Origin of the sequence: Pseudooceanicola marinus (assembly GCF_002786295.1) — a bacterium.
Lineage (GTDB): Bacteria > Pseudomonadota > Alphaproteobacteria > Rhodobacterales > Rhodobacteraceae > Pseudooceanicola > Pseudooceanicola marinus.
The window spans coordinates 55338-109732 of record NZ_PGTC01000010.1; the positions used below are offsets into that span (position 1 = coordinate 55338).

Here is a 54395-nt window from a genome sequence, read left to right on the forward strand (position 1 = left end):
CTTCAGCGCCTCGCCGATGGCCTCCAGGCTCTCGGCCTTGGCACTGTCCAGGAACCCGCAGGTGTTGACGATCACCGCGTCCGCGCCCGCGTAATCGGGCGAGATCGCGTAGCCCTCGGCGCGCAGCCGGGTCAGGATGCGTTCGCTGTCCACCAGCGCCTTCGGGCAGCCGAGGGAGACCATGCCCAGCGAGGGCTGGCCGGGGCGCGAGGGCCCGTCGCCCAGGCGGGCGGCAGGAGCTAGATCGGGGCGGAGATCGGGCGGGTTCTGCATTTGCCCGCATATAGGCGAGCGCAGGCGCCGTGGAAAGCCCCGCGGCACGCGGCGAGCCATTTGCCCCCGGCAGCTTTGTTGCTATCGTTATCATTAACCAATTGGATCAAGGGGATCGGGCATGCGGTGGATTCTGCGCATTCTGGGCGCGCTGGTGCTGGCGGTGGTGCTTCTGGCCGGGGCGCTGCTGTTGCTGCCCGGTGAAAAGATCGCGGGCATCGCCGCGGACCGGATCGAGGAGATCACCGGGCGGCAGCTGACCATCGCGGGCGAGACACGGCTGAGCTACTACCCCGTGCTGGGCGTTCGCACCGGCCCTGTCAGCCTGTCCAACGCCTCCTGGTCGAACCGCGGCCCGATGTTCGAGGCCGAGAGCCTGCAGATCGGCGTCGACCTGATGGCGCTTCTGGGCGGGGACGTGCGTATTACCGAGCTGGACGCCGAGGCGCCCGCGATCTTGCTGGAACGCAACGCCGAGGGCGCGGTGAACTGGGACCTGCTGCCGGAGGGCGCGGCCAGCGGCGCGGGTGCCCCGGCCACGGCGGAGGAGGCGCGGCAGATCACCCTCGACCGGCTGTTCATCCGCAATGCCTCGATCCGCTACATCGATGCCGCGATGGACAGCGACCAGCGGCTGGAGGGGCTGGAGCTGACCCTGTCACTGCCCGACGCCAGCGGCCCGGCCGACATCACCCTGGGCCTCGACCTGCCCGGTGGGCGGATCACCGGCGAAGGGCGGGTGGCCCGCGCCCGGACCTTCCTCGACGGCGGCGTGTCGGACCTGTCCCTGGCCTTCTCCGCGCCCGGCGGCACCGCCCGCTTCGAGGGGCGCGGCGGCATCGCCCCCGAGGCGGACGGCCACCTCGTGCTGTCGGTCAGCGACGCCGGGCAGCTGTTCTCGGTGCTCGGCGAGCAGGCATCGCTGCCGGGCGCGCTGAACGGCGACCTGGGCTTCGACGGTCAGGTCACGCTGACGGCCGACGGCGCCGTGTCGCTGCGCGATGGCACCCTGCGCGGTGCCGGCAACGCGGCGGCGGTAGAGGCTGACATCCGGCCCGGGGCGGTCACCCGCATCACCGCCCAGGTGGTCGCCGAGACCCTGGATCTGACGGCCTTCACCGGCAGCAAAGGCGGCGGCAGCGGCAGGTCCGGGGGCGGCCCTTCGGGCTGGTCCAGCGCGCCCGTCGATGTCTCGGCGCTGAACCTGGTGGAGGGGGACATCGTCCTCAGCGCCGGGACGGTGGACCTGGGTGTGACCCGGCTGACGCAGCTGCGCAGCCGCGTCACCGTCGACCGGGCCCGCGCCGTGGCAACGATCAACCAGATGGGTGTTTTCGGTGGCGGCGTCACCGGTCAGCTGGTGGCCAACAACCGCTCGGGCCTGTCGATCGGGGGCGACCTCAGCGCGGCGGGGGTGGATCTGAACCGGATGCTGGACGAACTGGCCGGCATCGACCGTTTCACCGGCAGCGCCGATGCAGCGCTGAATTTCCTGGCCGTGGGCAACTCGGTGCAGGCCTGGATGTCGTCGCTGTCCGGCTCTGGTAGCCTGTCCACCGGGCGCGGCACCATTTCGGGGATCGACCTGGACCGGGTGCTGCGCTCGGGCGATGTCTCGGGCGGCACTACGATCTTCGACGCGACCGAGGCGAGTTTCTCCATCGCCGACGGCGTGTTGTCCAACGACGACCTAGAAATGCGCCTGGCGTCGATCACCGCCACCGGCGAGGGCACGGTGGACATGGGCCAGCAGCGGCTGAACTACCTCTTCACCCCCGTGGCGCTGAAGGATGACGAGGGGCGCGGCATCGCCATTCCCGTGCGCATCCGCGGCCCCTGGGCCTCGCCGCAGATCCTGCCGGACTTGGAACGTGCAATTCAGCTGAACTCGGATCTGGATGCGGAGCAGATCGAGGAAACCGCGAAGGACCGTGTCCGGGCTGAGGTCGAGGGCGCCCTGGGCGTCACCCGCGAAGAGGGCGAAAGCGACGAGGAGCTGCTGCGCCGCGGCCTCGAGAACAAGCTGCAGGATGAGCTGCGCAACCTCTTCAAATAGGGATCGGGGCGGGCGATCAGACCTCCGCGCGCGGCCCGATCCAGATATTTGTTGGCCCGAAATATCCCGGGGCAGTCGCCCGCAGGGCGGCGGGGGCAGAGCCCCCTTACCCCTTCATTTGCCGCGCTCCGGCGGCGGGGACAGGGCCCTCAATCCGCAAGCCATCCACGCAATGAAAAAGGCCCCCGAGGGGGCCTTTTCAAATCTTCGGTCCGCCCGCGCCTCAGCGTTTGCGGTCGCGGCGCGAGGACATGGGCTGGAACGCCACGCCCACATGGGCCTCGCAATAGGGTTTGCCGGCCTGGGCGGGCAGGCCGCAGAACCAGAAATCCTCGGTCGCCGGGTCGCCCACGGGCCATTTGCAGGTCTTCTCGGTCAGCTCCATTAGGGTCAGGCGCTTGGCCTTCTTCTCGATCTCGCTGACCTTGGCCAGGGCCTCGGGGCTGATCTCGTTGGCGGAGGGCTGCGGCGGCAGGGGCTGGCCCGCCGGAATGATCGCCTTGCGCGCCGGGCTGGGCGCGGGCGCGGCAGGGGCTGCCGCCGCCGCGGCGGACGGTTCGGGCTCCGGCTTCGGCTCGGGGGCCGGGGCCGCCTCGCGTTTCGGCGCGGGCTTGGCCTTCGCCTCGGGCTTGGCCGCCGGGGCGGCCTGGGCGCTGGCGCCCCCTCCGCCCGAGCGGTTCGACAGGCCCAGCCGGTGCACCTTGCCGATCACCGCGTTACGGGTCACGCCGCCCAGTTCCTTCGCGATCTGGCTCGCGGACTGGCCTTCTGCCCACATTTTTTTCAGCAGCTCGACGCGTTCATCGGTCCAGGACATTCGCCTCTCCATCTTCCCACAAGGCCGCTGCCCGCGGTCACGGGGGGCGGGGCCGCCTGCCATCGCAGGGGCCCCGCCCGAAAACTCAGCCTACTATACTAATCATGAGACGCGGAGTTACAAGGTATCATTGCCCTTGCCGCCCCCCGCCCCGGCTATCCAATGCCGGTCGCCGGGCCTCAGAGGCCCAGGCACCAGCGCATCACGGCCTTCTGGGCATGCAGCCGGTTCTCCGCCTCGTCGAAGATCACCGATTGCGGCCCGTCCATCACCGAGGAGGTCACCTCTTCGCCCCGGTGGGCCGGCAGGCAGTGCATGAACAGCGCCTGGTCCCCAGCCTGGGCCATCAGCGCGTCGTTCACCTGGTAGGGACGCAGCATGTTGTGGCGCCGCTCGCGGGTGCTCTGCGCGTCATGCATCGACACCCAGGTGTCGGTGACCACCAGGTCGGCGCCCTCGACGGCGCGGGCGGGATCACGTTCGATCACCACCTCGGCGCCCTTGTCGCGGGCAAATCCCACGGCCTTGGGGTCGGGATCCAGCTGCATCGGGCCGGTGAAGGTCAGGTTGAACCCCATCTGGCCCGCCGCATGCAGCATCGAGGCGCAGACGTTGTTGCCGTCCCCGACCCAGACCACCTTCTTGCCCGCCATGGACCCGCGATGCTCCTCGAAGGTCAGCATGTCGGCCATGATCTGGCAGGGGTGGCTTTCGTTGGTCAGCCCGTTGATCACCGGCACGGAGGCATATTCGGCCAGCTCGTGCAGGATAGTCTCCTCGTTCGTGCGGATCATGATCATGTCGACATAGCGCGACAGCACGCGGGCGGTGTCGGCGATGCTCTCGCCGTGACCCAGCTGCATCTCGCCGCCCGACAGCACCATGGACTGACCGCCCAGCTGACGCACCCCCATGTCGAAGCTGACGCGGGTCCGGGTCGAGGGCTTCTCGAAGATCAGCGCGACCATGCGGCCCGCCAGAGGTTGTTCGTCGTCCGGGGTGCCCTTTGGGCGACTGTTGCGGGCCACCTTCATGGCGCGGGCCTCGTCCAGCATGGACCGCAGGTCGTCGGGATCGGTGGTGTGGATGTCCAGGAAGTGCTTCATCGTCTCTCTCTCAAGGCGGGCGCCGGCGGCAGGCGGGATCGTCCCGCCCGCGCCAGCCCCGCTCGGGGGCGTCAGCCCGCTTTCGTCTCGCTCAGCGCCGCCTTGGCGGCCCGGTCCAGCCGGTCCATGGCCTCGGCGATTTCCTCGTCGGCGATGGTCAGCGGCGGCAGCAGGCGCACCACGTCGTCGGCGGCGGGCACAGTCAGCAGCTCCTGCGCATAGCCGGCCTTCACCACGTCGGCGCAGGGGATCTTGCACTTCAGCCCCAGCATCAGGCCCAGGCCGCGCACTTCTTCGAAGACCTCCGGGTTATCCGCGACCAGCCCCTCCAGCTTCTGCCGGAAGAGACCCGCCTTGCGCCGCACCTCCTCCAGGAAGGCCGGATCGGCGATCTTCTTGAGCACGGCATTGCCCACGGCGCAGCCCAGCGGGTTGCCCCCGTAGGTCGAGCCATGGGAGCCCGCGACCATGCCGGAGGCCGCTTCCTCGGTGGCCAGCACGGCCCCCAGGGGGAAGCCGCCGCCGATGCCCTTGGCGACCATCATGATGTCCGGGGTGATGCCGGCGTATTCATGGGCAAAGAGGTGGCCGGTGCGGCCCACGCCACATTGCACCTCATCAAGGATCAGCAGGCAGCCCTTGTCGTCGCACAGCTTCCGCAGCGCCTTCAGGTCCGCGTCGGGCAGGGGGCGGATGCCGCCTTCGCCCTGCACCGGCTCGATGATGATCGCCGCAGTCGTGTCGCTGACCATCTCGGCCAGCGCGTCCCAGTCGCCCCATTTCGCCTGTTTGAACCCGGGCAGCAGCGGGCCGAAGCCCTTGGCCATCTTCTCGGTCGGCACGGCGGCAATGGCGGCGGAAGACCGGCCATGGAAGGCGCCGTCGAAGGCGATGATCTCGACCTTGTCGGGCTGGCCCTTCTCGTACCAATACTTGCGGGCCATCTTCACCGCCAGTTCCATCGCCTCGGTGCCCGAGTTGGTGAAGAAGGCGGTGTCGGCGAAGGTCGCATCGACCAGCCGCCTGGCCAGTTCTTCCTGCTGCGGGATCTCGTAGAGATTCGACAGATGCCAAAGCTTGCTGCCCTGCTCGGTCAGCGCTGCCACCAGGTCGGGGTGCGCATGGCCCAGGGCGTTCACCGCGATGCCGGCACCCAGGTCGAGGAATCGGCGCCCGTCCTCCTCGATCAGCCAGGAGCCTTCGCCGTGGGTGAAATGTAGCGGCGCGCGATTGTAGGTCGGCAGAACGGGAGGGATCATCGGATGTCCTTCGCAATACGGGAGGCCCTGAATGAGCATGCAGGCTCGGGCCAAGTCAAGTTTTCGCAGGGGTGAAAAAGGCGCCGCGACATTTTGGGCGCAGGATCGGTGGCAGCAACCGCTCTTCCTCGGGGAAGGCGGGTCCTCAGGCGCGTCGGCGTCGGCGGATATCTGCGGTCATCACGATCATGGGGGATCGCATAGCGCCTCGCGCGGCGCTTGCAAAGGGAAAACGTGGGGAAACAGAGACAGGTGCGGCGCCGGTGGCGCCCGGGGAAGCCTCCGGCGGGAGTACTTATGGCTTTCGGATCACAAGGGCGGGGCGCTCCAAGGCCCCCTGGCTCCCCGACTGAAAAGGAGGTTGCCTGGCTGGTGGGGCGCGACCTGCGCCGCTCCTGAGGTCTTGCTCTCATCCGACAGCTAAAAATACTCTGGGGGAGACGCGCGGCACGCGCGGCGGGGGCAAAGCCCCCTCGCCGGGGCCGCCCAAACGAAAACGGCCCCACCAGGTGGCAGGGCCGTTTGAATTTCCGAAGATCGAAGGGATCAGGCCTCGGCGGTCTGAGCTTTCAGGATCTCTTTCTTCACCTTCAGCGCGGCGTCGGACAGCTCGGTGTCCTTGGCCTTGGCCAGGAACTTGTCCAGGCCACCGCGGTGGTCCACGGAACGCAGAGCCGAAGCGGAGATGCGCAGTTTCACGTTACGGCCCAGGGTTTCCGAACGCAGCGAAACGTCGTTCAGGTTGGGCAGGAAACGGCGGCGGGTCTTGTTGTTGGCGTGGCTGACATTGTTGCCAGTCATCGGGCCTTTACCGGTCAGTTCGCAGCGGCGCGACATGGGCTATCCTCGTCTGGTCTGAAGGGCAGTTCGCGCCCCGATCAAATGAAAAGGCACCGCCCGAGCGGCGCCCTGAATCTCGTTGCGCGTCATTACGACTCTGTCGGGAGGAGGTCAAGTGTTTCGGACTCATGACAGTGACGGAGCCGCGGTGAAGCGGATTGCGGGCCGTATAGATCGGATTTCCCCGAAGGGCCAGAGGGGGCGGGCCTGCGGTGCGCTGTCACGTCCGGCGTTTCACCCGCAGTGTCGGATCGGCCTCGCGCGGGTCCTCGGGCCAGGGGTGTTTCGGATAGCGGCCGCGCATGTCCTTGCGCACATCCGCATAGGAATTGGTCCAGAAACCGGGAATGTCGCGGGTGACCTGCACCGGGCGGCCCGCAGGAGACAGCAGGGTGACCACCAGCGGGCGGCCCGCGACGGTGGGGTGGCGGGTCTGGCCGAACATCTCCTGCAGGCGCAGGGAAATGCCCGGGTCCTCGCCGGAGTAGTCGATGGCGATCTCGCGCCCGAGCGGCGTGGTGAATCGCGCCGGCGCCTCGCGGTCCAGCCGTTGCTGCTCGTCCCAGCTGAGCCGGGCGCGCAGGGCGGGCAGCAGGTCGAATCGCTTCCAGTCGTCGAGACTGCGCACGCCGATCAGATGTGGCAGCAGCCAGTCCTCCGCCGTGTCCATCAGCGCTGCGTCCGAGAAATCGGGAAAGTCGTTCCCCATGAGGCGCGCGCGCGCCAGGAAGAGGCGCGCGGGTTCGGAGGGGAAGAAGCCCAGGTCTCGCACGCCGTCGAGCATGGCTCGCGCCACGTCCTGCGGGTCGGCCTCCTTCCAGGCGCGATCCGAAAGCGCGATGGCGCCCAGCCGGTCCTGCACCCGCGCTTCGACCCGGCGGTGGCGGCGCGACCAGCGGCAGAGGTGCACCTCCTCGATCTGGTCCGGGAAAAGCGCGCGCAGTTCGGCCTCGCCGATCTGCACCGCCTGGCGGATGCGGGCCTCGCGCGGGTCGCCGTCTGTGTCGGTGACGACGATCAGCCGGGCGCCGGCCAGCGGGTCCTCGGGCGGCAGGGCCGCGCCCTTGCCGCCGGACAGGAGGTAGCGGGGTGCCTCGCCGGTGCGGCGCAACCCGATGCGGTCGGGATAGGCGAGCGCGGCCATCTCTTCGGGCGCCAGTCCGGCCTCGGGGCCCGCGCCGCGCGACAGCCGCTTGGCTTCCTGCCGGATGCGGGAAAGGGCGACCGTATCGGCGCGGGCCTCACGCTCGCCCTTCAGTGCCTTCAGCCGCAGGTGCAGATCCACCGGCGCGCCGCGGGCCATCGGGTCGCGGTCGGCCAGCAGCGCGGCCAGGGGCGCCGCCGAAGGCCCGGCGAGCGCCAGCATATGGGCCAGCCGGGGGTGCAGGGGCAGCCCGGCCAGGGTGCGTCCGTGTTCGGTGATGCCGTGGGTGTCCAGCGCGCCCAGCATCGTCAGTAGCGCCTGCGCCTCGGCATAGGTGCCTTCGGGCGGGGGCGTCAGGAAGGCCAGTTGCTCCGGCCCCGCGCCCCAGAGCGCCAGTTCCAGTGCCAGGCCCGAAAGGTCCGCAGCCTCGATCTCCGCCGGGGGATAGGCGGGCAGGGCCCCTTCCTCGCCCTTCGTCCAGGCGCGGTAGCAGCGGCCCGGGGCGACCCGCCCCGCGCGGCCCGCGCGCTGGTCGGCCTCGGCGCGGCTGACCTTCTCGGTCACCAGTCGCGACATGCCCGAGCCGGGATCGAAACGCGCCCGGCGTGACAGGCCCGCATCCACCACCGCACGCACGTCGGGGATGGTCAGCGAGGTTTCCGCGATCGAGGTCGCCAAGACCACGTTGCGCCCCTCGCGGGCGGACTCCAACGCCGCGCGCTGGTCGGCGAATTTCATCGCGCCATAGAGGGGGCGGATGTGGCAGCCGACGGGCAGGCGGCCGGTCAGCGCCTGCTCGACCCGGGCGATTTCCCCGGCGCCGGGCAGGAAGACCAGCACGCCCGCATCGGTGTCCGCCACGGCGCGTTCCACCAGGGCGGCCACGTCGGCCCAGGTCTCGCGGCCCTTGCGCAGGGGACGGTCGGCATGGACCAGATCCACCGGGAAGGCGCGCCCTTCGGAGGTCACGACCGGCGCGTCCTCCATCAGCGCCGCCACTGGTCCTGCGTCCAGCGTCGCCGACATAGCCACCAGGATCAGGTCATCGCGCAGGGCGCCCGCGATTTCCAGGCAGAGCGCCAGGCCGAGATCCGCGTTGAGCGAGCGTTCGTGAAATTCGTCGAAGATCACCGCGCCGATGCCGGTCAGTTCCGGGTCGGACTGGATCATGCGGGTCAGGATGCCTTCTGTGACTACCTCGATCCGGGTGCCTCGGCCCACCTTGGCCTCGCCGCGCACGCGGTAGCCCACGGTCTCGCCCGCTCGTTCGCCCAGGGTCTGGGCCATGCGTTCGGCGGCTGCGCGGGCGGCCAGGCGGCGGGGTTCCAGCATCAGGATGCGCCCCGGGATCAGCCCGGCCTCCAACATGGCCAGCGGCACCCGGGTGGTCTTGCCCGCGCCCGGCGGCGCCTGCAGCACGGCACGGCCGCGCGCGCGCAGGGCGGCGATGAGGTCTGGCAGGGCGGCGTCGATGGGCAGGGCGGTATTGGGCGTCATGGCGTCCTTATGCGATGCGCGCGCGGGGGCCGTCCACTCCCTGCGGTGCGCGTGCGCGCGCCCCGTGTCGCACTGGACGGCGCGCGGTGCGAGGCGCTACACCCGGTGGGAACCAGATCCGGGGGAGCCTGATGGACATCGACACGTTGGCCGAGAAGATCCTGGCGGGGGACCGGCGCGCCCTGTCGCGGGCGATCACCCTGGTGGAAAGTGCGCGCGAAGACCACCGCGCCCAGGCCGCGCAACTGTTGCAGCGGCTGGCGGGATCAGGGCGCCAGGCTCTGCGCATCGGGCTGTCGGGCACGCCCGGCGTCGGCAAGTCGACCTTCATCGAGAGCTTCGGCATGATGCTGACCCGGCAGGGCCTGCGCGTGGCGGTGCTGGCCGTCGATCCCTCTTCGGCGCGGACCGGCGGGTCGATCCTGGGCGACAAGACGCGGATGCCCGAACTGGCGCGCGCGCCCCAGGCCTATATCCGCCCCTCGCCCAGCCAGACCCACCTGGGCGGCATCGCGCGCCGATCGCGCGAGGCGGTCGCGCTTTGCGAGGCGGCGGGGTTCGACGTGGTGCTGGTGGAGACCGTGGGCGTGGGCCAGTCGGAAACCGTGGTGGCCGAGATCTCGGACCTTTTCCTGCTGCTTCTGGCGCCGGCGGGCGGCGACGAGTTGCAGGGGGTGAAGCGCGGCATTATGGAGATGGCCGACATGATCCTGGTGAACAAGGCCGATGGCGATCTGAAACCTACGGCCACCCGCACCTGCGCTGACTACGCCGGTGCCCTGCGGCTGCTGCGCAAGCGGCCACAGGACCCGGAGGGCTTCCCCAAGGCGATGACCGTTTCGGCGCTGGAAAAGGACGGGCTGGAAAAAGCCTGGGAGGAGATGACCACCCTGGCTGACTGGCGCCGCGCCGAGGGGCATTTTGACCGCGCCCGCGCCGCCCAAGCGCGGTTCTGGTTCCGCGAGGACGTGAAACAGGCTCTTCTGGCGGAGCTGGAGCGTGGCCCGGTGAAGGCGAAGATGGCCGAGTTGAGCGATGCGGTGGCAGCCGGAGAGACCACCCCGACGCTTGCGGCCGAGCAGATGCTGGCGGCGCTGCGGACCGGGTGAACCGACAGGCTGGAGGAAGCGGGTCGCCGTCGCCCTCGACGGTCTCGGAAGGCTGAGGGCAGCGGGGGGGCTGCCCCGCCGCGTCTGCAAAGCGACACCCCCCGGGATATTTTGGGCACAGAGACACCTGAAGGGGCGCCTTGGACGGCGTGCTGTCTGAGGGCGGTGATGTGCTGCGGTTTGCGGGGCAGGCTCAGTGCCCGGACAGCAGCTCTGCCACCCAGAGCGGGACGACCTCGGTCGCGCGGCCCAGCCGGGCCTCGGCGAAATTGCTGTGCACGGAGGAGGCCTCCAGGTTCAGTTCGACCGAATGCGCTCCGGCGATGTCGGCGATCTGCACGAAGCCGGCGGCGGGGTAGACCTCACCGGAGGTGCCAATGGCGGCGAAGAGGGTGCAGTCCTTGAGGTGCGCCATGATCTCGTCCATGTGGTAGGGCACCTCGCCGAACCAGACGATGTCGGGACGCCCGGCGGGGCGGTCGCAGGCGGGGCAGGGTTCCTTCACCTGCATCTCCATCGGGGCCGGCCAGCGGTGTCCGCAGGCGGCGCAGAGGGCCGAGGCCAGCTCTCCATGCATGTGCAACACGTCCCGTGCTCCGCCGGCCTCGTGCAGGGCGTCGACGTTCTGGGTGACCAGTACGACCTCTCCGGGATAGTCCCGTTGTAGACGGCCCAGGGCCTCATGCGCGGCGTTGGGGCGGGCTTCGGCGGCGGCGGCGCGGCGGGCATTGTAGAACCGCTGCACCAGGGCGGGGTCGCGGGCGAACCCTTCCGGCGTGGCCACATCCTCGATCCGGTGCTGTTCCCACAGGCCGCCCGCGTCGCGGAACGTGCCCAGGCCGCTCTCGGCGGAGATGCCGGCGCCGGTCAGGATCACGATTTTCTCCATTCCGCCTTTTCCTTCGCTTTTCCGGGTTCTAGCTTCATCCGGGAAGATAGCAGGGAGCGCCCCCGTGACCACCACCTCGATCCTTTTCGTCTGTCTCGGCAATATCTGCCGTTCCCCCTCGGCCGAGGCCGTGATGCGGGATCGCGCCCCAGCGTTGGAACTGGACAGCGCCGGCACCGGCGGCTGGCACGCGGGGGAGCCGCCCTACGGCCCCATGCAGGCCGCGGCGCGGGCGCGGGGCTACGACATGTCCGCGCTGCGCGCGCGGCAGTTCCGGGTGGAGGATTTCGATGCCTTCGACCTGATCCTAGCGATGGATGGGCAGAACCTGGCGGACATTGAACGGCAAAGACCGGCGGGCAATGCCACGCCGGTCCGCCTGTTTACCGATTACCTGCCCGCAGGCAGCGCCTTTGCCGGCGCCGATGAGGTGCCCGACCCCTATTATACCCGCGATTTCGACGGGGCGCTGGCTCTGATCGAGGACTGCGCCGACGGTGTGTTGAGAGAGGTGGCCGGGGGCTGATCCGGCCACCTCTCTCCAGGCTGTGCGTCGCCTCGGTGACCTGCGGGTCCGGGTGACCCCCGGCCAGACCTGGCGGTCGGTCCGCGAAGCGCCGACGCGCTGGCCGACCGGGAGCCCCCACCCCGGTCATCCCGTATCAGCGGGCCAGGTGCCAGGTGCCGCCCACGCCGTCGCCCTTGGTGTCGCCGGCTTTGGAATCGCCGGCCCAGTAGTAGAGGGGCTGACCGTCCAGCGCCCATTGCAGGGTGCCGTCACGGCGGGTGACGAGGGTGAAATCCCCCTCGGCGGAGGCATTGCCGGAGGCCATCAGCGGCGGCCAGGACTTGGCGCAGCCGCCGTAGCAGTTGGAGGTGCCGGGGCGGTCCTTGTCGAAGTCATAGAGGGACATGCCGTCCTGATCGGCCAGGTAGCCCGCCGTGGTCATTTGCAGGCCCGCGGGGCCGGATGCGACGAGGCTCAGGGCCGCTGCCGCGGCAGTCATTGCGAAATTCATGGTTCACGCTCCGTAAGAGTTTGTCGGAATAGGTTGTCCGGCGGGGCCGGGAAAATGCTCTTTGCCACGTCCGGCTGGGGCGCCGGTCGCGATGCGGGCTGTGTGAGGCGCAACCGTTGTGGCCAGCGTTGTCATCAGCGAGGAATTGGCCGGGGTGAAGCGTTGAATTCGGGGCGTTGCGCCCTTTGCCGCGGCGGCTTGTCGTCGGGGGCGGCTGAGGCTATCCTTGAAGGCGGTCGGCAGTTCCCAAGGCCCGCTGCGCCCTTCGGGGCATGCTAAACCTGCCTCGACAGTTTCGATTTCCCGACATCACGCTCGACGCGTGCCTGTCGTGACCCGGCGGCCCGCGACGATTTCGGCACGCGATCAGGAGCCATCATGTCGAGACCCCATATCCCCCTGTCGATCCAGGACCTGTCCACCTTTTCCCGCGCGTTGGCGCGTCAGCTGTCGGCCGGTGCAGATGCCGGTCAGGTGCCGTCGCACCTGGCGCTGATGAACATGCTGGCCCGCGCCGGCGGCTATCGCAATTTCCAGCACCTGCGCGCCGTGCAGGCCGCCGAAGGCCGGCTGGCCCGCCCGCCGGAGCCCGAGGCGCCGGTCGATCTGCGCCTGGTGGAGAAGGCCCTGCCGCATTTCGACGACCAGGGGCGTCTGCTGCGCTGGCCCGGGCGGCGTCAGGTGCGCAGCCTCTGCCTGCAGGTGCTCTGGGCGCGACTGCCCGCCGGTCAGGCAATGACCGAGGCCGAGGTCAACGCCCTGCTGGGACCGGCCCATGCCTTCGGTGACGTGGCGCAGCTGCGCCGTTCGCTGGTGGAGGACGGGCGGCTGACCCGCCGCCGTGACGGGTCGGACTATCGCCGCGCGGGCGGGGCGCCCAGCCCGGAGGGCCGCGCGCTGATCCGGCTGGTGGAGGCGCGCCGCAGGACCGACGCCTGAGGCCGCCCGAGGTGGACAGCAAAAAGGCGCGGCCCGGGGGGCTGCGCCTGATGCTGTTGTCGTGCTGTGGCCTGGGCGCCCTCAGGAGGCGGCGCATTGCTCCTGCGCGACGGCGCCGAAGTAGGAGTATTTCTCCCAGAACTGCTCATCCGAGCGCGAGCTGGACATCTTCACCTCCTGGGCCATGTCCGGTTTCTTGAAGAAACGGGCCGCCTGGCGCTGATCGCGGTTGCTGAGGACCATATCGGCGACCTGCTGGATGCAGCCGCAGAGCGCGGGGCTGGCGGCGCGGCTGTCGGAGGCCAGACAGGCGCGGGTGATCGGCCCGGCCTGGGCCGTGCTGCCCAGCATCATCATGGTGGTCACTGCGGTTGCGGCCAGGGCCGCCCGGTAAGAACATTTCATATCGTTACTGCCTTCGCTGTCCCCCGGCCCGGGGGTTCGTCCGCCCGTGGTCCGGTGTTCCGTCACTGCCTTGCGACCCCACGGCGCTTCGCCTGTCCGGAGAGTCGGTTCCGAGACCTTGGCAAAAATCGCCTTGATCGACAACAGAGTCGCGGTGGCCCGCTGAGAGGGGGAGAGAACCTCGGCGGAAATCCGCACCGCTTTGACCAGGTAAACAAGGGAAATCACTTGCCTCTCTGTCCGGTCGTGACCTGACCGGGGGCGAAGGCACAGGGGCGGACCTGCTTGGGGCGCGAGGCGCAGTGACGGACAGGGGCAGGGGCACGGGTCCTGAGCGAAGGCGGCCCCGAAGACACCCGGCCCGCCTCGGCGGCGGACCGGGGCAGGCGATCAGCTTTCGCTCTGGCTGTACCAGCCGCCCATGACCACGTCGGTCTCGGCGCCGGCCTCGGACAGGAGCGAGGTGAACAGCTCCGGGTCGGAGCCGCGGAAGTGATAGGGGTAGACCACCTTGGGCGCCATTTCGGCAACGCCGCTTGCGGCCTGATCCTCGGTCATCGTGTAGGGCAGGTTGAAGGGCACGAAGGCGATGTCGATGTCTTCCTGCGCACGGAACTCCGGCGTGTCCTCGGTGTCGCCGGCGATGTAGATCCGCAGCCCGTCGACCGACAGGACGTAGCCGTTGTCGCGGCCCTCGGGGTGGTACTGCAGGCGATCCTCGGTGGTGTTGTAGGCCGGCACCGCATCGACCGCATAGCCCAGGATCTCGCCGCTTCCACCATTGGCCAGGGGCGCGTTGCCCTCGGCCAGTTCGGGCGCCAGCATCTCGGCCACGGCGGGGTTGGTGATCATCTGCAGGCTGCCGCCCGCACGGTCGGCCAGGGCCGACAGGGTGTCGGGGTCGTAGTGATCGCCGTGTTCATGGGTGATCAGCACCGCATCGGGATCGGGCAGCGCGTCGTAGGCGGCGGCCCCGCCCACCGGGTCGACGTAGATCACGCCGACCGGCGTCACCAGGACGAAGCTGGCATGGGCAACCGGGTGGATTGAGATCTGGCCGCCGTCGGTGTCGTAGACATCGCCGGTCAAGTCCTGGGCCATGGCGGCGAAGGGGCGGATCAGGGTGACGCCGGCCGTCGCGGCCAGGGCGGTGGTCATCAGGTGTCTGCGGGTCAGCATGGGTCTCTCTCCCTTGGATGGCCAACGGGACCTCATGGCCCCTTGGCTGGGAGACTAGGCCGAAAGCCCCGCGCGTCACGTCACGATGCCGTCAAGGGAGGTCCCGCCCGGGGACGCGGGGAGCAGACGGGGCAGATGCGGGGAGGCCGGCCCTCGCGGACCGGCCTCCTCCTTCCGGCTGGACTGACTGTCGCAACGCCCTGCCGGATCTCGATGGATGTCGCCTTACGGCAGCGCGTCCTGTTTCGGGCGCGGGGTATCGGCGGTTTCCGCCGGCAGCACCGGCAGGGTGATCTCCGGCATCTCGCCGGTCAGGCTGTCGAGGAAGGCCACGATCGAGGTCGCATCCTCGTCCGACAGCTCCTCGCCCAGCTGGCTTTCGGCCATGATCTGCACCGCCACCTTCAGGTCCCAGACCTTACCGGAGTGGAAGTAGGGCGCGGTCAACGACACGTTGCGCAGGGGCGCGGCGCGGAAGACATATTCGTCGTCCACCGTCTCGGTCACGGCGAAGCGGCCCTTGTCGCCTTCGGGCAGCACGTCGGCACCGGGTTTCTCGATCAGGCCGAAGGGATAGTACCCGTGCCCGCCCACGTTCACGCCCGAGTGGCAGGAGACGCAGCCCAGGTCGAGGAACAGCCCCAGCCCTTCCCTGGCCTTTGCCGTCAGCGCGGTGTCATCGCCGTTCAACCAGCTGTCGAAGGGCGCCGGTGTCAGCAGCGTGGCCTCGAAGGCCTCGATGGCCTTGGCCATGTTGTCGAAGTTGGTGGGGGCGTCCTCGCCCGGGAAGGCCGTTTCGAAGAGCGACACGTACTGCGGCATCGAGTTCAACATGACCTCGACGTTTTCCGGCGTGTTGGCCATCTCGACGCCCGCCTGCACCGGGCCCTTGGCCTGGGCCTTCAGGTCCTCGGCGCGCCCGTCCCAGAACTGCGCCTCGTTCAGCACGGCGTTCAGCACCGTGGGCGCATTGCGCGGGCCCTTCTGCCAGCCGTGGCCGACGGAGGTTTCCAGGTTGTCGTCCCCGCCGGTGGTCAGGTTGTGACAGGAATAGCAGGAAAAGACGCCCGACAGCGAAACGCGCGGGTCGAAGAAAAGCATCTTGCCCAGTTCGATCTTCTCATCCGTCACGGGGTTGTCGGCGACGGCCGGGATGGTCGAGGGCAGGGGTTGGAACATGTCCGTCGCATAGTCGCGCAGATCATCGGCTGCGGCGCTCGTGGCGAGGGCCGTACTGGCTAAGAGAAGAATGGTCAGGCTACGCATCATCGTCTCCGTTTCTCTGGGAAGTTCGCGCTGACCCAAGCTGTCGGAGAATCGTCATCGGGGGTTTGATCTCGGTCAAACTCGGGGCGATTCTTTTGAATTATTCTAAATTGAAGTGTTTCAGATATCTCTTTGCAGATCTGGCGGTTACGGGTCTGCGCTTTGCAACCGGGGCGCGGCCTGGCGCCCCGGTGCGCGGGATCAGACCTGCGCCGCCCCCGATTGTGGCGCCGCGCTGTCGCGGCGTTCGCGGTCCAGCAGGTAGAAGGAGGCGGCGACGATCAGCGCCGACCCGGTCCACATGCTGCCTGGCGGCACGAAGCCGAAGATCAGCACGCCCAAGGCCACGTTCAGCGGCAGTTTCACGTGGTCGAAGGGCTGCAGGAAGCCCGCGTCGGCCAGGGAGTAGGCGCGCGCGATCGCATACTGTGCCGCCGCCGTCAGCAACCCGGCCAGCACCAACAGCGAAAGCGCCCCCGCAGGCGGCAGCAGCGCGCCCAGCCCGGCGCCCGAGGGCAGCGCCAGCACGGCCAGCACCGCGTTGGCCGGGGTCAGCAGCATCAGCAGATGCAGGGTCAGGCTCTCGGGGGCCTCGGTCGCCGTCATCCGCTTGGTCAGCAGGGAGGTCCCGGCCCAGAGAGCGGCGGCCCCCACGGGCATCAGGGCGGCCCAGCTGAAGGCCTCCGACCAGGGCGCCAGCAGGATCATCCCGCCGGCCAGCCCGCCCAGCACCGCCAGCCAGCGGCGCGGTGGGGTTTCCTCATGCAGCAGCAGCGCGGCGCCCAGGGTGACGAAGAAGGGCGACAGCAGGATCAGCGCCGAGGCCTGCCAGATCGGCACGAAAGCCAGCGACGCCACCCAGAGCTGCACGCCCGCCACGGCGCAGCCAGCGCGCGCCAGGTGCAGCCAGGGCTGCCGCATCGCCCAGGCGGCGCGGTCGCGCGACAGGGCCCAGGGCAGGGCCAGCAGGGTGGCCGTCAGGTATTGCCAAAAGGCGATGGTGGGCCCGGCGAGGCCCAGCCCCATGGCGATATGCTGGGTGAGGGTGTTGTAGAGGGCGAAGATCGCGCCGGCGGCGATCATCATCACGGCGCCGCGCGCCGGGTGGTGGTGAGTCATGCGGTGTCCTTTCCAAACGCATAACCCAAGGCAGTCGGGGACAGCGCCCGCTGCCACGCCCCTCTGGGCGCGGTGCGGGAGATATCCCGTTCTCTTCCATCCGGACTTTAACCGTCGGCCCCGGAGTTCCACCGGATCTGCTGTCCCTTCCGATTGCGAAAGGCGCTCGCGGGCTGTCACCGCCGGTGGGGAATTGCACCCCGCCCTGAGAACAAGCGACCTTGCTGGCCGCCGGGGGAAATTATGAGGGGCCGTGGGGGAGTGCAAGGGGTGGTGGTGCGGGGAAGGCTGTGCAGGGATGCGGGGGAGGGGGCGCCGGAGGAGGGGGCTCTGCCCCCGTCGCCCGGCGGGCGACTCCCCCGGGATACTTCGGGCCAATAAATGGGGTGGGGAAGGGGACAGGTGGCTCTAGGGGGTGTGAGAGGTGTGAGGGGGGATGTATCTTTTCGTTCTACTGTCTCGCCCGGCGGCACGCCGGGCCGCGCCCGACCCTCCCCCCGGGAGGGCGCATTGGAGATGTTTTGATTAGCTTGCGCGACGAGGCTGCTTTCGGGCGCCGCGTTTGGCGTTGGCGTGTCAAAGCGCCCACCCAAGGTCGGGCGCTGCCCTTCGCGCCTCAGAGTACGCCGAAGAGTTTGAGGCCGATTTCGACGAGCCTGGTGACGATCTGCGGGCCTCCGAGAATAGTGAAGAGGGCGCAGCCCTCGAGGGCGAGCCGGATCGTCTTGTTGGTCTTGCTGTCGAAAAGCGAGGCGCCCTTGTCCGGCAGCTTGTCCATAATGACTTTCATCCACGACACGCGGTGGAAGACCCGCATCGATTCATCCACGCCCGGCAGGGGTGGCGCGCCTGTGGGCAGGGGCGTGGTCGCGTCGTTGATCAGTTGCGGGATGTCGCGGGCGAAATCCTCCGCCATTTCGCCTTCGCTCAGCGCCAACAGCACCGGCTCGGCTGACTCGAGAACCTCCAGATCCGCCCGGTCCATCTCACGCAGCCTTTGCTGCGCAATACGTTGGCGGTTCTCGGCGATCTCGGGATGCTGCGCACGGATCGCCAGGGCGCCTTCTTCGACCGCCTCCAGCAGGGCGAGGTTGTCTTCGGTCTCGGCCAACTCCTGCGTTTCGCGGATCTCGCGCCGCAGGCTGATGGCGACCGAGGTGTAATCCAGCTCGATCCGCTGCGGATCGTTGCCATAGCGTTGGTGGGTGCGCCGCAGGGTCCGCACCGCCCGCATGTCCTCGCGCAGTCCGTTCTGGCCCTGAAGGGCATCCTCCAGCGCATCCTCGGTCTGGGCCAGCAGGGCGGAGATCAGGGGCGCGTTTTCCAGCGGGCGCGGGGTGACGGAGAAGGTGCCGGTTTCGGGGTCGAGCGTGACCTCTTCGGCCAGATGGGTGGTGCGGGCGAGATAGGCGGCCTCGATCTTGGCGATCTGCTCGGCCACGGCTTCGGGGCCCTGCTGCCAGATTGCGTCGGGGATCAGGGCGACCTCGCGCTGGAGGTCCCAGGGCAGGGGATCGCCTGCCATGGCGCGTTCGTACCAGCGGGACCAGAAGGACCAGGGGCCGCCGGCGGTAGGGAGCCAGCTAGATCCAGGCATGTCGCGAATTGATGCAAATGTCTGTTCCAGAATTTTGGGAATAGCAATCGGAGTAACTGTGCCGAAACGGCCATCTTGAAGCGAAGTGATGTCCTTTGTGATCTCTTGGAATAGTTCTTGTGCTGAAGCTTCTGGGAGTTCTTGCGAAAGATCTCCATGGACCGATCGGTAGTCAATTGCGACTATGCGAGCGGATTTGATGGCGAGCTGTATGCCTTCCATAGTCTCGAGTGCAAAGGACGAATTTACGAGAGTTCTAGTTGTGCAAAGAGCGGTGTTTGCTGCGGTTTCAACAGCTAGTCGGGCTGGCTCACCTACTGCTTGTTGTATGTCACTAGCCGTGAAGATGTTATTTTGAGCGGGCCTCGGGGCCTGAGCCTCTGTGTTCGGCGAAGATGAAATCATCGCGCGAAGCGCGAGCAAGGTGATACGCTGTTCTTCATCTACATTGCTTGCTCTAGGGCTAACGGCGAAGACTAGCGGCAGCACCCGCATAGCGGCTCTATGGGCAATCGCCGCGCAAACCTCCCGCGACTGCCCCGCCAGCCACGCACTGAACTGCTCTTCGTTCTCTACCGCCATAGTCTGACTGTCTCCGCCTCTGCACGCACCCTAGCGAAACCGCCCGCTCGCTCAACCCTGCCTGCACCCCGCGCCTCCGCCCACCCACGCCCCGCTCAATCCCCCGGACCAACCGCCGAGCACGTCGGACCGGCGCGCGCGCCCGGCGCTCCGCCTGTTCGCGCCTCGATGGATCCACTGGATCCATCGCCAGCTGCGCTGGACCGGCGCAACCCATGGGCTCCGCCCGCGCGCGCCTCGATTGATCCCCCCGATCAATCGCCAGCTTCGCTGGACCGGCGCGCGCCCCCTTGCCAACTGCCCCTTTCCCCCTCATATGCTGCCGATCATGATCGATCTCGCGCATATCCGTAACTTCTCCATCGTCGCCCATATCGACCACGGGAAATCCACCCTGGCCGACCGGCTGATCCAGTCCACCAACACCGTCTCGGAACGCGAGATGAAGGAGCAGCTGCTCGACGCGATGGACATCGAGCGGGAACGCGGGATCACCATCAAGGCGAACACCGTCCGGATCGAGTATATCGCCGACAACGGCGAGCTCTATATCCTCAACCTGATCGACACCCCCGGTCACGTCGACTTCGCCTATGAGGTCAGCCGGTCCATGCACGCCGTCGAAGGCTCGCTGCTGGTCGTGGACAGCACCCAGGGCGTCGAGGCGCAGACGCTGGCCAATGTCTATCAGGCCATCGACGCGGACCATGAAATCGTCCCCGTTCTGAACAAGATCGACCTGCCCGCCTCCGAGCCCGAGCGCGTGGCCGAGCAGATCGAGGACGTGATCGGCATCGACGCCAGCGACGCCCTGCTGGTTTCGGCCAAGTCGGGGATCGGCATCAAGGAAACGCTGGAAGCGATCATCGCGCGCCTGCCCCCGCCGCAGGGCGACGCGGATGCGCCGCTGAAGGCCATGCTGGTGGACAGCTGGTACGACCCCTACCTGGGCGTTGTCGTGCTGGTGCGCATCATGGACGGCAAGCTGAAGAAGAACGACCGGGTGAAGTTCATGAAGAACGGCACCGTGCACCAGGTCGACCGCATCGGCGTGTTCCGCCCGGCGATGCAGAACGTGGATGAGCTGGGCCCGGGCGAGATCGGTTTCATCACCGCCTCGATCAAGCAGGTGCGCGACACCAAGGTCGGCGACACGATCACTCATGAGAAGAAGGGCTGTGAAACCGCGCTGCCCGGCTTCAAGCCGTCGATCCCGGTGGTCTTCTGCGGTCTTTTCCCGGTCGATTCGGCCGAGTTCGAGGACCTGCGCGACGCCATCGAGAAGCTGGCGCTGAACGATGCCTCCTTCAGCTACGAAATGGAAACCTCCGCGGCCCTCGGCTTCGGCTTCCGCTGCGGCTTCCTCGGCCTGCTGCACCTGGAGGTCATCCGCGACCGGCTGGAACGCGAGTACAATATCGAGCTGATCACCACGGCGCCCTCGGTGGTCTATCACGTCCACATGAAGGACGGCACGATGGAGGAGTTGCACAACCCCGCCGACATGCCCGACCTGACCTATGTCGATCATATCGAGGAGCCGCGCATCAAGGCCACCATCATGGTGCCCGACGAATACCTGGGCGACGTGCTGAAGCTGTGCCAGGACCGTCGCGGCATCCAGATGGAGCTGACCTACGCCGGCACCCGCCCGCTGGTGGTCTATGACCTGCCGCTGAACGAGGTGGTCTTCGACTTCTACGACCGGCTGAAGTCGGTCACCAAGGGCTATGCCTCCTTCGACTACCAGATGATCGGCTACCGCCAGGACAACCTGGTGAAGATGCAGATCCTGGTGAACGACGAACCCGTCGATGCGCTGTCGATGATGGTCCACCGCGACCGCGCCGAGATGCGTGGCCGGGCCATGTGCGAGAAGCTGAAGGATCTGATCCCGCGCCACATGTTCAAGATCCCGATCCAGGCGGCCATTGGCGGCAAGGTGATCGCGCGGGAAACCCTGTCGGCGATGCGCAAGGACGTGACGGCCAAGTGCTACGGTGGTGACGCGACGCGGAAGCGGAAGCTCCTGGACAAGCAGAAGGCCGGCAAGAAGAAGATGCGCCAGTTCGGCAAGGTGGAGATCCCGCAGGAAGCCTTCATCTCGGCGCTGAAGATGGACAATTGAGGAAAGCCCGGGCCAGCGCCCGGGTTTTTCTTTGGGTCGGTTGCCGTCACGGCCCGCCGCCCGGCGGCCCAGCCTGGCCGCAGGAGGGGGGGCGGGCCGATGCCGGGAGGGCCCGCGTATCGGCCGGGCCTGAGCCGGCCTGAGCCATCAAGCTCCCCGGCCCCTCCTGTTCCCCATACATTCCCTCTGGGACCTGGCCGGCCCAGTCCGCCTCGACCCATCCCTGTCGCACTTCGCGGTGGAAGGATGAGAATTCCCAATCCGCCGCCCGGGCGCAGAGGCCGTGCTGCACCGGATCCGCCCAACAGTAGTGCAGATGGGCGCGATAATCGCGGGCGTCGCGGATGGGATGCTGCCAGTAGCCGCGTTTCCAGATGCCCAACTGCCCCCGGCGGCGTTTGCCGGGGCTTCGCGGCACGCGGGCCGCGACACGGCGGCTGAACTCGGCCTTGATGGCCTGCCAGCGGACGGCGCAGTCGGAATCATCCGGCGGCAGGGTCCAGAGGCAGTGCAGGTGGTCGGGCAGGACGACGAAGGCGTCAATGTGGAAGGGGCGGCGCAGGCGTTCGACCATCACCGCTTCGCGCAGGGCGGCCACCTCGCGCCGCAGCAGGTCGGAGGTGGTGTCGCGCAGGCGGACGGTGAAGAAGATGGGGGCGCCGGGCGCGCGGGGGCGAAGGTAGCGGGACATCCCCGGATCCTTGCGCAGGCTTGGTTAAGGAACGGTGGAGGCGTCAGAAGGGCGGGACTGGTGGGACGTCACCTTTTCTCGCTCAGGACGGGCCGCGTCCGGAGACCCGTCACGAAAAAAGGCCGATCCCGAGGGGCCGGCCTTCGCGTTTCCTGCTCCGCAGCTGCGGCGGTGGTCAGGTCCCTTACATCCCGGTCTGGCTCCGGTTCGCCTCGCCTTCGATCGCGGCGCCTGCGGTTTGCAGGTCACGGCCCGCACCCTTGACGGTTTCGCAGGCGGTCAGGGCCGTCAGCGCGGCCAGGCAGAATGCAAGTCTGATCATGATGTTCCTCGGCATGATATGGATCCCGTCGGGATCCTAGGCGGAGCGTCGGGGCGCGTCCAGCGTCATGCACGAGACAGGCCGGCCGGAGCGATATACCCCGCCCGGCCTGCGCGCAGAGGCTTACATCTGCGACTGGGTTTCCCGGGCTTCACCCTCGATCGCCTGGCCGGCATTCTCGATATCCTGGCCGGCGCCCTCGACGGTTTCACAGGCGGCAAGGGCCAGCAGGGCAGCAAAGACGGTGGCGGTGCGGGTCGCGATACGCGTGGTCATGATCTGTCTCCTTTTCTCGTTCCTGCCAATCAACGCGGTCACCGGGGGGCAAGGTTCCAGCGCCGCGCAAAAAGGTGCAGGCCGCAGCGCGCTCAGGCGGGGGGCCAGGGAGATGTTGACGAGGATCAAGGCGGGCATCTTGCCTGCGGGCATGATCCGGGGCGGCCCCGGGCGGGGCTGTCATCGAAAGGGACATGGCCCATGCGCCGCCTTGCCGCGATCCTCTATTCCCTGATCTCCACCATGCTTGCCAGCAGCTTCGTGGTCCTCGTGCTGGTCAATGGCGGGCAGAGCCTCTGGCCGCTGCTGCTGGCGGCCGGGGCGGGGTTCGTGCTGGCCGCGCCGCTGGCCTGGGGGATCGCCCGGCGGATCGCCGGGGACGACTGAGGTGGTTTCCGAAGGCCGCCCCCCGGCCCGTCAGCCGGTGGCGAGGAAGGCGGAGACCGCAGCCTCGAACTCGCGCGGCTTCTCGGCATGCAGCCAGTGGCCCGCGCCGGGGATCTTGGCGAAATGCGATTGCGGGAAAAGCGCGCGGATCCGTTCGCGATACTCCGGTTTCACGTAGTCGCTTTCGGCCCCCGACAGGAACAGAGTCTCGCCCTCGAAGGGTGTGGTCAGATCCTCGGGGAAGGACATGATCTTCGGCATCTCCGCCTCCAGCACATCGAGGTTCAGCCGCCAGCGTTTCTCCGGCGCGTCCAGGCTCTGGGTGAAGAAGCTTTGCAGAGAGCGGCCCACGCCGGCCTCGGCCAGCTGCGCCTCGGCGTCCGAGCGCCGGGTGACGGTCGACAGGTCGACCGATTTCATCGCGTCGATGAACTCCTGCTGGCTGTGGCTGTAGGTGACGGGGGCGATATCCGCGATGACCAGCCGGTCCACCAGGTCGGGCCGGGTCAGCGCCAGGGCCATCGAGGCCTTGCCACCCATGGAATGGCCCAGGACGTGACAGGGGCGGCCCTCGGCCTCGATCACCTCGGCCAGGTCGGCGGCCATGGCCGGGTAGCCGTGATCCTCGCTCCAGTCGGAGAAGCCGTGGTTACGCATGTCCACGGCGATGACCGTGCGGTCCGCCGACAGGCGTTTGGAGATCACGCCCCAGTTCCGCCCGGAGCCGAAAAGGCCATGGGCGATGACGAGAGGGGTGGCGTCGGCGGGGCCGTCCTGGCGGATCCTGTTCAGCATGGGCGATGCATAGCGCGGTCCCGCGCGCCACGCCAGATCCCGCGCGGGCGCGATCCTGCAGGATGCACAGCGATCCCTCGCGCGCCGGGCACCGGGCAGGCGCATCGGCTTGTCGCGAAGCGTCGGCGCAGCTATCCTGTGGCGCGCCGCAACGCCCCCTTTCGGGACGGCGGCAGGACCGGAGAGAGCCATGGCCGACACGCTCAATTCCCTCGACAGCCGCATGGGCCGCAGTGCCCGCCGGTTGCGCCGCAAACTGGGCGGCAAGCGCGGGCACCTGCACTTGCGCGATGCCGATCTCGACCGGCTGACCCGACGAGCGGGGCGCGACCTGCCGGCGCCCGCGCGCCGTGAGGCGAAGAAGATCCTGGCGACCCGCGCCCAGATGCAGGACCCGCGCCTGGCCGCGCGGATGGACCCGGCACGGCTGACCTCCTCCTTCCGCCGGTTCGATGCGGCCCTCGGCCAATGGAACCCGGCCCGCCGGCGGCGCAACATGTGGCTGAACGCCCTGGCGGGCTATGCCTTCAACCTGATCGTTTTTGGCGTGCTGGTCTGGGCCTTCCTGCAGTGGCAGGGCTGACAGACTAGGCGCCCTCCCCGGGGCGGAAGGCATCGCGGCGCAACTGGCCGCGCATCACAAGGGTGACGGTGGTGAAGCTGACGAAGAACAGCAGATACCACGACCCCATCTTCGACAGGGAGACCAGTTCGAAGGCCGCCTGCCGGTGGTAGATCCAGGTGCCCGACAGGGTGCCGATGTTCTCGGCGATCCACAGGGCAAAGGCGATTCCCAGGGCGGCCAGAGGAAAGGGGATCCAGTGCCAGGCGCGCAGGCGGAACCACATCCGCGTGCGAGCAAACAGCAGCAGGGTGGCCGCGAACAGCGCCAGCCGGATGTCGGGCAGCCAGTGGTGCGCAAAGAAGTTGACGTAGATTGCCACCGCCAGCAGGACGGAGGCCCAGAAGGGCGGGTAGGGGGCGAAGACGGCCCCGAACAGGCGGAAGGCCCTGGCGATATAGCTGCCGACGCTGGCATACATGAACCCGGTGAACAGCGGCACCTCGAAGAGTTTCAGGACCCCCGGTTCGGGATAGGCCCAGGATCCGGCGGAGACCTTGAACCACTCCATCACCGTCCCCGTCAGATGGAAGAGCGCGATCACCTTGGCTTCCTCCCAGGTCTCCAGCCGGAAGGCCAGCAACAGGACCTGGGTCAGCACCGCCAGTCCCACCAGGAAATCATAGCGCGCCAGCGCCCATTCCTCCTGCCAGAGGACCGAGGTCACGATCAGCGAGATCAGGATGATCCCGGCGAACAATCCCGCCCAGAGCTGGCGCCAGAGAAACAGCAGCAGGGATTGCGCCCAGCCGGGCAGGAAGCTGCGTGCCAGCAGCGTGGCGTCACGGGGCAGGGAAAGGGGCTCGCTCATGGCGCCATGTTGCGCGTCCCGCGCCCCCTGTCCAGCAGCCGGGCAAGATCTCGGCGGGTTTACGGCCTGGGCCGGACGACCTGCGCGACAAGGTGAAAGGGCGAAACCGCGCTCCGGCTTGGCGGACTTTCGAAGACAGGCGCGTGTCAGGCTTTCAATCCCGTCGGGCGGACGCCCGTCTGGGCGCCGTCCCCCTCCCTTCACGTCGTCCAAAATACTCCGGGGGAGTCTCCGGCACGGAGACGGGGGCAGAGCCCCCTGCGCGTTCAGTCGAACTTGCGCGACGGCGCTAGCACCGTGGCCTCACCGATCATCACCTTCTTGCCGGCCACCATGCAGCGGCAATCCAGCTTCACCCGCCGCTTGCCATGATCGATGTCGATCACCTCGACCTCCGCCGTCACCACGTCGCCGGGGCGCACGGGGGCCAGGAACTTCAGGGTCTGGCCCATGTAGACCGTCCCATGACCGGGCAGCTGTTCGCCGATCACGGCAGAGACCAGCCCGGCGGTCAGCATGCCATGGGCGATGCGCCCCTCGAAGATCGTGTCCTGGGCATAGGCATCGTCCAGGTGCACCGGGTTCCGGTCGGTGGAGACCTGGGCGAACATCTCGATGTCCTCATCCGTCACCTCCTTCCGCAGGTGACGGGTCATGCCCATCTCGATGTCCTCGATGCAGATCGTGCCGCGCGGGAAATTGTCCAACATCCACCCCTCCATCCGGGTCTTCCGCCCCGCCTATGGTGAGGTGCGAATCCGGTGCGTAATTATGTGAAGAGCCGAGAGGCTCTTGCGAAACAATATTACGCTGCGGATGCGAGATCAAGCCTTTTGGCCAGCTGCGCCGGGGCCGACCGCCGGTGGCCTCAGCGCAGGAAGCCGATGGCGTAGGTGGGGGTCATGCGGTTGGCCTCGATATAGGCCTCCAGCGCGGCGGGGTCGGGCTGATCGGTGGTCTTGGTTTCCTCGGCCGCCAGACCACCGGTGATGAAGAGCGTGTCGATCCCCTCTCCCAGGCCGCCCTGCACGTCGGTGTGGATGCCGTCGCCGATCGCCAGGATACGGCTTTCGGAGGGCACCGGGCCCAGCTGTTGCAGGCGCATCCGGGCCAGGTCGTAGATCGGCGGATGCGGCTTGCCGAAGTAGAGGCTCTCGCCGCCCATCTCGGTATAGAGCTTCGCCACGGCGCCGGCGCACCATTCGCGGGTCTCGCCCCGGTCCACCACGATGTCGGGGTTGGCGCAGAGCAGTTTCAGGCCCTTCGTCTTGGCCAGCAGCAGTTCCGGCCGCAGATCCTCCGGCGGGGCCATGGTGTCGAAGGGGCCGGTGCAGACGATGCCCTCGGCCTCGTCCAGGGGCACGCGGGTGATCTCGATCGGGTTCTCCTGGATCTCCAGCGGGTGGAAGAAGGGATCGTCGCCCGGTTCGCCGATGTGGAACACCTTGTGGCCGACGATGCCGTTGTACATGGCGGCCCGGGCGCTGTCGCCGGAGGTGGCGATGGTGTCCCAGGCATCCTCGGGCACGCCGAAGTCGGCGATCTGCGCCTGCACACCGGCGCGCGGGCGGGGGGAGTTCGTCACCAGCACCACGTGCTTGCCCGCCTTGCGCACTTCTTGCAGGGCGGCGACCGCATCGGGAAGGGCCTTCACCCCGTCATGGACGCAGCCCCAGAGGTCGACGAAGAAGGCGTCGTAATCGGCGGCGATGTCGGCGAGGGTCGGGACGATGCGGGTCATGGCGGCTCCGGTCAGGCAGGGGCGTTTAGCCTTCATATGGCGCAAAGGGGGGCGCGCGGCCAGTGGGCAATGCGCCCTCTGGCGCGCTGTCATCAATATGTCATGCGCGCCAGAGGGTGCGGCGGGCAAGGAAACGGCGCGGGCCGCCAGGGCCGCCCGCGCCCATTCATGGCTCAAATGTCCCGAGCCCGGTTCAGGCCGTGGCTGCCGTCAGCGCCTGGTCCAGGTCGGCGATCAGGTCCGCCGGATCCTCGGTGCCGATGGACAGGCGCACCACCTCCGGCGCGGCCCCCGCAGCGCGCTGCTGGTCCTCGGTCAGCTGCCGGTGCGTGGTCGAGGCCGAATGGATGATCAGCGAGCGGGTGTCGCCGAGGTTCGCCACGTGGGAGAAGAGCTTCAGGCTGTCCACCAGCTTCACGCAGGCGTCGTAGCCGCCCTTAACGGAGACGGTGAACAGTGCGCCCGCGCCCTTGGGCACGATCTGCTGGCCGCGTTTGTAGTAGGGGCTGCTTTCCAGGCCCGGCCAGGTGACGGCGTCGATGCGCGGATCGGCCTCCAGCCACTGGGCCACCGCGCGGGCGTTCTCGACATGCTTGGCCATGCGCAGCGACAGCGTCTCGATCCCCATCAGGGTGTAATGCGCCGCCTGCGGGTTCAGGGTCATCCCTAGGTCGCGCAGCCCGATGGCGATGGAATGGAAGGTGAAGGCCAGCTCGCCGAAGGTCTCGTGGAATTTCAGCCCGTGGTAGGCGGGTTCCGGGGCCGAGAGCGAGGGGAACTTGTCCGAGGCGGACCAGTCGAACTTGCCCGAATCCACCACGCAGCCGCCGGTGACGGTGCCGTTGCCGGTCAGGTACTTGGTCATCGAATGCACCACCAGCGTCGCGCCCATATCGATGGGCCGCGCCAGGGCCGGGGTGGCCGAGGTGTTGTCGACGATCAGCGGGATGCCGGCGGCGTCGGCGATCTTCGCCATGGCGGGCACGTCGGTGACATAGCCGCCGGGGTTGGCGATGGTCTCGCAGAAGATCGCGCGGGTGTTCTCGTCGATGGTGGCCTTCACGGCCGCCTCGTCATCCAGGTCGACGAAGGTGCAGGACCAGCCGAAGCGTTTGAAGGTCTGGCTGAACTGAGTGATCGTGCCGCCGTAGAGCCGGTTCGAGGCGACGATGTTCATCCCCGGCGCCATCAGCGGGAACAGCGCCATGATCTGCGCCGCGTGACCCGACGAACAGCAGACCGCCCCCGCGCCGCCTTCGAGCGCTGCCATGCGGTTCTGCAGCGCCGCCACGGTCGGGTTGGTCAGGCGCGAATAGATATAGCCCACTTCCTGCAGGTTGAAGAGAGCCGCCGCATGGTCCGCGTCGCGGAAGGCATAGGCAGTGGTCTGGTAGATCGGCACCTGGCGGGCGCCGGTTGCCGGATCCGGTTCGGCGCCGGCGTGGATCTGCAGCGTGTCGAAGCCCTGGGTCATGATGGTATCCTCCTTTTCCCGTTGGAGGCAGATTAAGCAGGTTCCGGGTTGACTTGAAAGCCTTGTGCCCACGGCGCCCCGCTTGGATCCGGCGCCTGTCCTTTGTCCCGCCTGCGGCGGTGCAAGCCTCCGGGCGGGAGACTTGCGGGCCGGAAAATCACTGCAGACGCGCCCCCGTGAAGCCGCGTCGGTCCAAGCAAAAAGGGCGCCCCGCGGGCGCCCTCTCCGGTTCTTCCTGCCGAAGGCCTCAGACCTTGAGGTTCGGGATGATCTGCTTCTTGCGGCTCATCACGCCGGGCAGGACGACCTTGTCGCCCTCGACCGTGGCGCCAAAGCTTTTCTCGGCCACGCCCTTCACCAGGTCGTTGGGCACGAAGAGGGTCGCTTCCTCATTCAGGATGTCCACGACGAAGAGCAGCACCTGGTCGACGCCATCCTCGGCCTCGACCGCCTTGAAGCTGTCCATGATCGAGGCCTGGCGATCCAGCACCAGTTTCGGCGCGGTGGTCTCAAGCACGGACACGCGGAACTTGGTGCCGTCGACGGCATATTCCTTGCTGTCCATGCGGATCAGCTCGGCGTCCGAGAAGGCGGAGATGTCGGACTTGGCCTCGAACATCTCGCTGGCATAGGCGCCGAGGTCCAGGTTCAGCTCCGCCGCCAGTTTCTCGGCCAGGGCCTTGTCCTGTTCGGTCGTGGTCGGCGAGCGGAATTCCAGCGTGTCGGAGAGGATGCAGGACAGCATCGCGCCCTTGATGTTGTCGGGCATCTTGTCGGCATCGGCGCCCATCATCTCGTGCATGATGGTGGCGGTGCAGGCCAGGGGCTTGATGGTGATGTCGATCGGGCCCTTGGTTTCCAGGCCGCCGGTCAGCTTGTGGTGGTCGATGATCTGGATGACGTTGGCGTCGTTGATCGCCTCGGGCAGTTCGGCGGGGTTGTTGGTGTCGACGATGACCACGTCATCCTTCGCCGACACGGCGGAGATGATCTCGGGCGTCTCGAACCCCCATTTCTCGACCACGAAGGCGGCCTCGGTGTTGGGCTGGCCCAGCAGTTTCGCCTCGGCCGGGGTGCCCTTGATCTCGGACAGGTACCAGGCCCAGATCAGCGGGGAGCCGGTGGAATCGGTGTCTGGGGATTTGTGGCCGAAAACCTTGATCGTCATGGCGGGATCTTCCTTGGTCATCAGGGGAAATGCACGAATTCGGCTGTTTTATAGTGGTGCGCCGCGGCGCTGTCACCCGCCGCATTGCAGCACGCGGGCGGTGGCTTGCCGCAGGGCCGCGGGGCGGGCTATCTCTCGCCCATGACGCAGCCCCTCGAAACCGATCTCTATCCGCCCGTGAAGGCCTTTCTGGAAGGGCAGGGGTATGAGGTGAAATCCGAGGTGGCCGGGGCCGACGTGGTGGGATTGCGCGCAGGCGACACCGATCCGGTCATCGTCGAGCTGAAGCTGGCCATGTCGCTGCAGCTGCTGCACCAGGCGCTGGAGCGGCTGAAGATCTCCGACGCGGTCTACCTGGCCATTCCGCAGGTGAAGGGGCGCAAGACCCTGGCGCGGCACGTGGCGCTGTGCCGCCGCCTGGGGCTGGGCCTGCTGACGGTGCGGCTGTCGGACGGCTTCGTCGAGGCGCAGTGCGATCCGGGGCCCTATGCGCCGCGCAAGGTGAAGGCCCGTCAGTCCCGGCTGCTGCGCGAGTTCCAGCGCCGCGACGGCGACCCGAACCGCGGCGGTGCCGCGGGCAAGATCGTCACTGCCTACCGCCAGGATGCGCTGCGCTGCGCGGCGCATCTGGCCGAACACGGACCCTGCCGAGGCGCGGCGGTCAAGGCCGCCACCGGCGTCGCCCGCGCCACCACGCTGATGCGCGACAACCATTATGGCTGGTTCGAGAAGGTGGAAAAGGGGATCTACCAGATCACCGAGAAGGGGCGGGCGGAGACGTCCTAGGGCGGGCCGGTCGGGCTTCGCTACTGGTCGTTCTATCTGTCCCGGCCGCCTCTCCCGCGCTTTGCGGGTGCGGCGAAAATTTTCGCGCGCGCGCTTATTGACACACTCGCGGGGCTTGCCTATCTCCGTTCCGTTAGCACTCGGGGGAGCTGAGTGATAACGACCCGCCGCTTACGGCGGAACAGGGATAAACTTTGAGCCAAGGAGCCTCGAAGATGGCATTCAAACCGCTGCATGACCGCGTGCTCGTCGAGCGCGTCGAGAGCGAAGAAAAGACCTCCGGTGGTCTGATCATCCCCGACAGCGCCAAGGAAAAGCCCGCCGAGGGCGTGATCAAGGCCGTGGGCGAAGGCGCCCGCAAGGACAACGGTGAACTGGTTGCCATGTCCGTCAAGGAAGGCGATCGCGTTCTGTTCGGCAAGTGGTCCGGCACCGAGATCACCCTTGATGGCAAGGAAATGCTGATCATGAAGGAAAGCGACATCATGGGCATCCTCTCCTGATCCCCGGATCGGAGACCCCACGCTTTTCCCCGCAACTGATTTCTCAGGAGAAACATCATGGCTGCTAAGGACGTCAAGTTCGACACCGATGCCCGTAACAAGATGCTCAAGGGCGTCAACACCCTCGCCGACGCGGTGAAGGTGACCCTCGGCCCGAAAGGCCGCAACGTGGTCCTGGACAAATCCTTCGGCGCACCCCGCATCACCAAGGACGGTGTGTCGGTCGCCAAGGAAATCGAACTGGAAGACAAGTTCGAGAACATGGGCGCACAGATGGTGAAGGAAGTCGCTTCCCGCACCAACGACGAAGCCGGTGACGGTACCACCACCGCAACCGTGCTGGCCCAGGCCATCGTCAAGGACGGCGTCAAGGCCGTGTCCGCCGGCATGAACCCGATGGACCTTAAGCGCGGCATCGACCTGGCCACCGCCAAGGTCGTCGAGGCCATCAAGGCCGCAGCGCGCCCCGTCAACGACAGCGGCGAAGTCGCCCAGGTCGGCACCATCTCCGCCAACGGCGAAGAAGGCATTGGCAAGATGATCGCCGAAGCCATGCAGAAAGTTGGCAACGACGGTGTCATCACCGTTGAAGAAAACAAGGGCATGGAAACCGAAGTCGAAGTCGTGGAAGGCATGCAGTTCGACCGCGGCTACCTGTCCCCCTACTTCGTCACCAACGCCGACAAGATGGTCGCCGAGCTGGAAGACTGCATGATCCTGCTGCACGAGAAGAAGCTCTCGTCGCTGCAGCCGCTGGTCCCGCTGCTCGAGCAGGTCATCCAGTCGCAGAAGCCGCTGCTGATCATCGCCGAAGACGTCGAGGGCGAAGCCCTGGCGACCCTCGTCGTGAACAAGCTGCGTGGTGGTCTGAAGATCGCTGCCGTCAAGGCACCGGGCTTCGGTGACCGTCGCAAGGCCATGCTGCAGGACATCGCGATCCTGACCGGCGGCCAGGTGATCTCCGAAGATCTGGGCATGAAGCTCGAGAATGTCACCATGGACATGCTGGGCACCGCCAAGACCGTCAACATCACCAAGGACGAGACCACCATCGTCGACGGCAATGGCGACAAGGCCGAGATCGAGGCCCGCGTTTCCCAGATCCGCACGCAGATCGAGGAAACCACCTCGGACTACGACCGCGAGAAGCTGCAGGAACGTGTTGCCAAGCTGGCAGGCGGCGTGGCCGTCATCCGCGTCGGCGGCCTGACCGAAGTGGAAGTCAAGGAACGCAAGGACCGCGTCGATGACGCCCTGAACGCGACCCGTGCGGCCGTTCAGGAAGGCATCGTGGTCGGCGGCGGTGTTGCCCTGGTGCAGGGTGGCAAGTCGCTGGACGGCCTGAAGGGTGCAAACCCCGATCAGGACGCCGGCATCAAGCTGGTCCGCAACGCCCTGGAAGCCCCGCTGCGCCAGATCGCCGAGAACGCCGGCGTCGACGGTGCCGTGGTGGCCGGCAAGGTCCGCGAATCCGACGACCTGAAGTTCGGCTTCAACGCTCAGACCGAAGAATACGGCGACATGTTCGCCTTCGGTGTGATTGACCCCGCCAAGGTGACCCGCACCGCGCTGGAAGACGCAGCCTCGATCGCAGGCCTGCTGATCACCACCGAGGCGATGGTTGCCGACAAGCCCCAGAAGGAAGGCGCCGGCGGCGCTCCCGACATGGGCGGCATGGGCGGCATGGGCGGCATGATGTAATCAGCCGACCCCGCGGCGGGATCATCCCGCCGCACGTCGTGATCTTTGGAAAAGGGGACCTTCGGGCCCCCTTTTTCGTCTCTGTCCGCAGCCTCAGGGCGGCTGGTGCCGAGCGGTACGCACGTCTTACGCGACCGGCGGCTTTTTGCTCTCCTTTTGCGGTCTTTGTCACTTATTTCAGCGCCTTGTCGCGTGCGGGTCGCTTTCTGGGCTGCGCCTCGATTTGGGGGGCTGACCCGTGGGGCCCTTCATCGTTAGGCTCCTCCCAAGGGGCCCAGTCGGCCCGACCCGAAACCGTCCCCTGGGAGAGCCAGCATGGCGCGCAAGCCCGACATCCTGCACAAGCTCTACGCCTCCGAACATGAAATCGGGGTCTACAACCTGCTGACGCAGGCCTACGAGGGCCCCTCGCAGGCGCATCTTGTCTCGGAGCTGCGCAAGGCCGGTGACATGGCGGTGGAACTCCTGGGTCTGCACGATGGGCATGTGGTGGGCTATATCGGCTTCTCGCATCATCCGTCGCCGGACGGCTGGGTGGCGCTGTCGCCACTTGGAGTGCTGCCGCAGTGGCGCAGCCGGGGCATCGGCAGCGAGCTGGTCCGCTACGGGCTGGACGCCGCGCGCCGGTCCGGCGCCAAGGCGATCACCGTGCTGGGCGACGGGCGATATTACCAGCGGTTCGGTTTCACCTACAAGTCGGCCGAGAACCTTACCTCGCCCTATTGCGCGGATCAGACCCTGCTTTATCCGATCGCGGCCGGAACGGCCTTTGCCGAGGCGCGGCTGGTCTACCCGGCGGCCTTCCACGAGCTGGGCCTGCAGCCAACGAACTGACCCCGGCGGCGATGGCGCATCGGCCCGGGTCAGCTCCGGCGCCCGGGCCCTTCCCCGTGGCGCGACCGGGTGCTATCGAGGCGCCATGTTCCACGCACCCCGCCCTGCGCGCGGCCCGGCTGACCGGCGCGCGCCATGACCTTGCCCCTGCTGCCCGACCTTCACCTCACCGGCGCCCGCGTTCTGCGCCCGGGCGGCCTGACCGACGCGCCCCTGGGGCTGGCTGACGGGCGGTTGGTCGGGGGCTGCCCCGGCCGCGCGGTGGACCTGTCCGGCTGGTGGGTCCTGCCGGGCATCGTCGACGCCCATGGCGACGGGTTCGAGCGTCACCTGGCGCCCCGGCGCGGCGCCTTGCGCGACCTGGGCGACGGGCTGGCGATGGCGGCGGCCGAACTGGCGGTGAACGGGATCACCACGGCGATGCTGGCGCAGTTCTTCTCCTGGGAAGGCGGCATGCGCAGCCCTGATTTCGCCGAGGCCATGGCCGAGGCCCACGCCACACTTGCGCCGTCCCAGGCGGTGGACCTGCGCCTGCAGCTGCGGCTGGAGGTGTCTCTGATCGACGCCTTCCCTTGTGCGGCGGCCCTGATCGACCGGCATGACATCCGCTATCTGGTGCTGAACGACCATCTGCCCCATGCCGCCCTCGCAGCAGGGAAGAAGCCCCTGCGGTTGACCGGCCAGGCGCTGAAATCCGGGCGCAGCCCGGAGGCGCACTTGGCGATGATGCAGGCGCTGCACGACCGCATGGCGGAGGTGCCTGCCGCGCTCGCCGCCCTCATGGCCGCCCGACCGGGGCTATTAATCGGGAGCCACGACGATGCCACGCCCGAGGATCGGCAGCACTGGCGCGCACTTGGCGCCCGGGTGTCCGAGTTCCCCGAAACCCGCGCGGCCGCTGCCGAGGCCCGGGCGGGCGGCGATCCGGTCGTGCTGGGTGCGCCCAACGTGGTGCGCGGCGGATCCCACGCGAAGAAGGTTTCGGCGGCAGAACTGGTGGCCGAGGGGCTCTGCTCTGCCCTGGCCTCCGACTATCACTATCCGGCGCCGCGCCAGGCGGCGCTGAAGCTTGCGTCCGAGATCGGGATCGAGGCGGCCTGGGGGCTCGTCTCCTCCGGCCCGGCGGCGATGCTGGGGCTCGCCGATCGCGGGACGCTGGAAGCGGGCAAACGCGCCGACCTGGTGATCCTCGATCCCGACACGGGCCGCGTCGGCGCCACCATCGCGGGCGGGCGCCTGGCCTGGCTGGGCGCGGAGCTGGCAGCCCGGTTCCTGGCTTAGCGCCACTCGCGGGCGGGGCAGGGGGCGCTGCCCCCCTTGAGCCTGCGGCTCAATTCCCCCCGGAGTATTTTCGACGAAGTGAAGACAGGGGCGGAGCGCTGTCGCCCGGTCGTTCGTCCTGATGTCGCCATCTTGGCTGAGAAGGCGCCGATCCGGAGCTGATCGCCTGGTCGGTACCTCCCGGGCGCAGGCGCTGACTTCTCTTTGCCGGAAATATCCCCGCCGCAGGCCTCGCCCGGTCCTGGCGATATCGGGGCCGGGGGCGCGCCGCGCCGATTGCTCCTGACGGCAAATCCACTATAAACGCGGCTCGGATCCCCCCGCGGAGGCAGGCAGATGAGCGCAATCAAGGTCGGAATCATCATGGGCAGCCAGTCGGACTGGCCGACGATGAAGGAGGCCGCCACCATCCTGGATGAGTTGGGCGTGCCCTACGAGGCGAAGATCGTCTCGGCGCATCGCACGCCGGATCGCCTGTGGTCCTACGGGCGCGAGGCCGCGGGCCGGGGCCTGCAGGTGATCATCGCCGGCGCCGGCGGTGCCGCGCATCTGCCGGGCATGATGGCCTCGAAGACCCGGGTGCCGGTGATCGGCGTGCCGGTGCAGACGCGGGCGCTGTCGGGCGTCGACAGCCTCTATTCCATCGTCCAGATGCCCAAGGGCTTCCCTGTTGCGACCATGGCCATCGGCGCGGCTGGTGCGGCCAATGCGGGCCTGATGGCGGCCGGTATCCTGGCCAATGCCGATGCCGACCTCGCCGCCCGGCTGGAGGCCTGGCGCGAGGCCCTGTCGGCCTCCATCCCCGAGGAGCCTTCCGATGACTGACATGCTTGCCCCCGGCGCGACCATCGGCATCCTGGGCGGCGGCCAGCTGGGCCGGATGCTGGCCGTGGCGGCCTCCCGCCTCGGGCTGAAGACCCACGTCTTCGAGCCGGGCGCCAACCCGCCCGCGGGCCAGGTGGCAGACCGGCTGACCATGGCCGGCTACGACGACGCGGAGGCCCTGCGGACCTTCGCCGAGGCCGTCGACGTGGTCACCTATGAATTCGAGAATATCCCGACCTCGGCGCTGGACGTCATCGAGGCGATCCGCCCGATCCGCCCGGGGCGCGAGGCGCTGCGCGTCAGCCAGGACCGACTGAGCGAAAAGGACTACCTGTCGGAGCTGGGCCTGACCACGGCGCCCTATGCCGACATCACCGACCTTGCTTCGCTGGAGGCCGCGCTGGCCGCCTTCGGCACCCCGGCGATCCTGAAGACCCGCCGCTTCGGCTATGACGGCAAGGGGCAGGTGCGGATCACCGATGCCGCCCAGGCCGGTGACGCCCTGGGCGAGCTGCAGGGCGCGCCTGCCGTGCTGGAAGGCTTCGTCGACTTCAGCGCCGAGATCTCGATCATCGGGGCGCGCGGGCTGGACGGGGCCGTGGCCTGTTTCGATCCGGGCGAGAATATCCACCGCGAGGGCATCCTGCGCGAAACCACCGTGCCCGCCGCGATCCCCGCCAGCCTGCGTACCGATGCGGTGCTGCTGGCCGCGAAGATCCTTGGCGCGCTCGACTACGTCGGCGTCATGGGGGTGGAGCTGTTCGTGACGCCCAAGGGCCTGGTGGTGAACGAGATCGCGCCGCGGGTGCACAATTCGGGCCACTGGACCCAGAATGGCTGCGCCGTGGACCAGTTCGAACAGCATATCCGCGCCGTGGCTGGCTGGCCCCTGGGCGACGGGCAGCGCCATTCCAACGTGGTGATGGAGAACCTGATCGGCGACGACATGGACCGGGTGCCGGAGCTGGCCAAGCGGTCGGGGGCGGCGCTGCACCTCTACGGCAAGGCCGAGACCCGCGCAGGCCGCAAGATGGGCCACGTGAACCTGGTCACCCCGCTGAGCTGACGCCAGCCGATTTGACAGCAAAGGGCGCCGCGAATCTCCGGGGCGCCTTTTTCGTGCCGTGCGGTCGGCCTGCGCGAGCTTCAGGCGATGATGTCGGGGGTCAGCCGGTCCTCGATCAGGGCGATCCGGTCCTTCAATGTCAGCTTCTTTTTCTTCAGCCGCTGGATGGTCAGCCGGTCCGAGGTGGCGCGGTCTTCCAGCGCCTTGATCGCCTCATCGAGGTCGCGGTGCTCGGCGCGGAAATGCTCCAGCTCCACCCGCAGCACCTCGTCGGTCTTCATGGAGATGTCGGTGGGGGCATTCATGGTTGATTCGCTTTGTTTGGGCCGGGCGGTCAGGATAGCGCAAACGACCGTATTCGCAAAAACCTTGCAGCCCGTCCGCCCCCTCCCCATATTGAGAGTACGGACCTTGCCGCTGACGGGAGGTTCGCATCAGACGTCGCTTTACGCCAAGGACGCAAGGAATGAGCAAGTTGACCCTGGGGTCGCACCCCTATCTTCTCGGGTTCGAACAATTGGAACGGCTGCTGGAACGCAGCGCGAAATCCGGAAACGAGGGCTATCCGCCCTTCAATATCGAACAGACATCCGAGAATTCATATCGCATCACCCTCGCGGTGGCGGGCTTTGCCGAAGAGGATCTGGCGATCACGCTGGAAGACCGGCAGCTGGTCATCCGGGGCCGCCAGACCGATGACGGCGACGGGCGCGTCTTCCTGCACCGTGGGATCGCGGCGCGGCAGTTCCAGCGCAGTTTCGTCCTCGCCGAAGGGGTCGAAGTGGGCGAAGCGGTGATGGAAAACGGCCTGCTGCATGTGGATCTGAGCCGGGCCGAGCCCGAGCGGGTGATCCAGCGGATCGACATCCGCCGCGGCTGACAGAGACAATCGAAAGGGGTAACGCCATGACCTATGATCAAGATTACGATGAAACGGCCATCCTCAGCGAAGCCGCGAAAGTGGTTTACGTGCGTGCCGTGAAGGCCGCCGATCTGCCCGAGGATGTGCGCGAGCAGGTGCCCGGGGTGAAACAGCTTTTCGCCGTCCATGATTCGATGGGCGAACGCCTGGCCCTCGTGCGCGACCGTGAAACCGCCTTCATCCTGGCGCGCCAGAACGACCTGGCGCCGGTGACGGTGCACTGAGGCGTCTTCTTGGCGCCGCATTGAGAGATGACCGAACGGCCCGCGTCCCACGCGGGCCGTTTCGCGTTTCAGAAGCGGTGCATCAGAAGCCGGGCAGGGACGTCCATAGCAAAAGGGCCGGTCCAACGGACCGGCCCCTTGCCATTCTGCCATCAGGTCGCGACGATCAGCTGATCTCGGCCACGTCCTCGGGGGTGTCGATGGTCGGCGCCTCGGCCATGCCTTCGGCGGCCAGGAAGTGTTCCGCATCCAGCGCCGCCATGCAGCCCATGCCGGCGGAGGTGACGGCCTGGCGATACTTGTGGTCGGTCAGATCGCCGGCGGCGAAGACACCGGGCACAGAGGTCGCGGTGGAGCCCGGGGTGACCTTCACGTAGCCGCCGTTGTGCAGCTCCAGCTGGTCCTTCACCAGCTCGTTGGCCGGAGCATGGCCGATGGCCACGAAGACGCCCTTGCAGGGGATCTCGGTCACCTCGCCGGTTTCCACGTGCTTCACCCTCACGGCCTCGACGCCCTTCGGGTTGTCCTCGCCCACGACCTCGTCCAGCGTGTGGTGCCACAGCGGCTCGATCTTCGGGTTCTTCATCAGGCGGTCGATCAGGATCTTCTCGGCGCGCAGCTCGCCGCGGCGGTGGATCAGCGTGACCTTGGAGGCGAAGTTGGTCAGGAACAGCGCCTCTTCCACGGCGGTGTTGCCGCCGCCGATCACCACGATTTCCTGGCCGCGATAGAAGAAGCCGTCACAGGTGGCGCAGGCCGAGACGCCGAAGCCCTTGAAGGCCTCTTCGCTGTCGAGGCCCAGCCACTTGGCGCGGGCGCCGGTGGCCAGGATCACCGCGTCGGCGATGTATTCTTTGCCGCTGTCGCCCTTGGCCACGAAGGGCCGCTTGCTGAGGTCCAGATCGGTGATGATGTCGCCGACGATCTCGGTGCCCATGGCGCGGGCGTGGGCTTCCATGTTGACCATCAGATCGGGGCCCTGGATCTCGGTGTTGCCGGGCCAGTTCTCGACCTCGGTGGTGGTGGTCAGCTGGCCGCCCGGTTCGATCCCCTGGACCAGGATCGGTTCCAGCATGGCGCGGCTGGCATAGACCCCTGCGGTGTAGCCCGCCGGGCCGGAGCCGATGATCAGAACCTTGGTCTTGCGCGTCTCGGTCATCCCGGAGTCCCCTTTGAAATAAAGCTCCTGCCTACTTAAGTCGGCGCCCGCGTCCATGCAAGCGAGCGGGCCTGCGGGCTGTCCTGCCCGTGAAGAGGACGGATTTGTCGGCTCTCGCGACTTATTCTTGCGCAGTTGTGAAACTTTATTGCTCGTCCGGATGGTGATGGTATAAGAATCGCAAATTCGGGAGAACATGATGCCTGGAACCAGACTGGATCCGATCGACAGGAAAATCCTGGCCGAACTGCAGGCCGATGGTCGCATGACCAACGTCGAGCTGGCCAAGCGGGTGGGTATATCCGCGCCGCCCTGCCTGCGTCGGGTCCGCACCCTGGAAGAGCAGGGGTATATCCGCGGCTACCACGCCGAGGTTGACAGCCGCGAGTTGGGATTCGAGGTGCAGGTCTTCGCCATGGTCGGTCTGCAGAGCCAGGCCGAGGCGGATCTGGTGGCCTTCGAGATGCGCTGCCGTGGCTGGCCGCTGGTGCGCGAATGCCACATGCTGAACGGCGAGGTGGACTTCATCCTGAAATGCGTGGCCCCCGACCTGTCGACCTTCCAGAGCTTCCTGACCAGCGAGCTGACGGCGGCGGAGAACGTCGCCAGCGTGAAGACCTCGCTGGTGATCCGCGGTGCCAAGGACGAACCCGGCGTGCCTTTCGAGGTGCTGGAGGAGCGGCTGGCGCGCGACGCCTGAGGGCAGCCGGGACCGGACATGAAAAAGCCCCGCTCCGGCGGGGCTCTGGCGTTTGGGGGCGCGGATGTGCCCAGCTCAGGCGACGCCGCGTGCCTTGGCCGTGTCGCTGCGCATCTCGGCGGCGCGGGCACCGCGCGTCGCGCGGTTGTAGGGCAGGGAGACCTGGGCCGTCTTGGCGGTTTCGATCACGGATTTCATCCAACGCTTGGTCTGTGCACGCATAACGCTCACCTGTCTCTTCTGGCCGGCCGCCCGGCGGAGTCTCTCAATGGTTAACCATCGCCCGACAATGCGGCCAGCATGGGGTGAATTGTGACCATTTCGTGGAAATTGGGCCCGGGCGATCGCGCCGGCGTCGCGTCGCCTAGAGGCAGATGACCGAGATCAGGCGCCCGTAGTCCGCCTCGCCCGCATGGGTCGCCCGCCGGTAGGAGAAGAACCGTTCTGGGTCCGAGTAGGTGCAATGCCGGGTCCACTCCGCCTCGCCCACGCCCGCGCGGCGCAGCCGGTGCAGGCCGAAGGACGGCAGGTCGAAGTGCAAGCGGTCGCCTTCGCCCCCGGCGAAGAACCGGCTGTTCTCGGGGTCTTCGATGATGAAGTCCTCCAGGAAATCCGGGCCCACCTCATAGGCGCGCTGGCTGATCGTCGGGCCGATGACGGCGCGGATGCGGCCGCGCTCTGCCCCCAGTTCGACCATGCTGTCCAGCGTGGCTTCCAGCACGCCGTCCAGCGCACCGCGCCAGCCGGCGTGGGCAGCAGCGATCACCTGTGCCTCCGGGTCGGCCAGGAGTACGGGCTGGCAGTCGGCGGTCAGCACGGCCAGGGCCACGCCGGGGGTCGCGGTGACAAGGGCGTCGGCTTCGGGCGCCGGGTGGGGCGGCTCCGTCACCGACATGGCGCGGGCGGAATGCACCTGTCGGGCCAGGGCCAGGTTCCCGGGGGCCACCTCCATCGCACTAGCGACGCGGGCACGGTTGATCGCCACGATCTCGGCCTGGTCGGAGGACCCGGTGCCACAGTTCAGCCCGGCGAAGATCCCCGAAGAGGCGCCGCCCTTGCGGGTGAAGAAGCCGTGCCGGATGGGGGCAAGAGCCGGGGAGGTGATGATTTCGAGGGTCATGGCGAGCCTTGAAGGGGACGTTTCGACGAATGGCAGGCGGTCGGGTTGGGCGTCCGGGGCGGGCCGGGCGCTGGCGGTCAGGGGGTCAGGCCGGGTTGCAGCCCCGGCGGAGGGCGCTGGCCCGGGGGTGTCAGCGCCAGAATCTTGAAGAGCGTCCCCATTTCCTCGGGGTGGGTCAAGCGGCGATGTGCGGTCACGTGGGCGTCAAGCGCGGCGCCGCTCAGCCCCTTGGCCAGGGCCTGGGCCCGTGCCGTGATGCCCAGCCGTTCGAGGAAGACGCCCTGGGTTTCCAGCCGCGTGGCGGTCGCGGGCAGGGCGGCGCGGGCCAGTTCGCCGAAGTCGACGTGGGCCGTCAGGTCGGCCTGGCCCGGGGTGGCGAAAGGATCGGCGAAGCCGTGGTGGCGCAGCGCCTGGAAGGTGTCCCCGAAGGATCGCGCATCGCCGTAGTCGACGATCAGCGCCACGCCGCCCTGGCGGGTGATGTGCTGACCGAGCCTTCCGGCCCAGGCCAGCGCCTCGGGCGACAGTTCGACCACGTCGCCCGCCTCGGTGTCGCCCAGGCGGTAGTCCAGGGCCGCCTGCGGCGCCGGTGTCGCCCAATCGGGCGCCAACCCGGCGTCGGTGGCGGTGACTACGCGTTCCTGCCACAGCTCGCCTGTCGCGCGGCGGAACTGGCGGATCGGCAGGGCGTCGAAGAACTCGTTGGCGACCAGGAACAGGGGCAGCGGCGGCAGGTCTGACAGATCGTCGACCCAGACCGGCGCATGGCCCGCCAGCCGGGCGCGCTGCGCCTCGCGCAGGCGCGGCGAGGCCTCGACCAGCAGGATCTGGGCGGCCTCGTGAAAGCCCGGCACGGCCCGGGTGGCGCGCAGGATGTCGGCCATCAGCGTGCCGCGCCCCGGGCCCAGCTCGGCCAGCAGGAAGGCGGCGGGGCGCCCCTGGTCCAGCCAGCTCTGCGCCAGGGCCAGGCCCAGCAGTTCGCCGAACATCTGGCTGATTTCCGGCGCGGTGGTGAAATCGCCCTCGGCCCCGATGCTGGTCTGGGTGGTGTAATAGCCATGCGCCGGGTCCAGCAGGCAGGCCCGCATGTAGGCGTCCAGCGGCAGGGGGCCCTCCGCGGCGATGCGGGCGCGCAGGATCTCGGTCAGGGCGTTCATGCGAGGGCGGGGCGCTTGCGGCAGGACCAGGCGATGACGGCCAGCCCGACGATCACCATCGGCAGCGACAGCAGCTGGCCCATGGTCAGGCCCAGCGTCTCGGTCAGGCGCAGGACATGGCCGTGCGGGTTGTCCGGCGTGATGAACTGCGCATCGGCCAGGCGGTAGAATTCGACGACGAAGCGGGCCAGGCCATAGCCCGTCAGGAAGACGCCCGTCAGGCGCCAGGGCGCGCGCAGGGTGCGGGTGCCGAAGGCCAGCACGATCAGCAGCAGGCCCAGCACCAGCCCTTCCAGCCCGGCCTCGTAAAGCTGCGAGGGGTGGCGCGCGCAAAGCCCCTCGACCCCGGGGCAGTTCTGCGCGGCAGGGCCGGGGAAGATGACGCCCCAGGGCGCGTCGGTCGGACGGCCCCACAGCTCGGCATTCACGAAGTTGGCGATCCGGCCCAGCATCAGACCCGGCGGCGCGGCCAGGGCCAGCATGTCGGCGGTCGACCCCAGCGGGATGGCATTGCGGCGGCAGAAGATCAGGGTGGCGACACAGACCCCGAGGAAGCCGCCATGGAAGGCCATGCCGCCCTGCCAGATGCGCAGGATCTCGGCCGGGTGGGACAGGTAATAGGCGGGTTCGTAGAACAGCACGAAGCCCAGGCGCCCGCCGAGGATGATGCCGAGGATCATCCAGGTCAGCAGGTCATCCAGCTGGTCCTTGCGCATGGGCGCCTGCGTGGCGGGCCACAGCCGGTCCCGACCCAGGGCGGCGCGGCAGAGCAGGTAGCCCAGCCCGATGCCCACCAGGTAGGCCAGCGCGTACCAGCGCAGGGCGAACTCGGCGCCGAAGAGGGAGATCGAGAAAATCTCGGGCGACAGGTCGGGGAAGGGGATCACGGCTCGCATGCCCGCTACTTGCCCGCCCCCGGCTTTGACTGTCAAGCGGACCTGGGCCGCTCGCGGCCCCCCGCTGCCCGGCAATCTGCCATGCCCCGGTTGGGACGGGTTGAGGCCGGGCGCGTTGAGGCCCATATTGCAGGGTAACGTAACCGCAGACGCGAGAGACCCCATGCAGACCCGCAACAAGTTCTTCGACGACATGTCGCAGCTGATGACCAATGCCATGGGTGTCGCCCAGGGCGCCAAGGATGAGGCGGAAACCGCCTTCAACTCGATGATCGACCGTTGGCTGGCGGACCGCGATTTCGTCACCCGAGAGGAATTCGACGCCGTGCGCACCATGGCCCAGAAGGCGCGCGAAGAGAACGCCGTGCTGAAGGCCCGCCTGGATGCGCTGGAGGCCGCGCCGAAGTCGGAGTGATCCGACCTACGGACCGTGACAAGACAAGATAGCAGAAGGGCCCGGCGTGATCGCGCGGGCCCTTCTTGGTTGCGGCTACCGGCGGCAGCGGGTGCCTTTTCAGGTCCGCCCTCCGGCAGGCCCGTTCAGCAAGCCTTGTCTTCAGCAAGCCTTGTCTTCGGTCTTTGTCACCCGGCCGCTCTCGGGGGCGGGGAAGCTCTTGAGCGCGGCTTCCAGCATGAGGGAGATGACCCGGCCCGCCTGGTCACAGGTGTCGCGGCTGCTCGCACTGGCTTCGAAGACAGAGCGACCGCTGCGGGCATCGCGCATGGTGATGCTGATCTGGCGCGGATAGACGGTCCGCGTCCGGTACTCGGTGCGATAGCCGACGGTGCCCCAGATCGGCACGGTCTTGAAGACGCCCTCGCGGACCTCCTCCGTTTCGTAGCCGACGATACCCTTGATCGGCACCTGAACCGAATAGCGCTCGGTTTCCGGCGCTTCGGTGCTGTAGGCGAAGCGGGCCAGCAGACGGGCCTCGCTGCGGGGGGAGGAAGTATAGCCACGCTTGGCCAGAACGCCAGCCAGGCTTTCGGCGTTGCTGCGCCATGCCAGGCTGTCGCCCCGCATGCCCGGGCCGGGGGCGATATGCACGGTCTTCGGCGCGATGTCCGCGGGAATGGTGGAATAGCTTTCGACGGTGGAGGTGACGCTGGTGCAGGCGGCAAGCAGCAGGGCCAGCACGGCGGACAGGAGCGGGATCAGGCGCATGGGCCCTCCGGAAATGCAGGTCGGCAAATTGGCGACAGCTTAGCGCGGCGCCGCGGACATGAAAACGCCCGCCGGTGAGAGCGGGCGTTCTGAGCGGATCACGACTTGAGGGATGCGGTCAGATGCAGGCCTCGACCACCGGCTTCAGGTTCTCGGCGGTCAGCTGCACCGGGTTGCCGCCGCAGGACGGATCTTCCAGCGCCATCGCAACGATGTCGTCGATGCGCGCCGCATCCACGCCGAGCGCCGATAGCTTGCGCGGGATGCCCAGGCGGTCGTTCAGCTTCTGCACGTAGTCGCAGAACCCGTCAAATCCGCCCTCGATCCCCAGATAGGGCGCCGCCTCGTCGAAACGGGTGCGGATCAGGTCGGCGTTCAGGTTCAGCACGGCGGGCATGCAGACGGCGTTGGTGGTGCCGTGGTGCGTGTTGAAGATCGCGCCGACGGGGTGGGAGATCGCATGGATCGCGCCCAGGCCCTTCTGGAAGGCGGTGGCGCCCATCATGGCGGCGGACATCATGTTGGCGCGGGCCTCGATATCGGTGCCGTCCTCATAGGCGCGTGGCAGGTAGTCGACGACCAGCCGCATGCCTTCCAGCGCGATGCCCTGGGACATCGGGTGGTAGTGCGGGCTGCTGAAGGCCTCCACGCAGTGGGCGAAGGCATCGAGGCCGGTGCCGGCGGTGATGAACTTCGGCATGCCCACGGTCAGTTCCGGGTCGCAGATGACGACCTGCGGCAGGACCTTGGGGTGGAAGATGATCTTCTTCACGTGGGTCTCGGAGTTGGTGATGACGCTGGCGCGCCCCACCTCGGATCCGGTCCCGGCAGTGGTCGGCACGGCCACGATGGGCGCGATGCCATCCGGGTCGGCGCGGGTCCACCAGTCGCCGATATCCTCGAAGTCCCAGACGGGGCGGGTCTGGCCGGCCATGAAGGCCACCATCTTCGCCAGGTCGAGGCCCGAGCCGCCGCCGAAGGCGATCACGCCGTCATGGCCGCCCTCGCGGTAGACCTTCAGGCCTTCTTCCAGGTTCTTTTCGGTCGGGTTGGCATCCACGCCGGAGAACATGGCGCGGCCCAGCCCGCCCGAGACCATCAGGTCCAGCGTGTTCTGGGTGATGTCCATCTCGGCCAGGCCGCGGTCGGTGACCAGGAGCGGCTTGCGGATGTTGGCCGCGGCGCAGGCCTCGGCGATCTCGGCAATGCGACCGGCGCCGAAGCGGATCGCGGTCGGGTAGGACCAGTTTCCTGTGAGGGTCATGGCAGGGGTTCCTCAGGCTTTGCGGTAATGGTGCGACTTGGGACGGGTCAGGGCGTGGTAACCCAGGACCGACAGGCCCGCGCCGTGGCCGGTGTTCTTGCACCCCGTCCAGCACAGCGCGGGGTCGAGGTAGTCGCAGCGGTTCATGAAGACCGTGCCGGTCTCCAGGCGCGGTGCGATGGCGTTCATCGCCTCCACGTCCTTGGTGAAGACAGCCGCGGTCAGCCCGTACTGGCAGTCGTTCATCAGCGCGATGGCCTCTTCGTCGTCCTTCACCGGCATGATGCCGACCACGGGGCCGAAGCTTTCCTCGCGCATAATCTCCATGTCGTGGGTCACGCCGGTCAGGATCTGCGGCGTCAGGTAGGCGGCGCCGTCATCGGCCTCCATCGTCTCGATCAGGGCGGTGGCGCCATTGGCCACGGCATCCTCGATCTGGGCCCGCACGGTGGCGGCGAAACGCACGTTGGCCATCGGGCCGACGGTGCTGTCCTCGGCCAGCGGGTTGCCGAGCTTCTGGCCCTTCACCCAGGCTACGGCCTTCTCGACGAAGGCGTCATACAGGCTTTCGTGCACGTAGATCCGTTCGATCCCGCAGCAGCACTGGCCGGAGTTGAACATGGCGCCATCCATCAGCCCGTCGACGGCCGCGTCCAGGTCGGCGTCGGCACGGACATAGCCCGGGTCCTTGCCGCCCAGTTCGGTGGCCACCGGCGTGAAGGTGCCCGCCGCGTCGCGTTCCACCGCGCGACCACCCGCGACCGATCCGGTGAAGTTGACGAAATCGAAGGCGCGGTCGGCCAGCAGGGCCGAGCTGACCTCGTGGCTGAAGACGACGTTCTGGAACACGTCCTCGGGCACGCCCGCGGCATGCAGCGCCTCGGCCAGGTGTTCACCCACCTTCAGGGTCTGGGCGGCGTGTTTCAGCACCACGGTGTTGCCGGCGATCAGCGCGGGGGCCACGGTGTTGATCGCGGTCATGTAGGGGTAGTTCCAGGGGGCGATTACGTAGACGACGCCCTGGGGTTCGCGGGTGATCTTGCGGGTCGCGGTGTCGCTGTCCTCGATCACCATCGGCGCCAGGGCCTCTTCGGCGATGTCGGCCATGTAGCTGGCGCGTTCGTTGAAGCCACCGAATTCACCGCCGAAGCGCACGGGGCGGCCCATCTGGTGGGCCAGTTCCTGCGCCATGCGGTCGGTCTGTTCGCCGATGATCGCCACGGCCTTGCGCACCAGCGCCACGCGGTCGGCAATCGTGCGCGCCGCCCATGCGGGCTGCGCCGCGCGGGCGCGGGCCACGACGTCGCGCGCCTCGGCCTCGGTCAGGTAGTCCCGCGACAGGTACACCGACCCGTCGATGGGAGAGATCAGATCCACTTTGCTCATAGTTACGCTCTTTCGAATCCGCGTTGAATTTCCCAGTCGGTCACGACCGCGTCGTAGGCCTCCTGCTCCCAGTCGGCGGCGCGGGTGTAATGGTCGATCACCTCGTCGCCGAAGGCCTCGCGCAGGAAGGCCGAATTGGCCAGGGTCTCGCGCGCCGCGCGCAGGGTCGAGGGGATCTCGGTCACGCTGCCCTGTTCGTAAACGTCGCCATCGGCGGGGGGCGACAGCTCCAGCCCCTCCTCGATGCCCTTGATGCCCGCCGCCAGCTGCACCGCCATGGCCAGGTAGGGGTTCACGTCCGAGCCGGGAATGCGGCATTCCATCCGCACCGCCTTGGACCCGGCGCCGCACAGGCGGAAGCCCGCGGTGCGGTTGTCCACCGACCACACGGCCTTGGTGGGGGCAAAGCTGCCCGCCTGGAAGCGTTTGTAGCTGTTGATGTTCTGCGCCAGGAAGAAGGTGTAGTCCGGCGCGTACTTGATGATACCGGCGCAGTAGCTCTTCATCAGGGCGGACATGCCGAGGCTGTCCTCGGGGTCGTAGAAGGCGCTGTCGTTGCCCTCCCACAGCGACTGATGCACGTGGGAGGAACTGCCGACCTTGTCGCGGTGCCACTTGGGGATGAAGCTGGCGGCGTGGCCCTTCATCAGCGCGACATCCTTCACCACATGCTTGCCCAGCACGTGATAGTCGGCGGCCAGGATGGCCTCGTCATACTTGATGTTCAGCTCTTCTTGGCCGGTTTCTGCCTCGCCCTTGGTGCATTCCACCGGCACGCCCATGGCGTAGAGGGCGTTGCGCACCGGGCGCAGGACGACCTCGTCGCGCAGCGACAGTTGCAGGGCGTAGTCCTCGTTGTAGGGGGTCAGCGTGTCGAGATCCTTGAAGCCCGACTTGCGGATCTCGTCGAAGCTCTTCTCGAAGAGGAAGAATTCCAGTTCCGTCGCCATCTTGGCGGTATAGCCCATGGCCTGCAGCCGCTTCACCTGGGATTGCAGCATGGCGCGGGGGCTGTGGGGGACGGGGGCGTGGTGGTGGTGATCCAGCACGTCGCACAGGACGATCGCCGTGCCCTCCAGCCAGGGGGCGGGGCGCAGCGTCGACAGGTCGGGGCGCATCACGTAGTCGCCGTAGCCGCCGGCCCAGCTGGTCGCGGCGTAGCCTTCGACCGTGTACATCTCAAGGTCGGTGGCCAGCAGGTAGTTGCAGCAATGGCTTTCTTCCCAGGCGCTATCGACGAAATGCGCCGCGTGAAAGCGTTTGCCCATCAGGCGGCCCTGCATGTCCACGATACAGGCCAGGACCGTGTCGATCTCGCCCGCGGCCACCTGTTCCTTCAGTTTGTCGAACGTCAGCGCGCCCATGTCTCATTCCTCCTGACCTGCGGAGGGCGGCCCCGAAAGGCCGCCCCGTTGTCTTGTTCCGGTGCGGCGATCAGCCGAAGGTGTACGGCGGGCCTGCCTTCGAGGTCACGTCGTTGTAGTCGCGGAAGATTTGCACCAGCTTGGCGGCCACTTCGCCCTGTTCGGCCATCTCGTCCCAGAAGGTGACGGCGGCCTCTTCGACCACTTTCCACTCTTCCTGCGGGATCGAGCGCAGCTGCAGCTTGTCGCCCTGGGCGCGCAGACGCGCCTCGCCGCCCCAGTACCACTGGTTGCGGTAGGTGTGGCTGGCCTCGATCGCCGAGGACACGATGGTCTTCAGGTGATCGGGCAGGTCGGCCCAGCGTTGCTGGTTGACGAAGAACGACCCGATCCAGGCGCCCGAGATGTTGTTGGTCAGGAAGTAGTCGGTCACGTCGGCCCAGCCCACGGTGTAGTCTTCCGTGATGCCCGACCAGGCCATGCCGTCCAGCTCGCCGGTCTGCACGGCGACCTGCGCATCCTCGTAGGGGATGTTCATCGGCACGACGCCGAACTGGCTGAGGAACTCACCCGCGGTCGGGAAGGTGTAGAGGCGCAGCCCCTCCAGGTCCGCCAGCGAGGTGATTTCCTTCTTGGTGTTGAAGTTGCACGGGTCCTGGCCCGCGGCCGACAGCCACTTCACGCCGACCTTGGCGTATTCCTCGTCCCAGATCTCGGCCAGGCCGTACTGCTGGAACAGCACGGGCACGTCCAGCGCGTGCTTGGTGGCCAGCGGGAAGTAGCCGCCGAACTGGCGCAGCGGCGTGGGGGAGGCCATGGAGTCGTCGTCCGAGTGGACGCCGTCGATGGTGCCGCGCTGCAGCGCCTGGAACAGCTCGCCCGTGGGGACGATCTGGTCGGCGTAGTAGAGTTCGATTTCCAGCTCGCCCTGGGCGGCGGCGTTGATCGCGTCGATGGCGGGTTTGGTGACTTCCTGACCCAGGGCCGAGCCAGCGTAGGTCTGGAACCGCCACTTGATGGCTTCCTGGGCACGCAGAACAGAAGGCGCGGCCAGAGCTGCGGGGGCGGCCATTGCGGCGCCGCGCAGGAAGGAACGTCTGTTGGTCATTTTCGGGTACTCCCTTTGGGGTTTGCGGAAGCCCCGCTTGGGCGCGGGGTCTGGTGGTTATTGGTAGACATAATTCGGCAGCCATGTCGCGATCGACGGGAAGGCCATGACGATGGCCAGGGCGATTACCATCACCGTCACGAAGGGCGCGATGGAGCCGTAGATGTCCTTCAGCGTGATCTCCGGCGGCGCCATGGCACGCATCAGGAACAGGTTATAGCCGAAGGGCGGGGTCATGTAGGCGATCTGGCAGGTGATGGTGTAGAGGACACCGTACCAGACCAGGTCGAAGCCCAGCTCGCCGACCAGGGGCACGTAGAGGGGCGCCACGATGACCAGCATCGCCGTGTCATCGAGGAAGCTGCCCATCACCAGGAAGCTCAGCTGCATCAGGATGAGGATCATCCAGGGGCTCAGGCCCAGCTGTTCGGTGAAGAGGAAGCTGATCGCCTTCACCGCGCCCAGCCCATCGAAGACCGCGCCGAAGGCCAGGGCCGCCAGGATGATCCACATGAACATGCAGGAGATGCCCAGGGTGTTGCGGGTGGCGGTTTCAAAGACTTTCCAGGACATCCGGCCCTTCAGGAGGGCGGCCAGGAAGGCCGCGATGGCGCCGATGGCCGAGGCTTCGACCAGCGAGGTCCAGCCCTTCACGAAGGGCACCATCATCACCGCGAAGATGCCCACGGGCAGCAGGCCAGCGCGCAGCAGGCGCAGTTTCTCGGCCCAGGTGACCTCGGCCCGTTCCTCCGCCGACAGGGCGGGGCCAAGTGCCGGGTTCGCCCGGCAGCGCAGCACGATGTAAAGGATGAAAAGGGCGGCCATCATCAGGCCGGGCAGGATGCCCGCCAGCCACAGCTGGCCCACGGGCTGCCGTGCGATCATGGCGTAAAGCACCAGCACCACCGAGGGCGGCACCAGGATGCCCAGGGACGACCCCGCCTGGATCACCCCCGTCACCATCTTCTTGTCGTAGCCTCGTTTCAGCAGCTCCGGCAGGGCGATGGTCGAGCCGATGGCCATGCCCGCGACCGACAGACCGTTCATCGCCGAGACCAGCACCATCAGCCCGATGGTGCCGATGGCCAACCCGCCCTTCACGCCGCCCATCCAGACGTGGAACATGCGGTAGAGGTCGTCGGCGATCTTCGATTCCGACAGTACGTAGCCCATGAAGACGAACATCGGCAGCGTCAGCATCGGATACCAGTTCATCAGCTTGATGAGGGCCGAATACCCGATGTCGTAGCCGCCCCGGTCCCCCCAGAGCAGCAGTGCCGCGACCACGGCGACGAAGCCGATGGCGCCGAAGACCCGCTGGCCGGTCAGCAGCATCAGCATCATGGTGCTGAACATCAGCAGGGCGATCAGTTCATAGGACATCAGATCTCTTCCCCGCGCAGACGCAGCAGGTCCTTGAAGAATTCGGAGAGCACCTGAAGCAGCATCAGGAACAGGCCGATGCAGGTGATCAGCTTGATGGGCCACATGACGGGCCCCCAGGAAGACCGCGAAGTCTCGATATAGCCCATGACTTCCCCCGCAGCGGCCGGGCCGCCGGTGAAGAAGGCCCCGATCAGCCGCCCGAAGAAGGGCAGGGGGCCGCCCATGAAATTGCCCAGAGAATAGGCCAGCGAGGCCAGGCCGCCGTAGATCATCACGCCCAGGTAGAAGAGCAGGAAGAAGACGGTGAAGGCATCCAGCCAGGCCTTCTTGCGGTCGTTCAGCTCGGCATAGATCAGGTCCATGCGCACGTTCGATCCCAGCTGGATCGAGTAGGGGCCGCCGAGGATGTAGTAAGCGACCATGACGAACTGGGCCAGTTCCAGCGTCCAGAGCGACGGCAACAGGAAGGTCTTCGAGACCGAGGACCACAGCAGGATGCCCATCAGGACGAAGAGGCCGAACATGGTGATCCGGCCGATCAGCCAGTTCATCCCGTCGATCCAGCGGATATAGCCGCGCATCAGCCTCATGCGCCCTCCCCCGTGGGGAGCGCGGCGGAGGCGGGCGCGCAGCCCTCCTCGCCCTCGGTCGCCAGGGCGGCCAGCGACAGGCTCAGCGCGCCGCAGAGCTGTTCGGCGGCCAACGAGACCTTCTCGGCGTCGGCCAGCAGGTCGTTGCGCACCTCGATCATCACGTTCAGCCGGCCACGCGACACGGCATGTTCGCGCAGGGTGTGGGTGACGCCGTCGGTGGCGGAATAGGGGGCGTTCAGCTCGGCCTTCAGGGGGCCGGTCCAGTTGTCCATCATCGCCAGCGCCAGCCGGTCGTCGCTGTCGTGCAGCAGGCCGATCTCGGTCGCACGCGGCTCGCCATGCCACAGGGGCGTGAAGGAATGTACCGTCACCAGGGCGCCGCCGTGGCGGTCCAGCACGCCCGACAGGGCCGCCTGGAACGGACGGTAGATCTCGCAGACGCGGGCGGCGCGCTGTTCGTCGTTCAGCCCGACGTTGCCGGGCACCTCGACCACCTCGGAGCGTTCCGGCATCGCGCCGGGAGACGACGGCGGGCGGTTGCAGTCGTAGACCAGCCGCGACACGCGGGACGCCACCAGGGGCGCGCCCATCCGTTCGGAGATCGCCACGGCCAGGGCCAGGGCGCCGGGGTCCCAGACGGCGTGGCTCAGCCGATCGGCCTCTGCCAGGCCCAGCCCGTCAAGGGCCGCCGGGATCGCCGCGCTGGCGTGTTCGCAGGACAGCACCACAGGACCGGTGCCGCCGGGATGGATCACCTCGACGGCAGGTCGCTCGCCGGGTGCCAGAATCTGAGAGTCATTGCCCACCATGGCCGCAGAGAAACCGGCCCCGGGCCCGGGTGTCAATTCATTTCTGTAGACATGACTACAGGTCGCCCCTAGCTTGTACATATTGCTACAGCGAAGGGCGGGGCAGTGACGAAGGCAGAGGCGGACGCAGTCGGTCAGAAACCGGAGATCACGCGGGCGGAGGACCCGGCCGGGGCCGTCCGCGCTCGGATCGAGGCCGAGGACACCCGCCTGACCGCCGCCGAGAAACGTGTTGGCGAGGTGATCCTGAAGGACTACCCCATGGCCGGCATGCAGTCGGTGACGAAGCTCGCGGACCTTGCCTGTGTCTCCACCCCCACGGTGATCCGCATGGCGCGGAAACTGGGGTTCGAGGGCTTCCCCGAGATGCAGAACGCCCTGCGCGACGAGGTGGCGGATCGGATCAAGGCGCCGGCGCTGAAACGCGACGCGCGTGGTGGTGATGGCCATGTGCTGCACCGTTTCGCTGATGCCGTGATCGGCAACCTGACACGCTCGCTCGACCGGGTGGATACGGCGACCTTCGATGCGGTGGCGGCGCTCTTGGCGGACAGCAACCGCCCGGCCTACTTCCTGGGCGGACGGATCTCCGGCGCCACGGCCAGCTATTTCCACAACCACATGCAGATCATCCGGACGGGCATGACCCTGCTGGACCAGGCGCCCAACGTCTGGCCGCACTACCTTCTGGATATGGGGCCGGCCTCGGTCCTCGTGCTGTTCGACATCCGGCGCTATGAAAAGGACCTGCTGCGCCTGGCGGAACTGGCCGCCGAGCGCGGCGCGACCATTGTGCTGTTCACCGACCAGTGGGGATCGCCCGTGGCCCGCGTGGCGCGCCACGTCTTCCACCTGGAGGTCGAGGCGCCGTCGAACTGGGACAGCACCGTTGCCATCATGGCCGTGGTCGAGGCGCTGATCGCCGAGGTCCAGGCGAAACGCTGGGACGAAAGCCGCGAACGCCTGGATGAACTGGAGGCGATGTTCTCCACCACCCGGGTCTTCCGCTCCGGGGGCTAGCGCCCGGCAGGGACGTCGATCGGGCGGGTTCAGCCCGTGACCAGTGTCGCAAGGCGGCGCAGTGCCAGCTGGTAGCCCTCGGTGCCGAAGCCCGCGATCACCCCGTCCGCGCGCAGCGAGACGTAGGAGTGGTGACGGAATCTCTCGCGCTTGTGCACGTTAGAGATATGACACTCGATCACAAAGCCCTCGAAGGTGTTCAGCGCATCGAGGATCGCCACCGAGGTATGGGTGTAGGCGCCGGGGTTGATGACGATGCCCGCGCAGGTATCGCGCGCGGCATGGATGCAATCGATGATTCCGCCCTCGTGGTTGGACTGGTAGAACTGCAGATCCAGCCCCAGATCGGCGGCCAGCGCGGTGCAGTCGGCGGCCACGTCGTCCAGCGTTTCATGGCCGTAGATGTCCGGCTGTCGCTTGCCCAGCAGGTTCAGGTTAGGGCCGTTGATGATCTGGATCCTGGCTGCCATGGGGCTCACTCCTCTTTGCTGAATCCTGCCTAAGCCGCCGGGCGAGGACGGGCAAGGGTGGTGGAACAGGACCGGTCGGGGCAGCGCCGTAACTTTTCGCGCGTAAAGTCCGGGTTTTCGTGGACCTGTGGCGCGCACGCCCGGATTTCGCCGTATTTGCTGGGTTTAGTCATGTCATAAGACACTCGCCCTGACTCTGTGTCACGGGGCGGGAAAGCCGCAGGACCCCGGCAAACCGGGGCCGCGCAAGAAAGGCAGAATGCCACAGAAGGGTAGAACAGGGTCATGAACTGGAACGGATACGTTCGTGGAGGCACGCAGCCCTGTCTCGGATCCGCCCATGAAGGGCGGACGGGAGACGGGGCCGCGCCAGCGTCCTGGGAGTATATCAAGAAGCCGCTGCGCTTTTACATGCAGGGGGGCGATGGCGGTGGTCTGGACCGGCGTCTGGCCCTTGGCAGCCCGGGCGGGGAGAGCGAGGGCGCCTTTGCCGGGCGCCGCATCGGCACCCTGCGCCGCGACGGCAAGCTGCGGATGTTCTCCGTCGATCACGTCACCTCCTTCCTCGCGGGCACCCGCGTGCGCACCCCCGACGGGCTGCGCCTGATCGAGACGTTGCGCCCCGGCGACAAGGTGATGACCCTCGACAACGGCCCCTGCGAGGTGACCTGGACCGGGCGTCGCAGCCTGCGCGCCCAGGGGCGGCTCGCGCCCATCCTGGTGCGGCCCGGGGCCCTGGGCAATCGTCATCCGATCATGGTCGCGCCGTCCCAGCAACTGGTGCTGAAGGACCGCGCGCTGCGCACGCTGTTCGGACAAGACGAGGCGGTGGTGGCCGCGCGGCACCTGCTGGACGGTGAGCGGATCATCCGCAGTCCTCGGGCCGAAGCCGACTACGTGCTGTTGCAGATGGACGGCTACCAGGTGCTGGACGAAGGCGAGCTGGGCCTGGAATGCGCCGAGCCGCAGCGGCTGTGCGAGCTGGACGAGGCGGCGCTGGAACGGTCCATGGCCGAGGCCCGGCTGAACAAGCCGCAGGTCTGTCTGAAGATGGCGCGCGGCCATCGCGTCGGGCTGACGGGCTACGAAAGTCGGCTGTTGCGGTCTATGATGGCGACGACGGCGGAGATGATGCCGGCGCTGCG

General features: G+C 67.6%; 57 protein-coding genes and 1 riboswitch (2 of these 58 cut by a window edge). Of the genes, 20 read left to right on the forward strand and 37 right to left on the reverse strand.

Annotated features, from left to right (window positions below; genetic code table 11):
• Positions 1-273: the start of a 30S ribosomal protein S12 methylthiotransferase RimO gene (gene rimO, locus CVM50_RS04560; RefSeq protein WP_085887806.1), read on the reverse strand. Its footprint begins 1122 nt before the window's first position; only the first 273 of its 1395 coding nucleotides appear in the window; its start codon is at positions 271-273; its stop codon lies beyond the left edge, outside the window.
• A 121-nt stretch (positions 274-394) separates the two neighbouring features.
• Here rimO and CVM50_RS04565 point away from each other — a divergent pair, with 121 nt between their 5' ends.
• A complete protein-coding gene (locus CVM50_RS04565; RefSeq protein ID WP_085887805.1) occupies positions 395-2329 on the forward strand; it encodes an AsmA family protein in 1935 nt (644 codons plus the stop codon).
• Positions 2330-2552: 223 nt separating this feature from the next.
• Here the strand turns inward: CVM50_RS04565 and CVM50_RS04570 are convergent, their stop codons facing one another.
• From CVM50_RS04570 to hrpB, 5 genes are all read right to left on the reverse strand, one after another.
• On the reverse strand, positions 2553-3146 hold the full coding sequence (locus CVM50_RS04570; RefSeq protein WP_085887804.1) for a GcrA family cell cycle regulator: 594 nt from the start codon (positions 3144-3146) through the stop codon (positions 2553-2555).
• Between the two features lie 179 nt (positions 3147-3325).
• A complete protein-coding gene (argF, locus tag CVM50_RS04575; RefSeq protein ID WP_085887803.1) occupies positions 3326-4252 on the reverse strand; it encodes an ornithine carbamoyltransferase in 927 nt (308 codons plus the stop codon).
• A 71-nt stretch (positions 4253-4323) separates the two neighbouring features.
• A complete protein-coding gene (locus tag CVM50_RS04580; RefSeq protein WP_085887801.1) occupies positions 4324-5511 on the reverse strand; it encodes an aspartate aminotransferase family protein in 1188 nt (395 codons plus the stop codon).
• A gap of 546 nt (positions 5512-6057) precedes the next feature.
• On the reverse strand, positions 6058-6348 hold the full coding sequence (gene rpmB / locus CVM50_RS04585; RefSeq protein WP_085887799.1) for a 50S ribosomal protein L28: 291 nt from the start codon (positions 6346-6348) through the stop codon (positions 6058-6060).
• Between the two features lie 223 nt (positions 6349-6571).
• Complete coding sequence (gene hrpB / locus CVM50_RS04590) at positions 6572-8992, reverse strand: ATP-dependent helicase HrpB (protein ID WP_085887797.1); 2421 nt, start codon at positions 8990-8992, stop codon at positions 6572-6574.
• Positions 8993-9123: 131 nt separating this feature from the next.
• Here hrpB and meaB point away from each other — a divergent pair, with 131 nt between their 5' ends.
• Complete coding sequence (meaB, locus tag CVM50_RS04595) at positions 9124-10101, forward strand: methylmalonyl Co-A mutase-associated GTPase MeaB (RefSeq protein ID WP_085887795.1); 978 nt, start codon at positions 9124-9126, stop codon at positions 10099-10101.
• Positions 10102-10294: 193 nt separating this feature from the next.
• Here meaB and CVM50_RS04600 read toward each other — a convergent pair whose 3' ends face one another.
• Positions 10295-10990 (reverse strand): NAD-dependent deacylase, encoded by a 696-nt coding sequence (locus tag CVM50_RS04600; protein WP_085887793.1) that lies wholly within the window; start codon positions 10988-10990, stop codon positions 10295-10297.
• A 64-nt stretch (positions 10991-11054) separates the two neighbouring features.
• Here CVM50_RS04600 and CVM50_RS04605 point away from each other — a divergent pair, with 64 nt between their 5' ends.
• A complete protein-coding gene (locus CVM50_RS04605) occupies positions 11055-11516 on the forward strand; it encodes a low molecular weight protein-tyrosine-phosphatase (protein WP_232618154.1) in 462 nt (153 codons plus the stop codon).
• A gap of 136 nt (positions 11517-11652) precedes the next feature.
• Here the strand turns inward: CVM50_RS04605 and CVM50_RS04610 are convergent, their stop codons facing one another.
• A complete protein-coding gene (locus tag CVM50_RS04610) occupies positions 11653-12009 on the reverse strand; it encodes a COG4315 family predicted lipoprotein (RefSeq protein WP_085887789.1) in 357 nt (118 codons plus the stop codon).
• Between the two features lie 378 nt (positions 12010-12387).
• On the opposite strand from CVM50_RS04610, the gene CVM50_RS04615 reads away from it, so the two are divergent.
• Entirely contained in the window at positions 12388-12948 is a 561-nt protein-coding gene (locus CVM50_RS04615; protein ID WP_085887787.1) for a DUF2087 domain-containing protein, read from the forward strand.
• Positions 12949-13029: 81 nt separating this feature from the next.
• On the opposite strand, the gene CVM50_RS04620 is transcribed toward CVM50_RS04615, so the two are convergent.
• The 5 genes from CVM50_RS04620 to CVM50_RS04640 form a co-directional block, all read right to left on the reverse strand.
• Positions 13030-13353: a hypothetical protein gene (locus CVM50_RS04620; protein WP_085887785.1), complete on the reverse strand. Its 324-nt coding sequence runs from the start codon at positions 13351-13353 to the stop codon at positions 13030-13032.
• A 390-nt stretch (positions 13354-13743) separates the two neighbouring features.
• Complete coding sequence (locus tag CVM50_RS04625) at positions 13744-14532, reverse strand: MBL fold metallo-hydrolase (RefSeq protein ID WP_085887783.1); 789 nt, start codon at positions 14530-14532, stop codon at positions 13744-13746.
• A gap of 225 nt (positions 14533-14757) precedes the next feature.
• Positions 14758-15801: a cytochrome-c peroxidase gene (locus tag CVM50_RS04630; protein WP_408634045.1), complete on the reverse strand. Its 1044-nt coding sequence runs from the start codon at positions 15799-15801 to the stop codon at positions 14758-14760.
• Positions 15802-15999: 198 nt separating this feature from the next.
• Complete coding sequence (locus CVM50_RS04635; RefSeq protein WP_085887780.1) at positions 16000-16917, reverse strand: DMT family transporter; 918 nt, start codon at positions 16915-16917, stop codon at positions 16000-16002.
• Positions 16918-17001: 84 nt separating this feature from the next.
• Positions 17002-17134, reverse strand: a riboswitch (FMN riboswitch).
• Between the two features lie 399 nt (positions 17135-17533).
• The gene (locus CVM50_RS04640; RefSeq protein WP_085887977.1) at positions 17534-18442 is read right to left on the reverse strand and encodes a hypothetical protein; all 909 of its coding nucleotides are present in this window, start codon (positions 18440-18442) and stop codon (positions 17534-17536) included.
• A gap of 982 nt (positions 18443-19424) precedes the next feature.
• On the opposite strand from CVM50_RS04640, the gene lepA reads away from it, so the two are divergent.
• A complete protein-coding gene (gene lepA, locus CVM50_RS04645) occupies positions 19425-21224 on the forward strand; it encodes a translation elongation factor 4 (protein ID WP_085887975.1) in 1800 nt (599 codons plus the stop codon).
• A gap of 46 nt (positions 21225-21270) precedes the next feature.
• Here the strand turns inward: lepA and CVM50_RS04650 are convergent, their stop codons facing one another.
• From CVM50_RS04650 to CVM50_RS04660, 3 genes are all read right to left on the reverse strand, one after another.
• Positions 21271-21915 carry an REP-associated tyrosine transposase gene (locus CVM50_RS04650; RefSeq protein WP_232618155.1) on the reverse strand — a complete coding sequence of 215 codons (645 nt, stop codon included), beginning with the start codon at positions 21913-21915 and terminating at the stop codon, positions 21271-21273.
• A gap of 184 nt (positions 21916-22099) precedes the next feature.
• Positions 22100-22237, reverse strand: a complete 138-nt coding sequence (locus CVM50_RS04655) for an entericidin A/B family lipoprotein (RefSeq protein ID WP_085887778.1) — start codon at positions 22235-22237, stop codon at positions 22100-22102.
• Positions 22238-22360: 123 nt separating this feature from the next.
• Positions 22361-22513 (reverse strand): entericidin A/B family lipoprotein, encoded by a 153-nt coding sequence (locus CVM50_RS04660; RefSeq protein WP_085887776.1) that lies wholly within the window; start codon positions 22511-22513, stop codon positions 22361-22363.
• Between the two features lie 201 nt (positions 22514-22714).
• On the opposite strand from CVM50_RS04660, the gene CVM50_RS04665 reads away from it, so the two are divergent.
• The gene (locus tag CVM50_RS04665; protein ID WP_085887775.1) at positions 22715-22900 is read left to right on the forward strand and encodes a hypothetical protein; all 186 of its coding nucleotides are present in this window, start codon (positions 22715-22717) and stop codon (positions 22898-22900) included.
• Positions 22901-22930: 30 nt separating this feature from the next.
• Here CVM50_RS04665 and CVM50_RS04670 read toward each other — a convergent pair whose 3' ends face one another.
• Complete coding sequence (locus CVM50_RS04670) at positions 22931-23695, reverse strand: alpha/beta fold hydrolase (protein WP_085887773.1); 765 nt, start codon at positions 23693-23695, stop codon at positions 22931-22933.
• 190 nt (positions 23696-23885) lie between these two features.
• Here CVM50_RS04670 and CVM50_RS04675 point away from each other — a divergent pair, with 190 nt between their 5' ends.
• Complete coding sequence (locus CVM50_RS04675) at positions 23886-24278, forward strand: hypothetical protein (protein WP_085887771.1); 393 nt, start codon at positions 23886-23888, stop codon at positions 24276-24278.
• A gap of 4 nt (positions 24279-24282) precedes the next feature.
• Here CVM50_RS04675 and CVM50_RS04680 read toward each other — a convergent pair whose 3' ends face one another.
• From CVM50_RS04680 to CVM50_RS04700, 5 genes are all read right to left on the reverse strand, one after another.
• Positions 24283-25128 carry a DUF817 domain-containing protein gene (locus tag CVM50_RS04680; protein ID WP_085887769.1) on the reverse strand — a complete coding sequence of 282 codons (846 nt, stop codon included), beginning with the start codon at positions 25126-25128 and terminating at the stop codon, positions 24283-24285.
• Positions 25129-25394: 266 nt separating this feature from the next.
• The gene (locus CVM50_RS04685) at positions 25395-25838 is read right to left on the reverse strand and encodes a MaoC family dehydratase (RefSeq protein WP_085887973.1); all 444 of its coding nucleotides are present in this window, start codon (positions 25836-25838) and stop codon (positions 25395-25397) included.
• 158 nt (positions 25839-25996) lie between these two features.
• Complete coding sequence (locus tag CVM50_RS04690) at positions 25997-26869, reverse strand: TIGR01459 family HAD-type hydrolase (RefSeq protein WP_085887767.1); 873 nt, start codon at positions 26867-26869, stop codon at positions 25997-25999.
• A gap of 193 nt (positions 26870-27062) precedes the next feature.
• Positions 27063-28343 (reverse strand): O-acetylhomoserine aminocarboxypropyltransferase/cysteine synthase family protein, encoded by a 1281-nt coding sequence (locus CVM50_RS04695; RefSeq protein ID WP_085887765.1) that lies wholly within the window; start codon positions 28341-28343, stop codon positions 27063-27065.
• 247 nt (positions 28344-28590) lie between these two features.
• Entirely contained in the window at positions 28591-29511 is a 921-nt protein-coding gene (locus tag CVM50_RS04700; RefSeq protein WP_085887763.1) for a manganese-dependent inorganic pyrophosphatase, read from the reverse strand.
• Between the two features lie 141 nt (positions 29512-29652).
• Here CVM50_RS04700 and CVM50_RS04705 point away from each other — a divergent pair, with 141 nt between their 5' ends.
• The 7 genes from CVM50_RS04705 to CVM50_RS04735 all read left to right on the forward strand — a co-directional run bounded on the left by CVM50_RS04705 (position 29653) and on the right by CVM50_RS04735 (position 36507).
• Complete coding sequence (locus CVM50_RS04705) at positions 29653-30297, forward strand: DUF2161 domain-containing phosphodiesterase (RefSeq protein ID WP_085887761.1); 645 nt, start codon at positions 29653-29655, stop codon at positions 30295-30297.
• 215 nt (positions 30298-30512) lie between these two features.
• Positions 30513-30800 carry a co-chaperone GroES gene (locus CVM50_RS04710; RefSeq protein WP_085887759.1) on the forward strand — a complete coding sequence of 96 codons (288 nt, stop codon included), beginning with the start codon at positions 30513-30515 and terminating at the stop codon, positions 30798-30800.
• A 57-nt stretch (positions 30801-30857) separates the two neighbouring features.
• Positions 30858-32501, forward strand: a complete 1644-nt coding sequence (gene groL, locus CVM50_RS04715) for a chaperonin GroEL (protein ID WP_085887757.1) — start codon at positions 30858-30860, stop codon at positions 32499-32501.
• Positions 32502-32816: 315 nt separating this feature from the next.
• A complete protein-coding gene (locus CVM50_RS04720; protein WP_085887755.1) occupies positions 32817-33335 on the forward strand; it encodes a GNAT family N-acetyltransferase in 519 nt (172 codons plus the stop codon).
• Between the two features lie 135 nt (positions 33336-33470).
• The gene (locus CVM50_RS04725; protein WP_085887754.1) at positions 33471-34616 is read left to right on the forward strand and encodes an alpha-D-ribose 1-methylphosphonate 5-triphosphate diphosphatase; all 1146 of its coding nucleotides are present in this window, start codon (positions 33471-33473) and stop codon (positions 34614-34616) included.
• 336 nt (positions 34617-34952) lie between these two features.
• Positions 34953-35441, forward strand: a complete 489-nt coding sequence (gene purE, locus CVM50_RS04730) for a 5-(carboxyamino)imidazole ribonucleotide mutase (protein WP_085887753.1) — start codon at positions 34953-34955, stop codon at positions 35439-35441.
• A complete protein-coding gene (locus CVM50_RS04735) occupies positions 35434-36507 on the forward strand; it encodes a 5-(carboxyamino)imidazole ribonucleotide synthase (protein ID WP_085887752.1) in 1074 nt (357 codons plus the stop codon). The genes purE and CVM50_RS04735 overlap by 8 nt, the downstream gene beginning before the upstream one ends.
• An 80-nt stretch (positions 36508-36587) precedes the next feature.
• On the opposite strand, the gene CVM50_RS04740 is transcribed toward CVM50_RS04735, so the two are convergent.
• On the reverse strand, positions 36588-36812 hold the full coding sequence (locus CVM50_RS04740; RefSeq protein WP_085887751.1) for a YdcH family protein: 225 nt from the start codon (positions 36810-36812) through the stop codon (positions 36588-36590).
• Positions 36813-36973: 161 nt separating this feature from the next.
• Here CVM50_RS04740 and CVM50_RS04745 point away from each other — a divergent pair, with 161 nt between their 5' ends.
• Both CVM50_RS04745 and CVM50_RS04750 read left to right on the forward strand, forming a co-directional pair.
• Positions 36974-37387, forward strand: a complete 414-nt coding sequence (locus CVM50_RS04745) for an Hsp20 family protein (protein WP_085887750.1) — start codon at positions 36974-36976, stop codon at positions 37385-37387.
• Between the two features lie 26 nt (positions 37388-37413).
• Positions 37414-37653 (forward strand): DUF1150 family protein, encoded by a 240-nt coding sequence (locus CVM50_RS04750; RefSeq protein ID WP_085887749.1) that lies wholly within the window; start codon positions 37414-37416, stop codon positions 37651-37653.
• A 166-nt stretch (positions 37654-37819) separates the two neighbouring features.
• Here the strand turns inward: CVM50_RS04750 and trxB are convergent, their stop codons facing one another.
• The gene (trxB, locus tag CVM50_RS04755) at positions 37820-38812 is read right to left on the reverse strand and encodes a thioredoxin-disulfide reductase (RefSeq protein ID WP_085887748.1); all 993 of its coding nucleotides are present in this window, start codon (positions 38810-38812) and stop codon (positions 37820-37822) included.
• 199 nt (positions 38813-39011) lie between these two features.
• Here trxB and CVM50_RS04760 point away from each other — a divergent pair, with 199 nt between their 5' ends.
• Entirely contained in the window at positions 39012-39512 is a 501-nt protein-coding gene (locus CVM50_RS04760) for an Lrp/AsnC family transcriptional regulator (protein WP_085887747.1), read from the forward strand.
• Positions 39513-39587: 75 nt separating this feature from the next.
• Here the strand turns inward: CVM50_RS04760 and CVM50_RS21275 are convergent, their stop codons facing one another.
• The 4 genes from CVM50_RS21275 to lgt form a co-directional block, all read right to left on the reverse strand.
• On the reverse strand, positions 39588-39734 hold the full coding sequence (locus tag CVM50_RS21275) for a hypothetical protein (RefSeq protein WP_232618156.1): 147 nt from the start codon (positions 39732-39734) through the stop codon (positions 39588-39590).
• 142 nt (positions 39735-39876) lie between these two features.
• Positions 39877-40632 carry a peptidoglycan editing factor PgeF gene (pgeF, locus tag CVM50_RS04765; protein WP_085887746.1) on the reverse strand — a complete coding sequence of 252 codons (756 nt, stop codon included), beginning with the start codon at positions 40630-40632 and terminating at the stop codon, positions 39877-39879.
• Between the two features lie 77 nt (positions 40633-40709).
• On the reverse strand, positions 40710-41789 hold the full coding sequence (locus CVM50_RS04770) for a class I SAM-dependent methyltransferase (RefSeq protein WP_085887745.1): 1080 nt from the start codon (positions 41787-41789) through the stop codon (positions 40710-40712).
• Positions 41786-42685, reverse strand: a complete 900-nt coding sequence (gene lgt, locus CVM50_RS04775) for a prolipoprotein diacylglyceryl transferase (RefSeq protein ID WP_085887744.1) — start codon at positions 42683-42685, stop codon at positions 41786-41788. Before lgt ends, CVM50_RS04770 begins: the two co-directional genes overlap by 4 nt.
• 163 nt (positions 42686-42848) lie before the next feature.
• Here lgt and CVM50_RS04780 point away from each other — a divergent pair, with 163 nt between their 5' ends.
• Complete coding sequence (locus CVM50_RS04780) at positions 42849-43100, forward strand: accessory factor UbiK family protein (protein WP_085887743.1); 252 nt, start codon at positions 42849-42851, stop codon at positions 43098-43100.
• A 141-nt stretch (positions 43101-43241) separates the two neighbouring features.
• Here the strand turns inward: CVM50_RS04780 and CVM50_RS04785 are convergent, their stop codons facing one another.
• From CVM50_RS04785 to CVM50_RS04820, 8 genes are all read right to left on the reverse strand, one after another.
• Positions 43242-43850: a DUF4136 domain-containing protein gene (locus CVM50_RS04785; protein ID WP_085887742.1), complete on the reverse strand. Its 609-nt coding sequence runs from the start codon at positions 43848-43850 to the stop codon at positions 43242-43244.
• Positions 43851-43968: 118 nt separating this feature from the next.
• Positions 43969-45114, reverse strand: coding sequence for an iron-containing alcohol dehydrogenase (locus CVM50_RS04790; RefSeq protein ID WP_085887741.1), 1146 nt, complete (start codon positions 45112-45114; stop codon positions 43969-43971).
• A 12-nt stretch (positions 45115-45126) separates the two neighbouring features.
• Complete coding sequence (locus CVM50_RS04795; RefSeq protein ID WP_085887740.1) at positions 45127-46500, reverse strand: aldehyde dehydrogenase family protein; 1374 nt, start codon at positions 46498-46500, stop codon at positions 45127-45129.
• 2 nt (positions 46501-46502) lie between these two features.
• Positions 46503-47864, reverse strand: a complete 1362-nt coding sequence (locus CVM50_RS04800) for a glutamine synthetase family protein (RefSeq protein ID WP_085887739.1) — start codon at positions 47862-47864, stop codon at positions 46503-46505.
• 70 nt (positions 47865-47934) lie between these two features.
• Positions 47935-48972, reverse strand: coding sequence for a TRAP transporter substrate-binding protein (locus CVM50_RS04805; protein WP_085887738.1), 1038 nt, complete (start codon positions 48970-48972; stop codon positions 47935-47937).
• A 57-nt stretch (positions 48973-49029) separates the two neighbouring features.
• The gene (locus tag CVM50_RS04810; RefSeq protein ID WP_085887737.1) at positions 49030-50355 is read right to left on the reverse strand and encodes a TRAP transporter large permease; all 1326 of its coding nucleotides are present in this window, start codon (positions 50353-50355) and stop codon (positions 49030-49032) included.
• Positions 50355-50948, reverse strand: a complete 594-nt coding sequence (locus CVM50_RS04815) for a TRAP transporter small permease subunit (RefSeq protein ID WP_085887736.1) — start codon at positions 50946-50948, stop codon at positions 50355-50357. Before CVM50_RS04815 ends, CVM50_RS04810 begins: the two co-directional genes overlap by 1 nt.
• The gene (locus CVM50_RS04820; protein ID WP_332835657.1) at positions 50945-51796 is read right to left on the reverse strand and encodes an N-formylglutamate amidohydrolase; all 852 of its coding nucleotides are present in this window, start codon (positions 51794-51796) and stop codon (positions 50945-50947) included. The genes CVM50_RS04815 and CVM50_RS04820 overlap by 4 nt, the downstream gene beginning before the upstream one ends.
• Before the next feature lie 69 nt (positions 51797-51865).
• On the opposite strand from CVM50_RS04820, the gene CVM50_RS04825 reads away from it, so the two are divergent.
• On the forward strand, positions 51866-52780 hold the full coding sequence (locus CVM50_RS04825; protein ID WP_232618157.1) for a MurR/RpiR family transcriptional regulator: 915 nt from the start codon (positions 51866-51868) through the stop codon (positions 52778-52780).
• Positions 52781-52809: 29 nt separating this feature from the next.
• Here CVM50_RS04825 and aroQ read toward each other — a convergent pair whose 3' ends face one another.
• A complete protein-coding gene (aroQ, locus tag CVM50_RS04830) occupies positions 52810-53250 on the reverse strand; it encodes a type II 3-dehydroquinate dehydratase (protein WP_085887735.1) in 441 nt (146 codons plus the stop codon).
• 285 nt (positions 53251-53535) lie between these two features.
• Between aroQ and CVM50_RS04835 the strand changes: the two genes are divergently transcribed.
• Positions 53536-54395 carry the 5' portion of a Hint domain-containing protein gene (locus CVM50_RS04835; protein WP_085887734.1) on the forward strand. It continues 40 nt past the right edge of the window, so 860 of the gene's 900 nt are visible here — the first part of the coding sequence; its start codon is at positions 53536-53538; the stop codon falls past the right edge of the window.

Coding starts and splice junctions, on each gene's coding strand:
- CVM50_RS04610 (WP_085887789.1), bottom strand. CDS start 12,009: ATGAATTTCGCAATGACTGCCGCGGCAGCGGCCCTGAGCCTCGTCGCA.
- lepA (WP_085887975.1), top strand. CDS start 19,425: ATGATCGATCTCGCGCATATCCGTAACTTCTCCATCGTCGCCCATATC.
- CVM50_RS04640 (WP_085887977.1), bottom strand. CDS start 18,442: ATGGCAGGCGATCCCCTGCCCTGGGACCTCCAGCGCGAGGTCGCCCTG.
- CVM50_RS21275 (WP_232618156.1), bottom strand. CDS start 39,734: ATGCGTGCACAGACCAAGCGTTGGATGAAATCCGTGATCGAAACCGCC.
- CVM50_RS04760 (WP_085887747.1), top strand. CDS start 39,012: ATGCCTGGAACCAGACTGGATCCGATCGACAGGAAAATCCTGGCCGAA.
- CVM50_RS04740 (WP_085887751.1), bottom strand. CDS start 36,812: ATGAATGCCCCCACCGACATCTCCATGAAGACCGACGAGGTGCTGCGG.
- CVM50_RS04680 (WP_085887769.1), bottom strand. CDS start 25,128: ATGAGCGAGCCCCTTTCCCTGCCCCGTGACGCCACGCTGCTGGCACGC.
- CVM50_RS04660 (WP_085887776.1), bottom strand. CDS start 22,513: ATGACCACGCGTATCGCGACCCGCACCGCCACCGTCTTTGCTGCCCTG.
- argF (WP_085887803.1), bottom strand. CDS start 4,252: ATGAAGCACTTCCTGGACATCCACACCACCGATCCCGACGACCTGCGG.
- CVM50_RS04570 (WP_085887804.1), bottom strand. CDS start 3,146: ATGTCCTGGACCGATGAACGCGTCGAGCTGCTGAAAAAAATGTGGGCA.
- CVM50_RS04750 (WP_085887749.1), top strand. CDS start 37,414: ATGACCTATGATCAAGATTACGATGAAACGGCCATCCTCAGCGAAGCC.
- CVM50_RS04695 (WP_085887765.1), bottom strand. CDS start 28,343: ATGACCCAGGGCTTCGACACGCTGCAGATCCACGCCGGCGCCGAACCG.
- trxB (WP_085887748.1), bottom strand. CDS start 38,812: ATGACCGAGACGCGCAAGACCAAGGTTCTGATCATCGGCTCCGGCCCG.
- CVM50_RS04625 (WP_085887783.1), bottom strand. CDS start 14,532: ATGCTGACCCGCAGACACCTGATGACCACCGCCCTGGCCGCGACGGCC.
- CVM50_RS04705 (WP_085887761.1), top strand. CDS start 29,653: ATGACGCAGCCCCTCGAAACCGATCTCTATCCGCCCGTGAAGGCCTTT.
- CVM50_RS04780 (WP_085887743.1), top strand. CDS start 42,849: ATGCAGACCCGCAACAAGTTCTTCGACGACATGTCGCAGCTGATGACC.
- CVM50_RS04805 (WP_085887738.1), bottom strand. CDS start 48,972: ATGACCAACAGACGTTCCTTCCTGCGCGGCGCCGCAATGGCCGCCCCC.
- CVM50_RS04620 (WP_085887785.1), bottom strand. CDS start 13,353: ATGAAATGTTCTTACCGGGCGGCCCTGGCCGCAACCGCAGTGACCACC.
- CVM50_RS04675 (WP_085887771.1), top strand. CDS start 23,886: ATGGCCGACACGCTCAATTCCCTCGACAGCCGCATGGGCCGCAGTGCC.
- CVM50_RS04790 (WP_085887741.1), bottom strand. CDS start 45,114: ATGACCCTCACAGGAAACTGGTCCTACCCGACCGCGATCCGCTTCGGC.
- CVM50_RS04795 (WP_085887740.1), bottom strand. CDS start 46,500: ATGAGCAAAGTGGATCTGATCTCTCCCATCGACGGGTCGGTGTACCTG.
- CVM50_RS04785 (WP_085887742.1), bottom strand. CDS start 43,850: ATGCGCCTGATCCCGCTCCTGTCCGCCGTGCTGGCCCTGCTGCTTGCC.
- CVM50_RS04600 (WP_085887793.1), bottom strand. CDS start 10,990: ATGGAGAAAATCGTGATCCTGACCGGCGCCGGCATCTCCGCCGAGAGC.
- CVM50_RS04580 (WP_085887801.1), bottom strand. CDS start 5,511: ATGATCCCTCCCGTTCTGCCGACCTACAATCGCGCGCCGCTACATTTC.
- CVM50_RS04770 (WP_085887745.1), bottom strand. CDS start 41,789: ATGAACGCCCTGACCGAGATCCTGCGCGCCCGCATCGCCGCGGAGGGC.
- purE (WP_085887753.1), top strand. CDS start 34,953: ATGAGCGCAATCAAGGTCGGAATCATCATGGGCAGCCAGTCGGACTGG.
- meaB (WP_085887795.1), top strand. CDS start 9,124: ATGGACATCGACACGTTGGCCGAGAAGATCCTGGCGGGGGACCGGCGC.
- hrpB (WP_085887797.1), bottom strand. CDS start 8,992: ATGACGCCCAATACCGCCCTGCCCATCGACGCCGCCCTGCCAGACCTC.
- CVM50_RS04630 (WP_408634045.1), bottom strand. CDS start 15,801: ATGATGCGTAGCCTGACCATTCTTCTCTTAGCCAGTACGGCCCTCGCC.
- CVM50_RS04745 (WP_085887750.1), top strand. CDS start 36,974: ATGAGCAAGTTGACCCTGGGGTCGCACCCCTATCTTCTCGGGTTCGAA.
- CVM50_RS04725 (WP_085887754.1), top strand. CDS start 33,471: ATGACCTTGCCCCTGCTGCCCGACCTTCACCTCACCGGCGCCCGCGTT.
- CVM50_RS04690 (WP_085887767.1), bottom strand. CDS start 26,869: ATGACCCGCATCGTCCCGACCCTCGCCGACATCGCCGCCGATTACGAC.
- CVM50_RS04635 (WP_085887780.1), bottom strand. CDS start 16,917: ATGACTCACCACCACCCGGCGCGCGGCGCCGTGATGATGATCGCCGCC.
- CVM50_RS04810 (WP_085887737.1), bottom strand. CDS start 50,355: ATGTCCTATGAACTGATCGCCCTGCTGATGTTCAGCACCATGATGCTG.
- CVM50_RS04735 (WP_085887752.1), top strand. CDS start 35,434: ATGACTGACATGCTTGCCCCCGGCGCGACCATCGGCATCCTGGGCGGC.
- CVM50_RS04565 (WP_085887805.1), top strand. CDS start 395: ATGCGGTGGATTCTGCGCATTCTGGGCGCGCTGGTGCTGGCGGTGGTG.
- groL (WP_085887757.1), top strand. CDS start 30,858: ATGGCTGCTAAGGACGTCAAGTTCGACACCGATGCCCGTAACAAGATG.
- CVM50_RS04815 (WP_085887736.1), bottom strand. CDS start 50,948: ATGAGGCTGATGCGCGGCTATATCCGCTGGATCGACGGGATGAACTGG.
- CVM50_RS04665 (WP_085887775.1), top strand. CDS start 22,715: ATGCGCCGCCTTGCCGCGATCCTCTATTCCCTGATCTCCACCATGCTT.
- CVM50_RS04685 (WP_085887973.1), bottom strand. CDS start 25,838: ATGTTGGACAATTTCCCGCGCGGCACGATCTGCATCGAGGACATCGAG.
- rpmB (WP_085887799.1), bottom strand. CDS start 6,348: ATGTCGCGCCGCTGCGAACTGACCGGTAAAGGCCCGATGACTGGCAAC.
- CVM50_RS04655 (WP_085887778.1), bottom strand. CDS start 22,237: ATGATCAGACTTGCATTCTGCCTGGCCGCGCTGACGGCCCTGACCGCC.
- CVM50_RS04700 (WP_085887763.1), bottom strand. CDS start 29,511: ATGACGATCAAGGTTTTCGGCCACAAATCCCCAGACACCGATTCCACC.
- aroQ (WP_085887735.1), bottom strand. CDS start 53,250: ATGGCAGCCAGGATCCAGATCATCAACGGCCCTAACCTGAACCTGCTG.
- pgeF (WP_085887746.1), bottom strand. CDS start 40,632: ATGACCCTCGAAATCATCACCTCCCCGGCTCTTGCCCCCATCCGGCAC.
- CVM50_RS04615 (WP_085887787.1), top strand. CDS start 12,388: ATGTCGAGACCCCATATCCCCCTGTCGATCCAGGACCTGTCCACCTTT.
- CVM50_RS04650 (WP_232618155.1), bottom strand. CDS start 21,915: ATGTCCCGCTACCTTCGCCCCCGCGCGCCCGGCGCCCCCATCTTCTTC.
- lgt (WP_085887744.1), bottom strand. CDS start 42,685: ATGCGAGCCGTGATCCCCTTCCCCGACCTGTCGCCCGAGATTTTCTCG.
- CVM50_RS04710 (WP_085887759.1), top strand. CDS start 30,513: ATGGCATTCAAACCGCTGCATGACCGCGTGCTCGTCGAGCGCGTCGAG.
- CVM50_RS04670 (WP_085887773.1), bottom strand. CDS start 23,695: ATGCTGAACAGGATCCGCCAGGACGGCCCCGCCGACGCCACCCCTCTC.
- CVM50_RS04800 (WP_085887739.1), bottom strand. CDS start 47,864: ATGGGCGCGCTGACGTTCGACAAACTGAAGGAACAGGTGGCCGCGGGC.
- CVM50_RS04720 (WP_085887755.1), top strand. CDS start 32,817: ATGGCGCGCAAGCCCGACATCCTGCACAAGCTCTACGCCTCCGAACAT.